The 55760-nt window shown below is 53.9% G+C and carries 61 protein-coding genes, 1 tRNA gene and 3 pseudogenes (1 of these 65 running past the window's edge); 21 read left to right on the forward strand and 44 right to left on the reverse strand.

From position 1 onward, the window contains the following. Positions 1-223: 223 nt before the first annotated feature. From C4542_09015 to C4542_09055, 9 genes are all read right to left on the reverse strand, one after another. Positions 224-478 (reverse strand): hypothetical protein, encoded by a 255-nt coding sequence (locus C4542_09015; GenBank protein RJO60429.1) that lies wholly within the window; start codon positions 476-478, stop codon positions 224-226. 611 nt (positions 479-1089) lie between these two features. Further along, entirely contained in the window at positions 1090-2103 is a 1014-nt protein-coding gene (locus C4542_09020) for a hypothetical protein (protein RJO60430.1), read from the reverse strand. Between the two features lie 51 nt (positions 2104-2154). Then, positions 2155-2949: a hypothetical protein gene (locus C4542_09025; protein RJO60431.1), complete on the reverse strand. Its 795-nt coding sequence runs from the start codon at positions 2947-2949 to the stop codon at positions 2155-2157. 110 nt (positions 2950-3059) lie between these two features. Then, a complete protein-coding gene (locus tag C4542_09030) occupies positions 3060-4250 on the reverse strand; it encodes a hypothetical protein (GenBank protein ID RJO60432.1) in 1191 nt (396 codons plus the stop codon). A gap of 98 nt (positions 4251-4348) precedes the next feature. Then, positions 4349-4540 (reverse strand): hypothetical protein, encoded by a 192-nt coding sequence (locus C4542_09035; GenBank protein RJO60433.1) that lies wholly within the window; start codon positions 4538-4540, stop codon positions 4349-4351. A gap of 13 nt (positions 4541-4553) precedes the next feature. Continuing rightward, on the reverse strand, positions 4554-4880 hold the full coding sequence (locus tag C4542_09040; protein RJO60434.1) for a hypothetical protein: 327 nt from the start codon (positions 4878-4880) through the stop codon (positions 4554-4556). A gap of 979 nt (positions 4881-5859) precedes the next feature. After that, a complete protein-coding gene (locus tag C4542_09045; GenBank protein ID RJO60435.1) occupies positions 5860-6459 on the reverse strand; it encodes a hypothetical protein in 600 nt (199 codons plus the stop codon). Positions 6460-6897: 438 nt separating this feature from the next. Continuing rightward, positions 6898-7401, reverse strand: a complete 504-nt coding sequence (locus C4542_09050; protein ID RJO60436.1) for a hypothetical protein — start codon at positions 7399-7401, stop codon at positions 6898-6900. Then, positions 7376-8080 (reverse strand): integrase, encoded by a 705-nt coding sequence (locus C4542_09055; GenBank protein RJO60437.1) that lies wholly within the window; start codon positions 8078-8080, stop codon positions 7376-7378. Before C4542_09055 ends, C4542_09050 begins: the two co-directional genes overlap by 26 nt. Positions 8081-8381: 301 nt before the next feature. Between C4542_09055 and C4542_09060 the strand changes: the two genes are divergently transcribed. The 3 genes and pseudogenes from C4542_09060 to C4542_09070 all read left to right on the forward strand — a co-directional run bounded on the left by C4542_09060 (position 8382) and on the right by C4542_09070 (position 10397). Further along, the gene (locus C4542_09060) at positions 8382-9284 is read left to right on the forward strand and encodes a hypothetical protein (protein ID RJO60438.1); all 903 of its coding nucleotides are present in this window, start codon (positions 8382-8384) and stop codon (positions 9282-9284) included. A 48-nt stretch (positions 9285-9332) separates the two neighbouring features. After that, a pseudogene (locus C4542_09065) lies at positions 9333-9779 on the forward strand (recombinase family protein). Between the two features lie 387 nt (positions 9780-10166). Continuing rightward, positions 10167-10397: pseudogene (locus C4542_09070) on the forward strand (recombinase family protein). Positions 10398-10882: 485 nt separating this feature from the next. Here the strand turns inward: C4542_09070 and C4542_09075 are convergent. Beyond that, positions 10883-10958 (reverse strand) — tRNA-Ala (locus C4542_09075). Positions 10959-11109: 151 nt separating this feature from the next. On the opposite strand from C4542_09075, the gene C4542_09080 reads away from it, so the two are divergent. Then, positions 11110-11322, forward strand: a complete 213-nt coding sequence (locus tag C4542_09080) for a hypothetical protein (GenBank protein ID RJO60439.1) — start codon at positions 11110-11112, stop codon at positions 11320-11322. Here the strand turns inward: C4542_09080 and C4542_09085 are convergent, their stop codons facing one another. Continuing rightward, positions 11323-12807 carry a cysteine--tRNA ligase gene (locus C4542_09085; protein RJO60440.1) on the reverse strand — a complete coding sequence of 495 codons (1485 nt, stop codon included), beginning with the start codon at positions 12805-12807 and terminating at the stop codon, positions 11323-11325. Between the two features lie 60 nt (positions 12808-12867). Here C4542_09085 and C4542_09090 point away from each other — a divergent pair, with 60 nt between their 5' ends. Next, the gene (locus C4542_09090; GenBank protein RJO60441.1) at positions 12868-13164 is read left to right on the forward strand and encodes a hypothetical protein; all 297 of its coding nucleotides are present in this window, start codon (positions 12868-12870) and stop codon (positions 13162-13164) included. 367 nt (positions 13165-13531) lie between these two features. Here the strand turns inward: C4542_09090 and C4542_09095 are convergent, their stop codons facing one another. The 4 genes from C4542_09095 to C4542_09110 form a co-directional block, all read right to left on the reverse strand. Further along, positions 13532-14005, reverse strand: a complete 474-nt coding sequence (locus C4542_09095; GenBank protein RJO60442.1) for a 2-C-methyl-D-erythritol 2,4-cyclodiphosphate synthase — start codon at positions 14003-14005, stop codon at positions 13532-13534. Between the two features lies 1 nt (position 14006). Further along, on the reverse strand, positions 14007-14693 hold the full coding sequence (gene ispD, locus C4542_09100; protein RJO60443.1) for a 2-C-methyl-D-erythritol 4-phosphate cytidylyltransferase: 687 nt from the start codon (positions 14691-14693) through the stop codon (positions 14007-14009). A gap of 150 nt (positions 14694-14843) precedes the next feature. Next, positions 14844-16235 carry a DNA repair protein RadA gene (gene radA, locus C4542_09105; GenBank protein ID RJO60444.1) on the reverse strand — a complete coding sequence of 464 codons (1392 nt, stop codon included), beginning with the start codon at positions 16233-16235 and terminating at the stop codon, positions 14844-14846. A gap of 329 nt (positions 16236-16564) precedes the next feature. Next, complete coding sequence (locus C4542_09110) at positions 16565-19048, reverse strand: ATP-dependent Clp protease ATP-binding subunit (GenBank protein RJO60445.1); 2484 nt, start codon at positions 19046-19048, stop codon at positions 16565-16567. A gap of 247 nt (positions 19049-19295) precedes the next feature. On the opposite strand from C4542_09110, the gene C4542_09115 reads away from it, so the two are divergent. Then, positions 19296-22526, forward strand: a complete 3231-nt coding sequence (locus C4542_09115) for a hypothetical protein (protein ID RJO60446.1) — start codon at positions 19296-19298, stop codon at positions 22524-22526. Positions 22527-22993: 467 nt separating this feature from the next. Beyond that, positions 22994-23266, forward strand: coding sequence for a hypothetical protein (locus C4542_09120; GenBank protein ID RJO60447.1), 273 nt, complete (start codon positions 22994-22996; stop codon positions 23264-23266). Positions 23267-23269: 3 nt separating this feature from the next. On the opposite strand, the gene C4542_09125 is transcribed toward C4542_09120, so the two are convergent. From C4542_09125 to C4542_09150, 6 genes are all read right to left on the reverse strand, one after another. Then, a complete protein-coding gene (locus C4542_09125) occupies positions 23270-25024 on the reverse strand; it encodes an adenosylcobalamin-dependent ribonucleoside-diphosphate reductase (GenBank protein ID RJO60448.1) in 1755 nt (584 codons plus the stop codon). Further along, positions 25024-25767 (reverse strand): radical SAM protein, encoded by a 744-nt coding sequence (locus C4542_09130; protein RJO60449.1) that lies wholly within the window; start codon positions 25765-25767, stop codon positions 25024-25026. The genes C4542_09125 and C4542_09130 overlap by 1 nt, the downstream gene beginning before the upstream one ends. 209 nt (positions 25768-25976) lie before the next feature. Then, on the reverse strand, positions 25977-26852 hold the full coding sequence (locus C4542_09135) for a metal ABC transporter ATP-binding protein (protein ID RJO60450.1): 876 nt from the start codon (positions 26850-26852) through the stop codon (positions 25977-25979). Further along, positions 26845-27693: a metal ABC transporter permease gene (locus C4542_09140; GenBank protein RJO60451.1), complete on the reverse strand. Its 849-nt coding sequence runs from the start codon at positions 27691-27693 to the stop codon at positions 26845-26847. Before C4542_09140 ends, C4542_09135 begins: the two co-directional genes overlap by 8 nt. Before the next feature lie 11 nt (positions 27694-27704). Continuing rightward, entirely contained in the window at positions 27705-28625 is a 921-nt protein-coding gene (locus tag C4542_09145; protein RJO60452.1) for a zinc ABC transporter substrate-binding protein, read from the reverse strand. Continuing rightward, positions 28622-29065 (reverse strand): transcriptional repressor, encoded by a 444-nt coding sequence (locus C4542_09150; protein RJO60453.1) that lies wholly within the window; start codon positions 29063-29065, stop codon positions 28622-28624. The genes C4542_09145 and C4542_09150 overlap by 4 nt, the downstream gene beginning before the upstream one ends. Positions 29066-29245: 180 nt before the next feature. Here C4542_09150 and C4542_09155 point away from each other — a divergent pair, with 180 nt between their 5' ends. Both C4542_09155 and C4542_09160 read left to right on the forward strand, forming a co-directional pair. Beyond that, entirely contained in the window at positions 29246-30163 is a 918-nt protein-coding gene (locus C4542_09155; protein RJO60454.1) for a hypothetical protein, read from the forward strand. Between the two features lie 9 nt (positions 30164-30172). Beyond that, positions 30173-30838, forward strand: a complete 666-nt coding sequence (locus tag C4542_09160; protein ID RJO60455.1) for a hypothetical protein — start codon at positions 30173-30175, stop codon at positions 30836-30838. Positions 30839-30894: 56 nt separating this feature from the next. On the opposite strand, the gene C4542_09165 is transcribed toward C4542_09160, so the two are convergent. Continuing rightward, the gene (locus C4542_09165; GenBank protein ID RJO60456.1) at positions 30895-31215 is read right to left on the reverse strand and encodes a hypothetical protein; all 321 of its coding nucleotides are present in this window, start codon (positions 31213-31215) and stop codon (positions 30895-30897) included. A 52-nt stretch (positions 31216-31267) separates the two neighbouring features. On the opposite strand from C4542_09165, the gene C4542_09170 reads away from it, so the two are divergent. The 5 genes from C4542_09170 to C4542_09190 all read left to right on the forward strand — a co-directional run bounded on the left by C4542_09170 (position 31268) and on the right by C4542_09190 (position 35691). Then, complete coding sequence (locus C4542_09170; GenBank protein RJO60457.1) at positions 31268-31450, forward strand: hypothetical protein; 183 nt, start codon at positions 31268-31270, stop codon at positions 31448-31450. Between the two features lie 201 nt (positions 31451-31651). After that, on the forward strand, positions 31652-32044 hold the full coding sequence (locus tag C4542_09175; protein ID RJO60458.1) for a cytochrome c maturation protein CcmE: 393 nt from the start codon (positions 31652-31654) through the stop codon (positions 32042-32044). An 18-nt stretch (positions 32045-32062) separates the two neighbouring features. Beyond that, on the forward strand, positions 32063-34048 hold the full coding sequence (locus tag C4542_09180) for a heme lyase CcmF/NrfE family subunit (protein ID RJO60459.1): 1986 nt from the start codon (positions 32063-32065) through the stop codon (positions 34046-34048). Between the two features lie 231 nt (positions 34049-34279). After that, on the forward strand, positions 34280-35023 hold the full coding sequence (locus C4542_09185; GenBank protein ID RJO60460.1) for an ABC transporter ATP-binding protein: 744 nt from the start codon (positions 34280-34282) through the stop codon (positions 35021-35023). Next, positions 35020-35691, forward strand: coding sequence for a heme ABC transporter permease CcmB (locus C4542_09190; GenBank protein RJO60507.1), 672 nt, complete (start codon positions 35020-35022; stop codon positions 35689-35691). The genes C4542_09185 and C4542_09190 overlap by 4 nt, the downstream gene beginning before the upstream one ends. Positions 35692-35832: 141 nt before the next feature. On the opposite strand, the gene C4542_09195 is transcribed toward C4542_09190, so the two are convergent. Then, positions 35833-36279 carry a hypothetical protein gene (locus C4542_09195; protein RJO60461.1) on the reverse strand — a complete coding sequence of 149 codons (447 nt, stop codon included), beginning with the start codon at positions 36277-36279 and terminating at the stop codon, positions 35833-35835. A 279-nt stretch (positions 36280-36558) separates the two neighbouring features. Between C4542_09195 and C4542_09200 the strand changes: the two genes are divergently transcribed. The 3 genes from C4542_09200 to C4542_09210 all read left to right on the forward strand — a co-directional run bounded on the left by C4542_09200 (position 36559) and on the right by C4542_09210 (position 37679). Beyond that, positions 36559-37218: a cytochrome C assembly protein gene (locus tag C4542_09200; protein ID RJO60462.1), complete on the forward strand. Its 660-nt coding sequence runs from the start codon at positions 36559-36561 to the stop codon at positions 37216-37218. A gap of 1 nt (position 37219) precedes the next feature. Continuing rightward, on the forward strand, positions 37220-37363 hold the full coding sequence (locus C4542_09205) for a CcmD family protein (GenBank protein RJO60463.1): 144 nt from the start codon (positions 37220-37222) through the stop codon (positions 37361-37363). 118 nt (positions 37364-37481) lie between these two features. Further along, positions 37482-37679, forward strand: coding sequence for a DUF2892 domain-containing protein (locus C4542_09210; GenBank protein ID RJO60464.1), 198 nt, complete (start codon positions 37482-37484; stop codon positions 37677-37679). A gap of 139 nt (positions 37680-37818) precedes the next feature. Here the strand turns inward: C4542_09210 and C4542_09215 are convergent, their stop codons facing one another. The 4 genes from C4542_09215 to C4542_09230 form a co-directional block, all read right to left on the reverse strand. Then, positions 37819-38016, reverse strand: coding sequence for a hypothetical protein (locus tag C4542_09215; GenBank protein ID RJO60465.1), 198 nt, complete (start codon positions 38014-38016; stop codon positions 37819-37821). A gap of 43 nt (positions 38017-38059) precedes the next feature. Then, positions 38060-38722, reverse strand: coding sequence for a rhomboid family intramembrane serine protease (locus C4542_09220; protein ID RJO60466.1), 663 nt, complete (start codon positions 38720-38722; stop codon positions 38060-38062). A 165-nt stretch (positions 38723-38887) separates the two neighbouring features. Then, positions 38888-39367 (reverse strand): META domain-containing protein, encoded by a 480-nt coding sequence (locus C4542_09225; protein RJO60467.1) that lies wholly within the window; start codon positions 39365-39367, stop codon positions 38888-38890. Positions 39368-39467: 100 nt separating this feature from the next. Further along, positions 39468-39917: an META domain-containing protein gene (locus C4542_09230; GenBank protein ID RJO60468.1), complete on the reverse strand. Its 450-nt coding sequence runs from the start codon at positions 39915-39917 to the stop codon at positions 39468-39470. Positions 39918-40055: 138 nt separating this feature from the next. On the opposite strand from C4542_09230, the gene C4542_09235 reads away from it, so the two are divergent. From C4542_09235 to C4542_09245, 3 genes are all read left to right on the forward strand, one after another. Beyond that, on the forward strand, positions 40056-42506 hold the full coding sequence (locus tag C4542_09235) for a leucine--tRNA ligase (protein ID RJO60469.1): 2451 nt from the start codon (positions 40056-40058) through the stop codon (positions 42504-42506). A 214-nt stretch (positions 42507-42720) separates the two neighbouring features. After that, on the forward strand, positions 42721-43497 hold the full coding sequence (locus C4542_09240; GenBank protein RJO60508.1) for a pyrroline-5-carboxylate reductase: 777 nt from the start codon (positions 42721-42723) through the stop codon (positions 43495-43497). Between the two features lie 138 nt (positions 43498-43635). After that, a complete protein-coding gene (locus C4542_09245; GenBank protein RJO60470.1) occupies positions 43636-44121 on the forward strand; it encodes a CvpA family protein in 486 nt (161 codons plus the stop codon). A gap of 103 nt (positions 44122-44224) precedes the next feature. On the opposite strand, the gene C4542_09250 is transcribed toward C4542_09245, so the two are convergent. The 17 genes and pseudogenes from C4542_09250 to C4542_09330 form a co-directional block, all read right to left on the reverse strand. Next, the gene (locus C4542_09250; GenBank protein RJO60471.1) at positions 44225-44491 is read right to left on the reverse strand and encodes a YfhL family 4Fe-4S dicluster ferredoxin; all 267 of its coding nucleotides are present in this window, start codon (positions 44489-44491) and stop codon (positions 44225-44227) included. A gap of 124 nt (positions 44492-44615) precedes the next feature. Beyond that, entirely contained in the window at positions 44616-45101 is a 486-nt protein-coding gene (locus tag C4542_09255; GenBank protein ID RJO60472.1) for a pantetheine-phosphate adenylyltransferase, read from the reverse strand. Further along, complete coding sequence (gene rsmD, locus C4542_09260; GenBank protein RJO60509.1) at positions 45098-45652, reverse strand: 16S rRNA (guanine(966)-N(2))-methyltransferase RsmD; 555 nt, start codon at positions 45650-45652, stop codon at positions 45098-45100. The genes C4542_09255 and rsmD overlap by 4 nt, the downstream gene beginning before the upstream one ends. A gap of 371 nt (positions 45653-46023) precedes the next feature. Beyond that, positions 46024-46632, reverse strand: a complete 609-nt coding sequence (locus tag C4542_09265; GenBank protein ID RJO60473.1) for a hypothetical protein — start codon at positions 46630-46632, stop codon at positions 46024-46026. A 104-nt stretch (positions 46633-46736) separates the two neighbouring features. After that, on the reverse strand, positions 46737-47879 hold the full coding sequence (locus C4542_09270; protein ID RJO60510.1) for a response regulator: 1143 nt from the start codon (positions 47877-47879) through the stop codon (positions 46737-46739). Between the two features lie 37 nt (positions 47880-47916). After that, positions 47917-48282 carry a response regulator gene (locus C4542_09275; protein RJO60474.1) on the reverse strand — a complete coding sequence of 122 codons (366 nt, stop codon included), beginning with the start codon at positions 48280-48282 and terminating at the stop codon, positions 47917-47919. A 1-nt stretch (position 48283) separates the two neighbouring features. Next, positions 48284-49888, reverse strand: a complete 1605-nt coding sequence (locus tag C4542_09280; GenBank protein ID RJO60511.1) for a PAS domain-containing sensor histidine kinase — start codon at positions 49886-49888, stop codon at positions 48284-48286. 330 nt (positions 49889-50218) lie between these two features. Beyond that, positions 50219-50617 (reverse strand): annotated as a pseudogene (locus C4542_09285) (PAS domain S-box protein). A 128-nt stretch (positions 50618-50745) separates the two neighbouring features. Continuing rightward, on the reverse strand, positions 50746-51465 hold the full coding sequence (locus C4542_09290; protein RJO60475.1) for a hypothetical protein: 720 nt from the start codon (positions 51463-51465) through the stop codon (positions 50746-50748). A 94-nt stretch (positions 51466-51559) separates the two neighbouring features. Continuing rightward, positions 51560-51742, reverse strand: coding sequence for a DUF1508 domain-containing protein (locus C4542_09295; GenBank protein ID RJO60476.1), 183 nt, complete (start codon positions 51740-51742; stop codon positions 51560-51562). Between the two features lie 119 nt (positions 51743-51861). Beyond that, complete coding sequence (locus tag C4542_09300) at positions 51862-52458, reverse strand: DUF1508 domain-containing protein (protein ID RJO60477.1); 597 nt, start codon at positions 52456-52458, stop codon at positions 51862-51864. 440 nt (positions 52459-52898) lie between these two features. Further along, positions 52899-53153 carry a hypothetical protein gene (locus C4542_09305; GenBank protein ID RJO60478.1) on the reverse strand — a complete coding sequence of 85 codons (255 nt, stop codon included), beginning with the start codon at positions 53151-53153 and terminating at the stop codon, positions 52899-52901. A gap of 360 nt (positions 53154-53513) precedes the next feature. Next, on the reverse strand, positions 53514-53657 hold the full coding sequence (locus C4542_09310; GenBank protein RJO60479.1) for a DUF3096 domain-containing protein: 144 nt from the start codon (positions 53655-53657) through the stop codon (positions 53514-53516). A gap of 83 nt (positions 53658-53740) precedes the next feature. Next, positions 53741-53959 carry a YtxH domain-containing protein gene (locus tag C4542_09315; GenBank protein ID RJO60480.1) on the reverse strand — a complete coding sequence of 73 codons (219 nt, stop codon included), beginning with the start codon at positions 53957-53959 and terminating at the stop codon, positions 53741-53743. A 39-nt stretch (positions 53960-53998) separates the two neighbouring features. Then, positions 53999-54244 carry a YtxH domain-containing protein gene (locus C4542_09320; protein RJO60481.1) on the reverse strand — a complete coding sequence of 82 codons (246 nt, stop codon included), beginning with the start codon at positions 54242-54244 and terminating at the stop codon, positions 53999-54001. After that, positions 54234-54527 (reverse strand): hypothetical protein, encoded by a 294-nt coding sequence (locus C4542_09325; GenBank protein RJO60482.1) that lies wholly within the window; start codon positions 54525-54527, stop codon positions 54234-54236. The genes C4542_09320 and C4542_09325 overlap by 11 nt, the downstream gene beginning before the upstream one ends. A gap of 46 nt (positions 54528-54573) precedes the next feature. Next, a complete protein-coding gene (locus tag C4542_09330) occupies positions 54574-54756 on the reverse strand; it encodes a DUF1508 domain-containing protein (GenBank protein RJO60483.1) in 183 nt (60 codons plus the stop codon). Positions 54757-55048: 292 nt separating this feature from the next. Between C4542_09330 and C4542_09335 the strand changes: the two genes are divergently transcribed. Then, on the forward strand, positions 55049-55760 hold the 5' portion of the coding sequence (locus tag C4542_09335; protein RJO60484.1) for a DNA-binding response regulator. The gene runs 14 nt beyond the window's last position; the window shows 712 of its 726 coding nt (coding positions 1-712); its start codon is at positions 55049-55051; its stop codon lies beyond the right edge, outside the window.

Raw genomic sequence — 55760 nt, forward strand, 5'->3', positions numbered from 1 at the left:
GCTTCTCATGGCAGGTCCCTTTCTTGCCCTTATTATAGGACACTCGATCCTGCCAAACCCACCAAACCTCAAGCGTCCAGTCTCAGGGGTTCACTCCAAGACTATCTCTCTTAGTTAAGAGAAAAGCAAGACTACTCTCTTGTTTAAGAGAATACAGGAGATTAGTCTTGGCTAAGATAGAGCAAGCATTCGAGCTGTTCGATAAAGGATTCTCGTAGCGGACTTACGGTTTGTGCTCAGCATTTCGTTCATTTTCCGGCCCGGATTTCAACTTACGCACCGCCCAGAACAACTCCCAGCTACGCTTGAGGTTTATCCAGGCCTCGCGACGCAGGAGTATGACGAGGTGGCGTTGGGGGCCGGTTGCCTCTATCATCTTGACCTGTCTTTGAATCCTTTCTATTGACCGCCACAGGCTCTCCGCCTTCTGTGCTACCGGCGTTACGGGGCTTTCCCGATTTGTCTGTTTCATCATCATACCGGTCCTCTTTCCGTAGTTAATAAAGCGCTGGGATTATTACAAGTATCTCGGCTATCGTTTTAGCGGGATCAATTTTAGCGGCTGATTTGGATGGGATTTTATCGGATACTTCTTGAAAAATACTTTTTAGCTTTAGTTTTCTATACTGCCATAGCTACCTGGCGTGGATTTCCAGGGTTTCCTTATCTGTCCGGCTTGGATTTACTTTTCTCCGTATCTGGCTTCTCCCATTATCGGTTTTTCCTGAGCTTGGCTGTTGTGCCTTTCTCATATTATTCCTCTTAGAATATGGAGCTATTCCAATAAAATCTACGTATATTTGCAGTTGCAGTAAAACTGCAGTCTTTCCTAAAATCGGCTACGATTTTGGACTGCACTGCAAATTGTAAAATACTTCACAAGAAGAAAACTGCACAGGAAGGCCGCAAGAAGATAGTCTTGCATAATTTATCAAGAATAAAATCCCCCTCCTTCTTGAGTTAAAAAACGCTGGTAGGTGTCCTGACCTCGTGTTTTCTCTTGAAATGTTTCTACTTGTGGGTAGGCATCGAATAGTTAGCCCGGCCCGGAGAAATGGAGCGACCCAAACTCCGGGCCGGAACCTACCTTTAACCCGCAGTTGCCTGCGGGGGAGGCAGCGCTACCTGGGATCTGACCCGGCACACCGGGCACAGCCTTCTATGGATCTTCTCATGGGAGAAGCTGTCTGCCGCTCGGCGAGCCTGGAGTATTGCCATCGGGTTGGTGAGTATGTGACTAGCGCCCCAGGTAATCAGATTGTATAAATCATAAGCGGTTTCGGGTGGTTCTTCAAGAGCGTGCTCTTCGATGGCCTGGGCCACATCACCGGAGATCCGCGCTTCTTTCAGGAGAGCCGCCAGCAATCCGGCGCGGTCGGCTGGAGAGATAGGTTGGCGGGTCATCTCCCGCCACTGGTTCAGGATACGATCTACTCCCCGGTAAGCCTTCTTAACCGATGAGTTAAACCATGGTAAGAAGCCGCCGTCACCGCCGCCACTTCCTTTGAATTCGGCCAGCTTCTCAAAGCTGGAGGCACCGTTCAAGCAGAACCATCGCTTGATGTAGCTGGTCACCGAGGGAATGACGATGTTGATGGGCGAGAAGAGGATGGTGGCGCCGGCTGAGGCCGGGTCACCTACCACCACCTCCTGGCGCCGTTCGGTTACCACATCCACCATGACGGCGAATTTGTCGTCGTAGGGGATCACGCGGTCGAAATCGGCCCCGGGGATAAGGCGCTCCAAGGCCTTCATCACCTTCTCCGGGTCGATATAGCGGTATTCCTCAGCTTTGGCAAAGCCTGTCACCCTGCTATCCTGCATTATGATGGTGAAAGAGCCTTTCTTCTGCAGGAGCTCGCCGGTTAGCGAGGCGTAGGTGTTGGGTGTAAGGTCTTTGCGGTAAGAGTCTGGGATATGGGCAAAGGCTGAGAGCTGCTCGATGCCTTTGTCAGTCACTTCCAACTGATGCCCGCCATTGCCCGGCTTGAGCCAGACGATATCGGGCTCGAGGAACAGCTTCGTTTTGGGAGTGGCGGTGATGACCCTGGTTTTAAGATTGCAGACGGATTCAACTTTCTTGAGTGCTTCATCTCGATTCATATTTTCTCCTTTCCTTTTTTGTTGCGAAGGTACTTACTGATTTGATGAGGTTTAGCTTTTGACCACCTCCTTCTTTAAGGATTCTTTGCTTGACAGGTCCTGGAAAAGGCAGGATAGCTCCTCGTTCCAGTAGGCTGGCGGCTTGTTCCTGAAGGTCACGAAGCGGAAGTCACTCATGTCGAGGGCAATGGTGGTGCTCTTGGCCAGCTTCTTGAGTCTCTCGGAGCATTCTTTCCAGGGTCTGCCGCCTCTTAGTTCCTGGAAGAAGTCAAAGGCCCGCATGGAGAAGTCGGCTATTTCCTCCCGCTCGAACAGCTGATGGGCATAGGTGGGCTGCTTCCAGTGTATCTGGTCCACCTCGTGCACAATCCCGATATCGAGTTTCCTCGAATGGTGAGAGATGAATACTATGGTCTGGTGGCGCTGGCGGGATATGGCGATGAGGTTATCCAGTTCAATGGCGCCGGAGGACTGAGTTCGGCGGGCATGGGCCGATTGGGCCGCTTCATCGTAGATTATCACGCCTCCCTTGGGCCACTGTTCGCGCCGTTCGACTATCTTCATCCATCCCGGCATCAGGGCCTGCAGCTTTTTACGTGCTTTCTCCGGTACGTTGGGCAGATGAAGCACCGCCGGGGCCTTGTGCGTTTTGTGCAATGTCTCAGCGATAGCGTGGGCTTCCACGCTCTTGCCCATACCCCTTTCGCCCATCAGCAGGATGACGCCGGGATAGGGCACGAACTTCAGCATGGTGGTCTCCACCGGTGCGTTGAGCAACACACGGGCGTACTTATCCTCATGCTGCTTGCGCCACTGCTTGAGCTTGTCTTGCCAGCTTTTGGTCATTGACACCTCCTTTAATCAGATTTAACCAATAGGGGCCAGCGGGAAACCCGATGGCCCCTACCAAGGCTATTCCGACGAGCAGAGAAAATCGTTCAGGGCTATAAGTGTCTTTAGACTGCGACTGTTGTTTCAGCCCCCTGGTGGGTCTCGGCGGTTATCCTTTCCGCTTCGGCCACAGCAGCCGCGGTATCGTTGGACTGAGAGGGAGTGGACGACGTTTCCGGCGTCTTCTCCGCCCATTCCGCCACAAACATCGGCATGACGACATGCGCCTCCCCCTTTGACTTGAAGACAAGAGGTTTGTTTCCTTCCTTCCAGCGCAAGACCACCCGGCCGTCCGGCAACTGGTTCATGATGTCGGCCAGATATTTCGGATTGACCGCCACCTTTACCTTACCCTTCACCGGTATTTCCGCCCTGGTCCAGCAATCATCATCCACGGTATACAGGGTGAGCTTTGCGCCCCTACTGAACAGGCGGATAGGATGATTATCGGGGTTACAAACCTGAATTAACCTCAGGGCTGATTTCATATCTGCATTATCAAAACTGACTACCCTGCCATTTGTAGGAATGAGCTTTTCCCAATCTGGGTAGTTTCCCTGGACGGCCCTTGTTATTAAGAGACGCTCGGCGTCCTCAAACTGGACTAGCGTGTTGGCGTTACCGCCAGTTTTCACAATGCGTGCGTTAACCTTAACCTTGCCGGGGAAGATATCCCGGATAATCTGGCAGGCCCGGTTCTGGATTATGGCTTCCGGCAGTTTGCCGCTAGCTTTAAGCGTGGCCTGAGCCAGACGGAAGCCGTCGGCGGCCACCAGGCGGTTGCCGTCCATGTAAACCCCGGCTAGAACCGGCCTGTAATCCTCCTTAGTAGCGGCATAAGCCACATGGCCCAGAGCGGGTGAAAGACCGGCCACCGTAGCCGCCCGGCTCATTATCCGCCTAGGCAAGGGCGGATAGTCCCTGACGTTCCAGGCCTGAAGATCGGTCGACACTTTTCCGGCCTCTACCTTTACCTGCTTGGCCACCAGACTGATAACGACGCTTTCGATAGCCAGGGCCTTCAGGAAGGCCACCAGCTTTTTCGTCTGGCATAGCGCCTCGCCTGGCCTTATGATTTTAGCCTTCACCCGCCGCACCAGCGCGGTGTCCAGGTCAGTGCCGGCCACCATTAGGTATCCCTCTTTGGCCTGAAAAAGGGTGCAAGACCAAATAGGCAAGGTCGGTCTACTCGGGACGACCTTGTTTATGTCCCCCAGGAGACCCAGCAGCTTGAGACGGTTTACTGTTAGTTTCATGCTTTCCTCTCCTTCGATTTTTGATTGGGGTATTAATCACCCCCTCTAAACAAAATGAGGCCTGCGAGTTTTTTTTCGCAGGCCTCTATTCGTCTAACCTATCCGGCGATCTTGACGGCGCAGACGATCTGATACTTCTGGCCGGTCTCGTCCCGGGCCTGGCCGAAGATGGAGGCCTTGCCGGTGCTAGTCTGTTTCTCCCATGCGTTCAGGATGATGAGCTGCTTGACCGGTGAGCGAGGGCAGGGAGCCTTGACCTTGTTTTCCTTTTTGTTCGTAATAACTGCCATGTAATCCCCCTTCTTATGCGCCTACTGTCCGCAGGACGCACTTTTTGAACTCCTTGATCTGGTCACGGCTGAAGCCGTCGCAATAGGTGTCCAGATTGATGGTTTTAGCTTTGGGTAGCTTGGTGGGGTCACGCTTGAGCTGGATAGGGTGAAGGCGGCTGTCGAACGGAGACTTGACCAAGCCGACCACGAAGCCCTTATAGGTCAGGAATTTCGAAGGCTCGGTCTTAGCTTTGCTCCTATCGGATTGAATTTTCTCGAAGCAAACCTTGCAATAATTGCCGTTGCCGTTGATGGGCCGTACATCGCAGATAGGACATTTAACCTTCGGTTTGGTCATAGGTCACCCCCTTATTTACTTTTTGACATCATCCCCGCCCTCAAACCGGGGAGGCTTGAGGGCAGTCATCATGCCAAAAGGCACGAATTTACCCCTGGTCATGACAGGGGCACTGTGCCATGCCTAAACAAAATTGGAGGTTTAGAATACGATTACCCGATGCGTGTTTAACGCTCGAATACTCGCATAGTCGGTTAAGGGCAAAAGGCTTGCTTACTGCCTCGACCAGCAACGCCGGACGTAACCCGAACTAAGCCCGCAGAGCCTCTAGCGAGGGTGCAGGTAGATTACACCTGGCGCAAACGCTGGCTGTCCCTCGTACTCTTGAGAGTGGGGTAAGCCACCACAGCCGTGCTATGCGCTACGGTAAAAGAACCGACCCACCAACTAAGGCATGGTGGCACAGTTATCCCCGTCCCCGGTCTTTTACCACCACCGGCAGTGGTCCCTGGGTATTAGTCCCCCAGGGCCTGGACCGCAGATTTAGGGCTGCGGTTCCCACCGCATTCATGCCTTATGGCAACCATCAGCGGTGATAGGCTACGGGCTTGAGCGCCTTATCCCCATGCCGCCGTTGTCCGTGAACACCTTGAGCCGTAGTTCAGCCGGTAGCGCGGGTTCGGTCTAGCGGTGTGTTAAAGCCTTAGCGTGAAGGCATGCGTGCCCCGTCCTGAGACCAGCCCGGGAGGGCGCATGCTCGTTTTCGGCCTTAACCTTAAGGCTAGGGTGAGCGCGGTATCTCTTAAATGGGGAGCAGGCTCCCCAGATTGAGAACGTGGGAGAATAGAGGCCATTGCCGACTTGCTATTCTCTTATTTGAATTAAGAGCGAAGCTAGCTTGTAGCTTCAACCCTTACACTATGGCTATTCCGAATGCTTTGGAATTTCGTTCTAGATAGGAAAAAGAATAATGGCTAGCTTTAAAGCTAGCCATTATTCAATTACATTATGGCTATTCCGATTGGATTTAACTTTCGTTCTAGCAGCTTTGCGCTAAAGCTAAAATAGATTTAGCTTTCGGTGTTCTAGTGAAATTGTAGATTGCCTTGCGCTCAATGTTAGTCAGCGCCTTGCCAGATAGTCTTTTAGCCACGAGTGGCTTAATATTATCTGGCAGCTTCTGCCAGATATTCGAGGCGTCAATATTTGAGCATTCACGGGCCTCAAACTCGCAATCCCCGACCAGCAATTCTGAAGCTCGAATTTCGTTGCCATCATCATCTTGAATGGAGATGTCATAGCTTTGAAGTGTTGTCTTGTGTTCTCTATACCATGAGTCAAGCCAGTTTTTCCAATCGCAACGAGCTATCGAATAGGCATTGATTTCAGATTGGGGATTAGCCTCATAACATCTGGTGACCAATTCCTGGAATAAATCCTCGCGTTCTGCTTTCGGGCACTTGCTGGAGAATACATAGGCCGCCGTTAAAGCCATTTTTGAGGACTTGTCCAGCTTTTTGAGTATTGAGATATAGGCCTCGATTTTACTGGTAAAATCTTGTCCTTCAATGGGCATGTTTTTAACCAGCATTTTGGCTATATCCCTTAAAGTTACCTTGACCATTTTTGAATTTAACATTTTTTCGCTCCATTTTTTATTTTGATTTAGAAATGTTAAATCCAATAGGAAATAGCTTCGATATTCAGTTTTTAAGGTGCAACAATCTACCTATAGCATGTAACAAAAGGAGCGATTGTACATGATCAGAATGAACCTACATTTACGTGGTCGGCAGTTCCTAGCTTTGGGAAGATAAGAAAATGCCTTGAGGCTAAAAGGGGCTAAATCACACAAAGCGTAGTGCCATTACAGAGGTCTAATGGCCGAGGTACAACTACAGCGCTTGCCAGGGGCAGAGTGACTGCACTTTACGTTTAATGGCCGATGGAATTGTGCAATGGTAAGAGGGGAGAGTGATTACCTTGTCTCAGTGTCTTCGAAAGCTCGTACAGGCGCCATGAAGTCTCAGAAAGGGGCTGAAGGCACGGTTAGGGGGTTGGGGGGTTGCAGGTTAAATTATAGACTTCGTTGGGGATTAGCCCAGGAGAAGCCCGGGGCGGCTATGCCTGCGGCAGTCAGCCTAAAATACTTTCGGGGCTGGCCTGAGGGATAGTTATCCTGGAAGGCAGACGGCTCTTCACGCCCTGTGGCCTCTACCCAACCCAATCTTTGCAGCATGGAGAAGTAGACCACAAAGGAATGATAGCGGCAGCCGTGGGACTTGTAAGGCATGCGGTGAGCATAGCGGTCCGCGAGCGTCTGTATGTTTTCGGGATTAATAGGCCGCTTTTCTTTCTTGGCCTGCTTTTCTTCATTCCTGATGGCTCTATCCATAGCCGTTTCTCTGATGAGCGCCATCTTGTAGTCATAGAAAATATCCGCTTGGCAGGCTCCGGTGGACGAGTCTATCGCCTTTGAGGCGTAAGGGCCGTTTCCCGCCAGGTACTCCCTGATAAACCAGGCGCAACCGAAAGGCCGGAGGAAACCACCACGTCTAGGCCTTATGAGCTCCCGTGTCATGTTCCTCCCATAACCCGTCGTACCAGCGTTTGAGTTCTTCCCCTGCGACCTTGCGGTAGCGGGCGGTAGTGTTGAAGCTCTGGTGACCTAAATGCTCTTGGAGCATCCTGAGCCCATCTCCCGAGTCGTCGTGCTTTACGGCATTTACGGCAAAGGCATCTCTCAATTTGTGAGGGCTGACATGGTGCATCTTCCCGGTGGTGGGATTTAAGAGCTGAGGAAAACCCGCTCTTTCGGCGCATTCTTTAACGATCTGCCAGGCCCGGCCTCGGTTAATACCAAAAAGGAGTTCCTTATCGTTCTTAATTACCAAACCGCCCTTTTTTACATACTTTTTAAAAAGATTGAGTGTCTCACCATCAAGAGGAACCACCCGGTACCGCTTTTCTTCCTGCTTTACCTTCTCCGCCTCTGTAACCATCTTTCCACACTTAGGGCAGTATTGATGCGCTCTCCCCAATCTGGTCTTACAAGAAGGACAGAAGAGGCGGCTTCGGCACTTTAAGTGCCTGATGGTCACCGTGCCTGATGTAAAGTCGATATCCTTTATCTCAATGGATAAGGCTTCGCTTACCCGGCAACCCAGATGGAATAAGAGGCGGATAAGGAGTTTATCCCTGGTGTTGCCCGCTGCTTCTGTAAGCTTCGTCACGTCTGCTATTTCAAGGTAGGCTTTCATGCTCATCATCTCTGCGACTTGTTTTACCGGTTTTATCTTTAAGCCGCTTATTATCTCTCAGGTAGGCCTCGGCGATGATACCGGCAAGTATCTTTAAGCCCGCATTGAACTCCTCGCTCTCAGGCCCTCTATTCTCTTCTCTCGCCTTGCTATCCTGCACGCTATCAGGTTAACACGCTCCCGCCAAGATTGCACAACAATAAATATTGTATATTACCTATTGACAAAAGCATTAAATAGCAATATAATGCATATAAACAAGCCAGCATAAATCTGAAATGGCAAGAGAAAGAGGAATTTTATGCCTCGTAAATACAGTGCCGATGACCGGGCGAAATGGCTCAGCCTTTCCGAGAAAGGTAAATCCGAGTCTTATATTGCTAACTACTACAAAAAGGACCTCCGTACCATAAAATCGGGAATAATCCAAGCAAGACGCGAGCAAGAATCTAGGGAAGCCCGCATCGGTCTTATCCGGGATGCTCTCAAGAAGCACCAGGAAAGACTATTGGAATATCTCAATATACTTGAACGCTCCTTTGAGCTCCCGTCCGTTGAATTGGAGCCCCTCTCCTGGTACCCTCAAGAAGAGAACTCTGTTTTCTTAGAGAAGAAAGAGGCCAGAGAACGCTTTAAGAAGGGAAGGCCTACGGAGGACGAAGGTAAACCCTCTATGCTTAGGCAGCACCTCAGGAATAATCGCCTCTGGCGAGCCATTGCCCTATGGAATGAATCTTACACCGAGCATATGCTTACCCGCCTGGAGCTTCAGTATAAGACCATCTCCCTCATTAGGGAGAAGACGGGTCTGCCCGTGCTGGCGGATTCTCAAGCCAAAGAGCCGCCTTTTGTCTACAGCTATAATGCCTGTCATGTTTTATACAAGTATGCCCTAAGCTTTGCTATCTCCGGAAAAAGTGACGCGGAGCTATGCGAGAGGATCCATGCCGATAATAGCCGCCACTGGGTGGTGTTGGATGTGGGGACCATCATGGCTGAACTTCAAGGTAATGAGGATAAGTACCGTTCTCTTATTCTTCAAGCTTATCAAGAGCTCAAGAAGGCGCCAGAGCTGGAAGCGGTAATTACAGCCTATAGAACGCTTGAGAAACTTGCTCCACCCCTAAAAGATGTAATTTCTGATTATCTGGCGCTTGGCTTATTACCGGGAACTTGCTCCGTCTGTGAACGCATCGGAACCTAGTGAACCAGGGGATAGGGAATGCAGGGTAAGTGAACGAGGAGGAATGAAATGAAGGCAGCTTTGTACGCTAGGGTATCATCTGACGCCCAGGATACGGTATTATCCCTTTCGGCCCAGCTACGGGCCTTAAGGGAATATGCGCAAAAGAACGGCTATGAGGTAGCCCAAGAGTTTGTGGATGAGGCGGAGAGTGGGCGCTCTACCGACCGTCCGGCCTTTAAAGAGATGATCGCCTTCGCTAGAGCCAAACACCTACCCTTTGAAGCCATCCTTGTCTGGAAGCTGAACCGCTTTGCTAGGAGTAGGGCTGATTCTGTAACCTACAAAATGCTCCTAAAGAAACAGGGTATCACGGTCATCTCCATAAACGAGCCCGTGGATGATTCACCGACCGGGCATCTTCTGGAAGGTATCATCGAGTCGATTGATGAGTTTTACTCTTCGAATATGGGCCAGGACATCATGCGCGGTATGAGGGAGAATGCCCAGCGGGGTTTCTTCAACGGTTCAAGACCGCCCTATGGCCTACGCCGGGTGCCCTTTCAGGACGGTGCTAAGACGAGAAATAAGTTAGAACCTGACAAAGAGGATGCTGAATCGGTACAGACAGTTCGACGCATGTTTGGCATGGCTATGAAAGACATAGGCTGTAAGGAAATCGCTAAAGCTCTCAATCGCGAGGGCATCAAGACCTCTACCGGGCAACTCTGGGGCAAAACAACGGTATATAAGGTGCTGACCAATGAGGCATACTGTGGCACCCTTGTCTGGGGTGACCGTGTAGGGCACTTAGCGGCCAAAGGCAGCTGCCGTCCGGTGAGGGTCGAGAATGCATGGCCAGCCATCATCGACAAAGAGACTTTTATTGAGCTTCAGAGAAGGATGACGCTTAAAAGGCCTAATACCACTCATCCCCGAACTGTACCCAGCTTCTATCTATTGAGTGGGTTTCTCTTCTGTTCTTGTGGCCACGCCATGATCGGCCGCAGTGCCAAGTCCCACCAGTACTACTACTACATGTGCAACGAAGGTTTAAAGAAGGGGAATGATGCTTGTGGTGCCAGAGCCCTTCCCAAGGACAAGCTAGAGCAACTGGTTATCGACCAGGTCAAGAACAAGATACTAGATCAGGAGTCGTTGGAGAAATTGGTTGAACTTGTGAACCAGGAGCTTGATTCAAGCCATGATGTGCTCCGAGACAGGCTAGATGCCTTCGATGCCGAGTTGAATGATGTTAGAACTAGATTATCAAAGCTGTACGATGCTCTCGAAACGGGGAGGATTAGCTTGGAAGACTTAGCTCCACGAATTAGAGAGTTGCGCCTGCGCCAAGATGAAATAAGCAAGAAAAGACTGGAAACGGAGGTTGAAGGAGTTGCCCAGGGAGTGAAGCAAGTGGATGCTAAAACCATTCAATCCTACGCTGAGGACCTGAAGATACTTCTCGAACAAGCCAACATCGCCGAGAGTAAGGCTTTCCTCCGCTCGTTTATCAAACGAGTTGAGGTGGATGGAGACCAGGCATCCATCTTTTACAATCTGCCAATTCCGTCCAACGGAGAGAATAGGTCAGCAACAGTTCTGCCTATGGTTACCTTTGGTGGAGCCGGGGGGATTCGAACCCCCTACCTTTTGACTGCCAGTCAAACGTTCTCCCGAGTGAACTACGGCCCCAAAAGACAGAACTAAATTTAACACAAATTGGCCTGGCTTGCAAGGTTGATTGCATCAAAGCCTGATGCCCTGAAGCGTCACGGATAGTTGAATGCGGCTCGCCGATGTCCTATACTTTTGTTGGCAATCCCGTCAAGGAGGTAAGCCTCAGATGACCAAGGCACTTAAAGAATTGATTATCGTTTTTCTGGTTGGAGCGGGGACGCTTACCCTCCTGTGGGGATTTCTCTACCAGAAAAACACGTCCATCGTACCCGGCCAGGTAACGACGGTCAGCCAAATCATGTGGAGCGCTGTAGGAGCGGGGGCCGGCCTCATTGTCGTGGGGGCTTTACTGGGGTTCTTTCTCAAGCCAGCCAAATAGCTAGCGCTTGACCTTCCACGCTGTGCCGCCGACGGCATCCTCAATAATGATGCCTATGGACTCCAGTCGCTTGCGAATATCGTCAGCCTGCTGGTATTGCTTAGCGTTACGAAGCAGATGGCGAGCCGTTATAGTCCCGCTTATGTTCTCCGTTATTTCCTCATCATTGATATCAGAGTCGTGAAGCCCGGACTCAATTTCTGGAAGAAGGTTCTCGAATTTAGTCCAAGCAGCTTCGGTTATGGTCTGGCTGGCTGTCTCCGGCGAAGGTTTCGGCACGAATCCAGCCAGTTCGGATTTCGATAAACTCAACCCCAGCACCCCGCCAAGCTCTTTGAGCAGCTCCTGTCCGGCGGAGACATCATAACCCTCATCCCGCAGGCGGTTTAGCTCGCGTATCATATCGAAAAGCAAGGCCAGCGCCTGGGGGGTATTGAAGTCGTCGTCCATCGCCTCTATGAAGCGCTGGCGGTAAGAGATGGGGTCGAAGTCCCCCTTTTTCCCTCCAGACGTGCTCGACTCAAGGGCCTGGCGCAGCCTGTCGGCGCCTTTTTCCGCTGCCTCCAGCGCTTCTGGCGTGTAGGTCAGCGGGCTGCGGTAGTGCGAGCCCAGCACGAAGATGCGGATGGCGTCGCTGGAGTACTTCGCCAGAGCCTCCTTGATGCTGATGATGTTGCCCAGGCTTTTGCTCATTTTCTCTTCGCCGAGCCGCAGCAGGCCATTGTGCATCCAGTATTTAACGAAGGGCTTCTTACCGGTAAAGGCCTCCGACTGGGCGATTTCGTTCTCGTGGTGCGGGAAGATGAGGTCCGCACCGCCCCCGTGTATGTCCAGCGTCTCACCCAGGTATTTGAGCGTCATGGCGCTGCACTCGATGTGCCAGCCCGGCCTGCCTTCTCCCCAGGGGCTGTCCCAGGCGGGCTCGCCCGGTTTGGCCGCCTTCCACATGACGAAATCCATGGGGTTTTCTTTTTCATCGCCCGGCTCGATGCGCGCTCCGGCCATCATCTGGTCGAGCGTGCGGTGCGCCAGTTTGCCGTAGTCGTCCAGTTTGGTGACGCGGAAATAAACGCTGCCCCCGGCGGGATAGGCGTAGCCTTTGTCCACTAACCCCTGCACTATCTCTATTATCTTGGGTACTTCCTGGGTGGCGCGGGGGTACAGATCCATGCGGCTGACGTTGAGGGCGTCCATGTCGCGCATAAACTCGGCCATGTTCTTCTCGGCCAGCTCGGAGATGCTCACGCCCAGCGCGGCGGCCTTGTTGATTATCTTGTCGTCGATATCGGTGAAATTTTGAACGGCCTTGACCTTATAGCCGCGGAACTTGAGGTAGCGGCGGATGGCGTCGAAGTTGATATAGCTCATGGCATGGCCGATGTGCGCCTCGGACTGCGGCGTGATGCCGCAGACGTACATCTTGACCTCGTCGCCCTGGGGGATGAACTCCTCTTTTTGGCCGGAGAGGGTGCTGGTGATTTTCATTTGAAGGTTATTATATCAGGATGGGGTGGAAAAAGGCGATATGCGTGCCACTCCTCCTCCTTGAGGAACTACCCCTCACTCCTTCGACAAGCTCAGGACAAGTTCTTATCTCTCCCCCAAGGGGCGAGAGGAAAGAAGGGGATTGCCACGCTCACTTCGCTCGCTCGCAATGACACGCTTTTCATCCTGATTCTTCAAGGGAGCAGCCACGGCCATTCGTTTTCGTTTTTTATGGGGGCTTTTTTTCCGGAAACGACTGAATCCAGTTTTAGCTTTGGTCTGCGACAACCCAGGCACGAGGGTCGTCTCCTTGAAATGACGATTGGTTTTTCCTTTAGCTTTGATTCGTTTTTTTGACGCCGCGCATGAAATGTTCGTTAGCGGTTTTTCGTTCCAGCGCCCACGCATGGAAATTGGTATCCAAACCGAAGTTTTCGGTACTCGTTCCGTGTTTTCAGGCACTGCGAAAAACGAATGGGATTCGAATAAAGGGGCTCTTAATTTGTTAAGGGACGGGGGAAGAAATATGTTAGCATGCAGAGACGAAAAAGGACATAGATAATTGTCATGTCTTTACCGGAGGACATGGCGCGTTGTGTTTTGTTGCGGGCGAGGCATGCCTCGCCCCTACATCGGCGGGCAAGGAGCCGTGGCTCTGCGTAACACAAGAGAGGTGGGGGAAAATCCCCTTTAATCCCCCTTTCGCCAAAGGGGGGGAACTCATTTACGCTTTCTCAATGGCCGCTATCGCCCAGGCAACCATGCCCTCCTCGCGGCCCACGAAGCCCAGTTGTTCCGAGGTGCTGGCCTGAATGCCGATGTCGCCAACCGGGCATCCGAGAGCTCCCGCTATCGCAGCGCGCATGGCGTCGATATGCGGGGCGAGTTTGGGCTGCTCAGCCACGATGGTAGCATCGACATTTCCGACTTTATAACCTGCCTTCTTGAGCATCTGGCCGACTTTGCCAAGCAGGATGAGGCTCGAAACACCTTTATACTGCGGGTCGCCAGGCGGGAAGTGCCTGCCGATGTCTCCCAGCGCCGCCGCCCCCAGCAGGGCATCCATGACGGCGTGGGTAAGCACGTCGGCGTCACTCCAGCCGATGAGGCCCTGATGGTGGGGAATCTTGACGCCGCCTAAAACCAGCGGCACAGCAGGGGCCAGACGGTGGACGTCGTAACCCAGACCGATACGCATGTTAGCCCTCCTTCCTCAGCCACAGGGCTTCGACCAGATTCAAGTCGGCCGGCGTGGTCAACTTGATATTGTCATAAGCACCCATATAGAGCTTGACGCGAATTCCGATGGCTTCCACCAGCGCGGCGTCGTCGGTGACGTCGCCCGACGCTTTATCATATCCCTCTTTAATTATATCAAAACGAAAAACCTGCGGCGTCTGCACGGCCCACAGGCGCGAGCGGTTTAGCGTCTCCTTGACATAACCGCCTTCATCCACCAGCTTGACGGTGTCGATTACGGGCACGGCGGCTACAGCCGCGCCGGTCTCCTGGGCGGCCTCCAGTCCCCTGGTGATGAGTTCCGCCCCGACCAGAGGGCGGGCGCCGTCGTGGATGACCACCCACTTGCAGGCCGGCAGGGTTTTAAGGCCGGATTCAACCGAGTCCTGACGGCGTACTCCACCCGGAACGACCTTCGCCAGTTTGGACAGGTTTTTGCCGGCGAGCAGGTGCTTGCCACGCGCCACGTTGTCCTGATTGAGCACGATAACGAAGTAGTCGATGTAGGGGGAATCCTCAAAAACGCGGGCAACGCGCTCCAGAACGGAGGTGCCGCCCAGAGGGGCGAATATCTTGTCGATGCCCCCCATGCGCTCCCCGCGTCCGGCGGCTACGATTATGGCGCCGACTTTTTGAGACTTAAACATTGTCTGTCATATTCCTATAGCTCGACTTCGCCCGGGGGACAAGCGGGCACAGCATGCTGTGCCCCTACTTTTTTTTTGGGCGAGGCATGCCTCGCCCCTACAAAATCCATTTCCTCTCCATTGCGGGGAGAGGATGAAAGGTGAGGGTGGCTACCCATTTTCCTCTCCCTGAATTTTCTCTTTCCCCACCAGCCCCAGCCTCACCGCCTCGCGCAGGGTGCTTACGGGCACGGGTTCGATGTCAGTAACATGTAAGTTGCGCATGCCGGAGCGCGGAACAAGGCATTTTTTGAAACCAAGTCGGGCGGCCTCGGCCAAACGTCTTTCGAGCTGTGGCACTGCCCTGATTTCTCCCGACAGCCCCACCTCGCCCACCGCCGCCATCTCGGCATCCACAGGCTGGTCTTTGAAGCTGGAAACTATAGCGAGGGCAATGGCCAGGTCGGCGGCGGGCTCGTCTATCTGTATGCCGCCGGTGACGTTGACGATGATGTCCTGGTTGCTCAGCCTGAGTCCCAGCCTACGGCTGAGCACGGCGGTGATGAGCAACAACCTGCCAAAATCCACGCCGTTGGCGGTGCGGCGGGGTAGGCCAAAGCTGGTTAAGCTCGTCAGCGCCTGCACAACAACAAGCAGGGGTCTACTGCCCTCCAGAGTCGCGGTGACTACTGAGCCGATGGAATCGCCCTGGCGCTGCGATAAAAAGAGTTGGGAAGGATTGTCCACCTCTACCAATCCCTTTTCCTTCATCTCGAAGATGCCCACCTCGTTGGTAGAGCCGAAGCGGTTTTTGACAGCCCTCAGTAGGCGATAGGAACTGAAGGGCTCGCCCTCGAAGTAGAGCACGGAATCAACAATGTGCTCCAGCACGCGCGGCCCGGCGATAGCACCGTCTTTGGTGACGTGGCCGGTGATGAAAACGGGCGTCTGGGTCTGCTTAGCCCAGCGCATAAGCCGGAGGGTGCATTCGCGCACCTGAGTGATGCTGCCGGAGGAGGTATCCAATTCCGGCAGAAAGACGGACTGGATGGAGTCCACGATTGCCAAGCAGGGCTTGAGCCTGTCGAGGTGCTCGATGATGCTGTCGAGGTTGGTCTCGGCGAGGAGATATAATCGCTCGCCGGATATGCTCAGTCGTTTGGCTCGGAGTCTGGTCTGGTGCAGCGTTTCCTCGCCGCTGACATAGGCTACGGTACCTCTTGTCGATGCCAAGTGAGAGGCCACCTGTAAAAGAAGGGTGGATTTGCCTATGCCGGGTTCTCCGCCGATGAGCACCAGCGAACCGGGGACCAGCCCGCCGCCCAGCACGCGGGAAAGCTCGGCGATGTCCACCGCCCAGCGCTCCTCGGTTGTCACTTCTACTTTGGATAGTTCCTGGGGGATGCTGAGGGGGGCTGAAGCCGCCATCTGATTGCTGGACACCGCCTTGATGGTCTGTTCGGCAAAGCTGTTCCACGCGGAGCAGGCGGGGCACTGTCCCATCCAGCGCAGGCTTTCCTTGCCGCATTCTTTGCATACGAAGACGATTTTTGATTTAGCCACGTGTTGACTTTAGCCGATTTAAGCATGGAACGCAAGGTCTTAAATACGAAATCCGAATATCGAAATACGAAATAGATGGAGAAGGAAGAGTGTTATTATCGCTTTGGTATTTCCAAATGGAAGGAAGAAATGTCCGGGATTGCCACGTCGTCCCGCCACGGCGGGCGGACTCCTTGCAATGGTAAAAACATAGAATTGATTATGCCGTCAGACTATTCGGTAGAGATTGCTTCGTCCCGACGGTATCGGGACTCGCAACGACGTCATAAGAAAAAGAGAGGGAGCGAAAGCTCCCTCTCTTCTATATTCTATCTAAGTCTAACTTAGGATTACTCGGCTTCGCTGCCGGAGAGGGCCGGTTCAGCCGCCTTCTTAACCTCGATGGCCAGTTCCTCACCGCTTGCGGCCAGGTCGATTACCACGGTATCGCCCTCGCGGAAACCGGCGCGCAGCAGTTCTTCGGACAACCTGTTCTCAATAAGGTCCTGGATGGTGCGGCGCAGAGGCCGCGCGCCGAAGACCTCGTCATAGCCCTTCTTGCCCAACAGGTCCTTGGCAGTTTCGGTGACCTCCAGCGTAATGCCTTTTTCTGCAAGCTGCTTGGTGACGGAGACAAGCATGAGGTCCACTATCTGGCGTATCTGTTCCTTCTCCAGCGGGTGGAAGACCACCACTCCGTCCACACGGTTGATAAACTCCGGCCGGAAGGTCTTTTTCAGTTCGCCCAGCAGGTTCTCTTTCATGCGGTCGTAGGACTTCTGCTGCACCTTGCTCTCATCGCTGCGCGAGACGAATCCCAGCGTGTTACCCTTGCGGATAAGCTCGGCGCCGATGTTGCTGGTCATGATGACGATGCTGTTGCGGAAGTCCACCTTGCGCCCCTTGGCGTCGGTCAGGTGGCCGTCGTCGAATATCTGCAGCAGGATGTTGAAAACATCCGGGTGGGCTTTTTCAATTTCGTCCAGCAGGATGAGGCAGTAGCTCTTGCGCCGCACGGCCTCGGTAAGCTGTCCGCCCTCTTCGAAGCCGACGTAGCCGGGAGGCGCGCCTACCAGGCGGGAAACAGCGAATTTCTCCATGAACTCCGACATATCGATGCGGATGAGCGAGTTTTCATTGCCGAACATGAACTCTGCGAGCGCACGGGCCAGCTCGGTCTTGCCCACACCGGTGGGGCCGAGGAACATGAAGGTGCCGATGGGATGGCGCGGGTCTTTAAGGCCGGCGCGAGCGCGTCTTACAGACTTTGAAATGGTGTCGATGGCCTCGTCCTGGCCGATAATGCGCTTGTGCAGGGCTTCTTCCATGTGCAACAGGCGGCTGGTCTCCTCGTCGGCGATCTGCACCACCGGGATGCCGGTCCACATGGCCACCACCTCGGCGATGTCCTCTTTTTTAACCTCGGGCTTGCCCTGCCCCTGGCGGGCCTGCCACTCGCCCTCGATGCCTTTTATCGCTTCTTCTATCTGCAGCTCCTGCTGGCGCTTTTCTGCCGCCAGGTCGTACTGCTGACTGGCTAGAGCCACCTCTTTTTCCTTGCGCAGTTTGAGTTCTTCCTCTTTGCGCTCGCGCAGAGCGGCGGGCTTGCTGCGGTGGCGAATCCTCACGCGGGAAGAAGCCTCGTCTATAAGGTCGATGGCTTTGTCGGGCAGGAAGCGGTCGGGGACATAGCGCGAGGCGAAATCCACGGCCACTTTGAGCGCTTCGTCCGAAATGGTAAGCTGGTGGTGTTCCTCGTAGCGCGTCTTGATGCCGCGCAATATCTGCAAGGCGTCCTCTAGCGAAGGCTCCTCGACCAGCACCGGCTGGAAGCGGCGCTCCAGGGCCGGGTCGCGCTCGATGTACTTGCGGTAATCGTCCAGCGTGGTGGCGCCGATGCACTGCAGTTCGCCGCGGGCGAGAGCCGGCTTGAGGATGTTGGCGGCATCCACTGCTCCCTCCGCCGCGCCCGCGCCTACCAGCGTGTGGAACTCGTCGATGAAAAGGATACAGTTGCCGGCCACGCGAAGCTCTTCCAGCACCTTCTTGAGGCGCTCTTCGAACTCGCCGCGGTACTTGGTGCCGGCCACTACTGAGGCCATGTCGAGCGATACGACGCGCTTGTTTTCCAGCGTTTCAAATACGTCGCCGGAGACGATGCGGTGAGCCAACCCCTCGACGATGGCGGTCTTGCCCACGCCGGGCTCGCCGATGAGTGCCGGGTTATTCTTGGTGCGGCGCGACAGTATTTGTATGACGCGCTCGATTTCTTTGCTGCGCCCGATGACCGGGTCCAAGCGTCCGGCGCGTGCTTCAGCCGTCAGGTCGCGCGCCACCTGGTCCAAGGTAGGCGTCTTGCTGGGGGACTTGGCGGCGCGGCTCTTGTTGGCATTCTGGCTGAGGAAACGCGTGATTTCGGCGCGCGCCTTCTCCAGCGTTACGCTGAAGCTGTCCAGCACACCGGCGGCCACGCCGTCGGCTTCGCGCAGCAGGCCGAGCAGCAGATGCTCGGTGCCGATGTAGTTATGTCCCATCTGGCGGGCTTCGTCGATGGCCAGCTCAATAACGCGCTTGGCACGGGTAGTCAAACCGGTACCGGCAGAAGTGACCTTTTCGCCGGGGCCGATGACGTACTCCACGGCTGAACGCATCTTGGGCAGGCTGACGCCCATGTTTATCAACACGCGGGCGGCCACACCTTCCTCCTCTTTAACCAGGCCTAACAGGATGTGCTCGGTGCCTATGTAGTTGTGGTTGAGGCGCTGAGCTTCTTCCTGAGCCAGGCTGAGAACGCGGCGGGCTCTTTCTGAGAACTTATCAAATCGGCTGGCCATATATCTACCTCACAGGGGGCTGCGATTGGCATCACAGATACAATGTATTATACGTCAACTTTGCTCAGGCGTCAAAGCTCAAACCTCATAAAATCTACTATGGAATTAAAGATTGCCGCGTGCGCCATAGGCTGAGAAGGAAGAATATCATATTTTTCCCATCCCGGGCCTGTCTCAGCAGGTGTTATGACCATTAGTACTTTTAGTACTTGTTTTAACCCCAAATAGCTATTATAATGAAAAACGCATGGAAACGTCTGATCTGGAGTTCGCCACTAAATGTCTTGTTCCCAAAAAAGGGGAGCATGTCATTGTGCGGCGCCGTCTTATCGATCTGTTGCACAGGAAGATCGACAAGCGGGTACAAACGCTGTCTGCTCCGGCGGGCTACGGTAAGACGACGCTGCTGATAGACTTTGCCGGAGAACTGGAAGCGCCGGTGTGCTGGTATTCGCTGGACGCTTCGGACCAGGACGCGTCCCTGCTGATTGAAGGCATCGTCCATTCCATCCGCCGCAGCTTTCCCGAATTCGGACAGGCCACACTCGGTCGCCTGGCAGCTTCCAGAGACGCCACCCAGGAGATACGAGCGCTGGCGGGGACACTCAGCGGCGAGATGTACGAGACTATTCCCGACTTCTTCGTGCTGGTGCTGGATGATTACCATAGCGTAGAAGACAGCCCCGCGGCCCGGGAAATGCTCAACCTGCTTATCGAACGGGCTCCGGAAAACTGCCATATCGTGATGGCCAGCCGCACGCCGGTGAACCTGCCCGCGCTGCACAAGCTCAAACTGCAGGAGGCTGCATCCAGCCTTGCCACGGCAGACCTGGCCTTCGCTCCAGCCGAGATAAAAGACTTGCTTGGCAAACACCACGGGCTGAACCTCACAGAACAGGAGGCCGGCACGCTGGCCGAGGGGACTGAGGGCTGGATTGTCGGCATACTGCTGAGCAGCTACAGCCTGCGCAGCGGCAAACCCAGCGAAGAGGTATTCAGTCTGTCGCATGAAGACGTTTTCCGTTACCTGGGGGCGGAGGTATATCTCAAGCAGACTCCTGAAGTGCGGGAATTCCTTCTCGGTTCGAGTACGTTGGAAAGCATGAACCCGGCTAGTTGTGATGCCCTGCTGCAGCAGAAGGGTTCACACGCATTACTCAAAGATATAGAAAAGAGGAGTCTTTTCATCCAGTGCATAGACGACAAAAAGTCGTGCTTCCGCTATCATGCTTTATTCCGCGAGTTCCTGCAGAAGACGCTCCTTGTGGAAAACCGAGAACTGTTTACATCTCTCCACTCGCAGGCTGCCCTGTCCGCTGAAAAAGACTGCCGCTGGCAGGATGCCATCGGGCACTACCTGACGGCCGGCCTTTACACTCAAGCGCAGTTATTGATCGCCCGAGTGGGGCAGGAGTATCTGAAGTCCGGCAAGTGGAGCACGGTAGCCAAGTGGATAGAGGCGCTGCCGGAGAATGCGCGGGCGGACGACCATGACTTAGTGCTGCTTTATGCACAGAGCCTGATACACCTGGGAGAAAACGGCAGAGCGGCTCGGTTCTTGACGAAAGCACTGTCACAAACCTCGGACGATGCCGACTGGCTCTTCCGCTCGATGGCTTTTAGCTGGCGTTCGGCAGCCTTGCGCATCACCGGCCATTTCACCGAGGCCAGGAACGATATCGAACAGGCTATTGCCTTGCTTAATTCTCACAACGGCTCCCCGGACGCCCTGGGCGACGCTTACAGACGATTGGGTACTATAAGTGCGGAACAGGGAGAATTCCAAATCGCGCTGAACCAGTTCAACCGTGCCTTAGAACTTTTTTCATCCTTACTGGATGTGGGACAAATGGCTGATGTTCACAATTCAATAGGCGTATTGCACAAACGTCTCGGCCAGTTGAACCAGGCCTTTACCCATTTCGAACGAGCGCGCGAGGGCTGGCTGGAAACGAAGAACTACGGTGCGCTGGCCGTGACGCTGGTCAATGTGGGTTATGCCTATCAACGTTTCGGCCAGTACTCTCTGGCGCTGGATACCATGGAAGCCGGGATTGAAAAAGCACGCATGACGGGGTACCGCAGGGCCGAGGCCTGCCTTTTAATCGGCAAAGCAGAAATCCTGCGCGACTTCGACCGCTACGATGAAGCCCTGGATTCATATAACCAGAGTCTGGATATCGCGCGGGAGGTAATGGAGTCCTACTACGTCATATGTGCCAAGGCTGGGCTCGGTGAGACCTATCGCTTGCTGGGGGATACCGACAAGGCTGAAGTATTGCTAAAAGAGGCCGTATCGCAGGCTGATTCCCAGGGGCAGGGCTACGAGTCAGCCCTATTCACCACTCAACTTGGCGTCATCGAGTACGAGCGCGGCCACTATGCGGAAGCGAACAGCATTTTGAAAGGCGTGTGCTTAAAACTAGAAACCATCGGCGATAAGGACGGCCTGGCCAAGGCCTGTTTCCATTTGGCCCAGGCCGCCTTCCTGGAGAAGAAGTACGCGGATGCGGTGTCGTATTTGAAACGAGCTTCAAGCCTGGCCGACGAGCTGGACTACGGCGCCTTCTTGGCTATAGAAGGAAGAAAGGCCGTCCTGCTTATGGAATACGCCGTGGCGGAAGGTATATCAGTTGAGCGCTTTACCCGCACCGTAGAGAAAATTAAACTGCACCGCCTTGAAATCGATCGACTCAGCCGCGCAGGTAGCCACGCAGGGGCGCCCAGGAAGCCGGAAATCGAAGCCCGGGCTCTGGGAGAGTCCGGCGTATCTCTTGACGGGCAGCCTATATCAGAGCCGCAGTGGCGCAGCGTGAGGGCCAAGGAGATACTTTTCTTCCTACTCTCGTCGGACGGGGCTCAAACCCGGGAAAATATCACCGCCGCTGTTTGGCCGGACCTTTCGCCGGCCAAGGCCGCCAGCAATTTCCACATAAACCTGTACCGTTTACGCCGGGCACTGCATCCGCGCATCATCACCATGGAACAGGGGCGTTACCTCATCAACCCCAATCTGGAAATCTGGTTCGACGCGCTCGAATTCGAAAAGCTGGTAAAGGCCTCGGACAATGCTGGTTTAAGCGACGCCGAGCTTGTTCCCAATCTGGAGAATGCCCTCTCGCTGTACAAGGGACAGTTCCTGACCGATATCTACAGCGACTGGGCGGCGGAGAAACGCCAGGAGCTGGAAAACGGGTATGTCAAGGCCTTGATGCTGCTGGCGCGGCTTTCCAGTAACCGCGGCCAGCATTACCGGGCTGTCGGCCTCCTGGAAAAACTGCTAACGATTGAGCCTTACCAGGACGAGATATATTGCCACCTTATCGAGGAGCACCTGGCAATGGGCAACGACCTGGCGGCTTCCGGCCTCTATAAACGCTATGTCGAGACGGTGGCGCGGGAAATGGACTGTGTGCCCTCCGCCCGCATGCGCGGTCTATACAAACGTATCCTGACCGGCGGTGTTAACAACAACTGAAGTCCGGTTTCTACGCGGTTATGGAAGGGCATACTAATAAAAAGTATGCCCTTTTTACGTTTGGTAAGAGTTTGGTAAGAGGTCGTATGTTAGCATCTCCCCAACATCGGCGTACAGCCGGTGAAATTGGGAGGAGAACACAATGTTAAACCGTTTATTCAGCGCCGCAATTCAGCACAGGAATACCCTTAAGCTGCTGCGCGTGGCCGCCGTCCTGGCCGTGCTTGCCGTCTCCCTGGCCGTTCCTTCTCTGGTAAGCGCTTCCGGGGCTGATGGATTTGGCCCGTAGTCTCCGTTGCACCTTCAGGGAGGGGCCTTTGCACTGTTTGCTTGAACAAGGCTCCTCTCTCCTGTGTGGAACTCCAAGCGAGAAAGTCAACAAACCGAATAGAACCATCTTGTTTGTACAAATATGCTCTTGATGATGGGAATGCTTTTGATTAACTGGCAACGGATGGGTGGCGAACATGACAGAGCGCGTTAAGTATGAAGTATTCGTTATTTGCCCCGATTGCGGCTATCGCAAGCACTACTTCAAAGACCAGAAGCGTTTCGATACAAAGTGCTGGGGATGCGGACGGCCTTTCGGCGGAGAAGACCTGCCGATGACGGCGCGCAACTACGAAACCAAACGTAAAGACGAGAGGGTGGAGTGGCTGCGGCGCAACTTCGAAACGGCCGACCGGCATAACCTGGGAGCGGATATCGGGATGGTGGTTATCAGCCACGCACTGCCGTGACCCTCAGCACTCTTTTAGATATTTGACCACTAGCCCCGGGTCTATACGCATGGCCAGCGGCTGCCTGCGGCGGCTGCCGTCGCGGTAGATGGTGATACCCTTGAGCCCCAGTTCGTATGCCTGCATATAAATTGCGGCCACGTCCTGCGCGGTGGCGCTGTGAGGCAGATTGACCGTCTTGGAGACGGCGTTGTCCACGTTATGCTGGAAGGCAGCCTGCATGCGCACGTGCCAGTCGGCTTTTATCTCAGGCGCTGTGACGAAGAGGCGCTTCATCTCAGACGGGATGTTCTCCATGTCGTCCAGCCTGATTCCCTGCGCCAGTTTGCTCACCAGCTCGTCAGAGTAAAACCCGCGTTCTTTAGCCTCGCGGATGAAGTCCTGATTGACCTCCAGCAGGCTTTTGCCCTCCATGATGCGCCGCATATAGACCAGCGCGAAAAGCGGCTCAATGCCATTGGAGCACCCGGCGATGAGGGATATGGTGCCGGTGGGGGCGATGGTGGTGCAGGAGGCGTTGCGCATAGTCGGACCGCCCGGCCGGTCGTAGACGCTGCCTTTGAAGGAGGGAAATACACCCCGCTCTTTCCCCAGCGCGGCTGAAGCGTTGTGGGCTTGTTTGTTGATGAATCCCATCACCTTTTCGGCCAGCGCCAGAGCGGCCTCGGAGTCGTAAGGGATGCCCAGTCGCACCAGCATGTCGGCGAAACCCATCACGCCCAGGCCGATCTTGCGTGTCCTCAGAGTGGCGGCGGCTATCTGCGGGAGAGGATACGTATTGACGTCAATGACATCATTCAGGAACCTGACCGCGAGGCGGACAACCTCGTCCAGCTTCATATAATCTACTTCAGGTTTTTTCCCATCCTTGAGCATGCGCACCAGGTTGACCGAACCAAGATTGCAACTCTCATAAGGGAGCAACATCTGCTCGCCGCAGCCGCTGACGCCCTCGATCTCGCCCAAGGCCGGCACCGGATTGCTCGCGTGAATGCGTTCAAGGAAAAGCATGCCAGGGTCGCCCGTTTTCCAGGTCTGGGCCACGATGTGCTCGAAAACGTCCCTGGCGTTGTGGGTGTCGACCGTCCTGCCAGTCGCGGGGTCGACGAGACGGTAGTTTTTGCCCGTCTTGACAGCCTCCATAAATTCCGATGTGACGCCGACAGAAAGATAGAAATTGGACAGTTCCCCAGAGCCGTTCTTGGCGCTAACGAAATCCAGGATGTCGGGGTGGTGCGCGTCCAGTATAGCGATGTTGCAGCCCTGCCGGATGCCGCCTTGTTTGACCGAGGCGGTGGTTGTGGAGAGGGGGGCGAGGAAAGACACCGGCCCGTCCTTATCTCCTTTTGCTCCAGAGCGGAGGCGCGAGAGATTGAACCCGGTGCCTCCCCCGCTCACTTGTACCAGTTTGGCCTCCTCAAGGCTCTTGTCGATTGAACGAAACGACTCCGACACAGGCAGCACGAAGCAGGAGGATAACTGCCCCGACAATCTCCCGGCATTGAGCAGAGTGGGTGAGTTGGGCAGAAACTCCAGGCGCGACATCAGGCCGTAGAAAGCATCTTCCCAGCGGGCTGTGTCGGCACCGCGGTCATATATCCGTTCTGCCTGAGCCACGGTAGCGGCCACACGCCTGAACATATCGGAGGGGCTTTCTATAACCCGGCCGTGGCCGTCATGTTTGAGGTAGCGTTTTTTAAGGATATAGAGCGCATTCGGGGAGAGGTCTATAGTCCGGGTCGAGTTTGAGCTTTTCATCAGAACAGCCGCAATGGTTTTTCGCCGGTGCGCTTCATATCGAGCGTCAGGCAGGATATTTTGTCGAGGTGCTTGCGAGCGAGCACAGCCGCCTCTTCGACCTCGGCGGCGGTGGCGGCGCGCCAGGGGTTGTCCCCCACTGGAAAATAGGCGTCGATGCGCAGCGTGATACCGCGGTCGATGCCGGCGATAAATCTGGCGACGCGCTCAACCTCGCCAGCGTCTATAAGGCCCGGGATGAGGACTGTCTCGGCCTGTATTTTTTTGCCGGAGCGGGCGATTTTGGTGAAGTTTTCCAAAATGCGGGCGTTGTCCTGCCCGGTGTACTCCCTGTGGAGCGCGGACGTGATGGCCTTGATGCTGAAGATGACCTCGTCCACGTCGGTCATATCGGCCAGCTTGAGGCCGTTGGTGAGCATGACGTTGTACGAGTGAAACTCCTGATGCAGGGCTTTAGCCAGCGCCGGCATATCCGGGTCGAGGGCCGCCTCGGTGCCCATGAAGATGGCGCGGTCCACCGCACGCCCCTTGAGCAGTCTCATTACCTCATCGAGCGACAGAAATCTCGTAGGCGGCTTCTGGGGTGACTTGCCGGCAATAGAGGCGATAGGGTCGTCGAAGAGGCCGAAATCCAGCGTCTCGTAATCCGTATAGCAGGCGCGGCAGGCCAGCGTGCATTTCGCCCAGAAATGGATATCTACGGACTTGAACGAGGGTTCGTAAACGACGTGATAGACCTTCATAAGTTTTTAGCTGAAATGTTAGTTAGATGATACCTCAATCGTGGGTGTGGGTGCAAAAATCGGTCAAGAGATGGGCTCCTCGCAGGTATGAACATGGCGGTCGAAGGGCTTGGCTTGAAAATCCAGCGACGGGGTGCTCTGGATTCCGGCTTTTGCCGGAATGACATAATAATGAGGGCACGGCGCGCCGTGCCCCTACACATCAGGTCTCAGCGTGGCCAGAATCTCCTGATTTTCCGCTTAGCCTGGATGGCAGGTTCGGTGTCGTGCCCGTGCTGGCATTCCAGCACCGCCGGACGCTTCTGGTCCTTGCCGATGACGATGCCGAAGGTCTCCAGCAGCGTTTCCGAGTTGAGCACTTGCTGCGGCGGGCCGAAGGCCACCACGCGGCGCGCCAGCAACATCACCTGCTGGCACAGTGAGGCTTCTTCCTGTATGTCGTGCGTGGCTACCATGATGGAGGCGCCGCGGTGTAGTTCGTCGTTCATGGCCTGCAGGTAAAGGTCCCTTCCCCCCGCGTCCAGTCCGGCGGTGGGCTCGTCCATCACCAGCAGGTCGGCCCTGTGCGCCAGCACCTGCGCCAGGTAAACGCGCTGCTGCTGACCGCCTGAGAGCGAACGCAGCGGCGTGTCGGCCAGCTTTTCCACGCCCATGGTGCGCATGGCTGCCATGGCGATTTCGTAGTCTTCATCATCCATGTTGCCTACCAGCCCGTGCAGCGGGAAACGCCCCATGCTCACCACGTCCACGGCGCGCAAAGGCAGTATAAAACCGGCATTGTGGAACTGTCCCAGGTAGGCGATGCGCCGGGCGTTGCCTCCCGGCCGCCCGCCGAAAATAGAGAGCTCGCCGTTCAGCGGCGGGAGCAGCCCGACAGTCGTCTTGAGCAGAGTGGACTTGCCGCTGCCGTTAGTGCCGATGAGCGCCATGGCCTGTCCACGGGGCAGCGTGAAGCTGATGCCTTCGACAACAGCTTCGCCGGGATAACCGACCGTCAGTTTTGCCGCACGGACGAAAACGGGCAATGCGGCGGACGTCGCGGCATCGGGCTGCGAGCCGAAACCGGTGCGGATGGGGTCAGTCATGGCGGCCCCCGTTGGCGGCGTGCTGATGGTTGCGCACGTTCTGGATGATGAAAACAATGAAGAAAATGACTGTTGTAACAAGTATGATGGAGGCGCCCGTCGCCAGGTTTAAGTGATAGCTGAGCAGCAGCCCGATATAGACAGACAGCGCGCCGAAAAATGTAGCCCACGCCATCATGCCGCGTATACGCCGCGCCAGAAGAGCTCCCGCTCCAGCCGGTGCGATGAGTAAACCGAATACCAATAACGTTCCTACCGTCTGGAAGGAGACGATGATGGTGGCGGCGATCATGAAGAGCATGACGTTGTGATACAGCCTGGATGAGAAACCGGCCACCTGCGCCTGCTCGGGGTCGAAGCTGAGCAGCAGGAAGGGGCGGGCGCAGACGAAGGCGGTCACTCCGATAACTGCCGTGGCCGCTACCTGTATCCATATCGAAGAGATGCCGATGCCCATTATCTCGCCGAAAAGGATGCGCGTCAGATCGCCGCTGAAGGAACTGGAGCGCGATACGATGACCACGCCCAATGATAACATCCCGATAAACAGCAGCCCGATGGCGGTGTCGGACGAAAGGCGCGAGCGCTGGGTAATGAGGGTAACGCCGCCTATCATGAAGACGGCCCCCACTGCCGCGCCCAGAATACCCGGTAAGCCCAGCAGGAAGGCCAGGGCGATGCCGGGCAGCACGCCGTGCGCCAGCGCGTCGCCGATGAAGGCCATGCCGCGCAGTATTACGAAGGTGCCGGCCACGGCGCAGGCGATAGACACCAGTATGCCGGCTATGAGCGCCTGCGTCATGAAGGCGTTAGAGGTAAATGGAGTTATAAAAATATCCATACTCTGCCTGACTATTTTAATGCATTGACTATGGTTTCCGCCAGTTGTGTTTCAAAAGTAAAATACGAACCGTCGGAGGGCAGGATGTGAGTCGATAGCTCTACAACCCTGGCTCCGGTTTCACTGGCTATAGCCGAGGCCACGGCTCCCGACGTGCCCACTTCTGCGAAAATGACCTTGACATTATTGTCCAGAATGAGCTGCTTGAGCGCCGCCAGGTCTCCCGCCGAAACATTGGCCTGCGAGCTCAGGCTGGGGACGAGTGCTCCCACCAGCTTGAAGCCGTAGCGCTGGGCGAAATAGCCCATCGACTCGTGACCCGTGACCAGCTTGCGGCTGTCCTGGGGCAGAGCGGCCACCTCGGCGGCTACCTGTGTGTTGAGGAGGTCGAGTTGTGTCTGGATGTCCAGAGAGCGGGCATCTACATTTATATCAAGGTTAGCCTTAAGGTACTCAGCAAGAGCAGCGACGATGTTTTTCATGGCGAGAGGGTCTGTCCACAGGTGCGGGTCGGGCGCGCCGATGGCCTGGTCGGGGTCGCCGGAAGGGATGCCTTCGCCGGGTCCCACGTGCCTGACGGTGATATAATCCGAGGCAGTGAATAATCTGACTCCATTGGCTTTGGCCTGCGCCAGCGCCTTCTCCATGCCCCCTTCCAGCCCCAGCCCGTTCTGAACGATAAGGTCAGCCCGGTTTAGCTTTTCGATGTCTTTGGCCGAGGGTTCCCATTCGTGCGGGTCGAGGCCGTTGGGTATGGAAACGCTCACGCTGGCCGCATCGCCGACCAGCTCTTTTACGATAGAGCCGAGAATCGAGTAGGTAACGACGATGGCTTTTTTACCCGAAGTCGTGACGGGGCTATTGCAGGCGGCACTCCCGGCCAGCGCGGCAATCAGCAGGGAGACTGACAGGACCAGCGCCCCGGTTTTCATTTTGTTTCTCCCGGAGCGTTTGCCCTGCACTGGCGGCACAGCCCCATGAATTCGAGATGGTGGTCACTGATGGCGAAGCCTGTTTCGCTTGCCAGTTTTCTCTCCATCTCTCCCAGTCCGCAGGAGGACACATTAACCACCTTGTCGCATCCCGCGCACACCAGGTGGTGATGGTGTTCCTGAGGACGGCGGGCATAGCTCTGCGACCTGCCGCTGTAACCCATGCGGCAGATCAGGCCGCTCTCGGCCAGCAGCTTGAGCGTGCGGTAGACCGTCACCAGTCCGATGTCGGGATGTTGTTTCTGTAGACGTTCATAAAGCTGCTGAGGGGTGAACTGCGCCCGCATACCGTCGACGGCCTCCAGGACGGAAAGACGCTGCGGCGTGGCTTTGCAGCCGCTGCCGTGCAGTTTGCGGCGTTTGAGTTCAATCGGTATCATATCTATAAATGAAAATCCTTTTCAACTGGATTATAAGACAAGCGCTGTTCGGAGTCAATGGGATATCAGCATCGGCAGGGTATAAAAACTATCGCTTTAAAACGCTCCTGAACTTGTTGACATTGTCCCTTACTATAGTCTATATTATCTCGCTAGTGTTGCCGAGGGGTTTACCACGGCTTGGTGTTCCGCCTGAGGCGACTTAAAATAAGGCAAAAGGAGAGCAAGGGGGTAGGTTTCATGCTGAAAAAAACGTTACTGGTCCTGTTCGTGCTCCTGGCCGCCCTGGGAGTGGGCATCTATTTCTCATACACCTCACTCAAACTCATTCCCCTGTTCGACAACCGCAATGCTCAGTGGGGGCTGGTGGCCTCGGCGGTGGTCGGTGTGATTCTGGGGGTGGCCCGGGGACTTCTCAAGAAGAAGAACGCAATCAAGGGTGAGGTCGTTACACGCCATGGTGTGGGCTCTTTCATCTCGCACTGGGCTACCGGCTTCGGCATCTTCGCCCTGATTTATTCGGGCGTCATGATGGGGTTCTTTATTATGAACGGCAAATCCATCTGGTTCATCCCGGTGTTTGCCACGACCCTTCAACAGGTCATCCCGGCGCTCAACGTACATTACTTCGCCGTGCTGATAACCCTCTTCGGCGGCTTCTTCTTCGGCGCCGACTATATCGCCACCCGAGATTGGATGCTGCTCATACCCAATATGAAGGACCTCATCCAGGGCTTTATTGGCAAGTATTTCCTGCGCCGCAAGTGGGAGGCGGAAGACAAGTACATGTCCTCCCAGAAGGGCGCTTTCGTCCCCTTTGCTGCCATCGGTATAGTTATGCTCCTCAGCGGGGCCGTCAAGGCGGCCGCCCATGTCTGGCCTATCACCGCCAATATCTGGGGCTGGGCCACCGTCATCCATGATGTCTTCATGGTCTTCACTATCCTTTACATCATTGTGCACGTCGGCATGGTGGTGGTGCTGGGCCACTGGCCGGCCTTTTTCTCCTGGTTCACCGGCACTATGCCTAAAAAGACTGTCGAGCATCATCACCCCGTCTGGTATGACAAACTGACGGCGGGCACGAATAAGAGCTAGGAGACAGAGATGAATAAAAAGCTGCTTATTTTGTTAGCCATAGCGCTGGTGGTCATTCCGGTGGCTTCCGCTTGCGGCCGCACGGCTCCCACCGGCATTACGACCTTACCCGCGCCGAAAGTCCCTCATGTGGTCGATGTGCGCTTTGAAAACTGCAACGCCTGCCATGTGACGAACCAGTTGAGAGCTACCTTTCCTCTTCTGCATGCAGGTGAACAAGTAGTGCTAGGCAAGACCGTATCAGTGTATTACACCAACAAGGACTGCATCAGCGCCGCCTGCCATGTCTTGCAGGCGGGTGTAACAATGCCTCCGCCGACCACCACCAAGACTACGACTACCACCGGCGGCACGGGTACGACTACCACCGGCGGCACGGGCACGACAGGCACGACCACGACTTCCAACCCCCCGGCCACTCTTACGGATAAAGCTATCGCCATCACCACGCACAATGCCGCAGCTATGGCGGCTTACAAGACCCTTTGCCAGATGTGTCATGCCAAGGGACTGGCCAACTCCAATCCTTATCCGCCGACCTGGGACGGCAAAGCCAGCGGCTCGACCCAGAATACCGGCGTGTACGAAATCGTTCCCGGGTCGCCGCAGGACCATACGCCGTACACGATCGAACAGTGCACGCAGGCCGGCTGCCATGCTCCGCCCACATCCTAAGTACTTAACACTAATCTCGTTTTTGAATGGGGGCGACGTCAGTCGCCCCCTTTGTTTTACGTCTTTTGACCAATAGCCGAGCCGGTGCTAGAATATTTCAACTTTAGTTGTAAAAAAGGAGCCAATGCCATGAAAACCAGGTCTTTGCTGTTCATTATGGTCTCCCTGCTGACCGTGGTTCTTATCGTATCAGGCTGCGGCGGCAGCAAGACGACCGCGTCAACCAATCCTTCGACCGCCACAACCAATCTTCCGACCACCACGAGCAATCCACCAACCACGTCGAATCCGTCAACTATCACGACAAATCCCAGCACCACTCCTCCGCCGTCCTCCTCTACACCAACTGGGACTCTGTCTGAAACCGCGCCGGCCATTACGACGCACAGCGCCGTCGTGCTGACTGCTTACAAAGGGCTGTGCCTGACGATGTGTCACGGCCCGGGTTTGGCCAACTCGAGCCCTTTTCCGCCGACCTGGGACGGCAAGGCTGCCGGCTCCACGCTTAACCCGGGCGTATATACGGTAAAGTCGGGTTCCAATGCCGACCACACCGGACGTACAGAGGAACAGTGCACAACCCAGGCCGGATGCCACGCGGCTCCCAAATAAGTTCACTCGAGTTAATATTAAGGAGGGGCGATTCATAATGCCCCTCCTTCTCTTTTTTCCCAGTAAGGGATGATGGTGTGGCAGGATGTAATCCAAGCCGACCGGAGAAGTCATAAATTGCTCAAAAAGGGCTTTATGTTATAATGGCATAAGTCGCTATTTCGCATCCCGTTCCCAAAAAGCTTCCCTTTGAGGTTCTGTATGTTAAAAAACAAGAAGTTCATCATCGGCGGCATTGTCGTTCTGATAGCCGCTGTGGTGCTGGGATACGTCGGATTCATGGGCGTGGGGACCTATTACTATACGGTGGAGGAGTTCCTCAATAAGGAAACGACACTGGCGGCTCAGACCGTTCGCGTGAGCGGTATCCTGGAGCCCGACGCTGCCAAGACGGGGCTCACCTGGAATTTCACCCTCAAGGACACATCGTCTGATGCCACGCTGGCGGTCACCTACAGCGGGGCGGTGCCGGATACGTTTAAGCCAGGCCAGCAAATAGTCGTAGAAGGTAAATACGATGCTGCCAGCGGCATCTTCAAGAGCACCAGCATAGTAGTCAAATGCGGTTCTAAATACGAGCCTGCCACGACGTAGGCGGAGAGGGAACGGGGCATGTCCCTATTTGGCAACGGGGTACTCATCCTGGCTTTCCTGGTGGCCATCTATTCCATCGCAGCTGCTTTACTCGACTCGCGCAAGAACAAATACGGCTTTCCTATGAACGCCCGCTACGGCGTATTTGCCGTGGCCGGGCTGGTGAGCCTGGCGGTGGCGCTGCTCCTCGTCTCCCTGCTGACGCACAACTTCGGATTGAAATACGTGGCCGATTATTCCAGCCGCGATACGCCGCTGGTCTATCTCATCACAGGGCTGTGGGCCGGCAACGCCGGTTCATTGCTTTTCTGGGGCTGGATTGTGTCCCTCTCGGGGGCCGTTCTGCTGTGGCGCAGCAACAAAACGGACAGAGAGCTAATGCCGAACGCGTTATCCATCATTCTCTTCACGGAGATGCTGTTTCTCATCCTGCTCTTCATACAGAGCCCCTTCCAGGCGCTCTCTCCGGTACCCCCGGACGGCGCCGGGCTGAAACCGGTGCTGCAGAACGTCGGCATGATAATCCACCCGCCGCCGTTGCTGGCGGGCTATGCCCTTTTCACCGTGCCATTCGCTCTGGTTGTGGCGGCTCTTTTCAACCGGAAAGTGGATGATGCCTGGGTGCTCAGCGCCAAGCGCTGGGCCGTCGCCGCCTGGCTACTGCTGGGTATCGGCAATGTGCTGGGCATGTGGTGGGCCTACGCCGTGCTGGGCTGGGGCGGTTACTGGGCCTGGGACCCGGTGGAAAACGCCGGGCTGATGCCCTGGCTGCTTATTACCGCCTTCCTGCACTCCAGCATGATGTACCTGCGCCGCGGCATGTTCAAGATATGGGCTGTCATTCTGGCTATGGCCGCTTTCTGGCTGACCATTTTCGGCGCTTTCCTGACACGGTCTGACGTAAAGGGCTCGGTGCATACCTTCGGCGATACGCCCATGACTCCCGCATTCATCGTCTTTCTGGCCATAACACTCATCGGCTCGGTGTGGCTGCTCATCGACCGCCGCCGATATATCAAGAGCGCAGAAGGGGATGACGCCCTTGTTTCCGGCACGGGCACGTTCATGAGTGTCAACCTGTTGCTGGTGATTTCCACCATTTTTATACTGGTGGGCACGACGCTGCCGGTTTTCACCAATATTATCCCGCCCCAGACCTATTTTAACGTGGTAAATTTACCTGTCTTCGTGTTGATTATTCTGCTGGCCGGCCTCTGTATCCTGGTCGGCTGGAAAACGCCGGATTTGAAAAAGCTGCTTAAACAGCTTCTCTGGCCGGGGGTTGGCGCTCTCCTTGTAGTTATCGCTCTCATCATTGCCGGGCTGACACAATGGTACGCGCTAGTGCCGTTATTCATCCTGGCGGCGGTCTTTGTAGCTACGCTCATCAAGTGGGGGCGTGACGTCACCGCCCGCATGCGCGGCAAAAAAGAGGGCTTCCTGCCTGCCTCAGGCGGACTGTTTATGGCCAACCGCAGCCGTTACGGCGGCTACATCATCCATATATCTATTGTGGTGCTGGCGCTGGGCATCATCGGGTCGTCGGTATATAAAAGCCAGGTGGAACAAATACTCAACGTAGGCGATTCGGTGACGCTCAAAGGTTACACTTTTACATACAACGGCTTCAATGCCGTCCCCGAACAGAAGAGCGATGGCTCGGTGCTTTTGACGGTTACGGCCAATATAGACGTATCGCGCGGCGCCCAGGACCTGGGGTCCGTTCACCCCAACAAGATTCTGAAGTTTATTTATTCCGGGGAGACCATCGTCGACATGGACCCGGCCTACGGCAATAATGTAGCCATCCGCAGCAATCTGGCCGAGGACCTGTATGTTATCTTTGAGGACTTCGACGGCATGACCCAGCAGGCGTTGCTGATGGTGCTGGTCAACCCGCTGGTGAAGTGGATATGGATAGGCGGATTCTTGCTGCTGGCGGGAGGTCTGGTTTCCTTTAGCGCCACGCCGCGCAAGGTAGCGGCGAGCGAAGATAAGGGATAGCTAACTCTCTCGGTGGGGATAATTTCAAAGAGGGAAACAGGAATGTTTCCCTCTTTTTTACTGTCACTTTTGAGCGAGGCTGATTCTATGGCGTTAGTTACCCCCTCACCACAACCGCCCGCCTTTGGCGGACTCAGGATGAGATTGCTTCGGTTGCTGCGCAACACTCGCAACGACGAAGGAGACCAACTAGCCACAGCGCCCGCAAAGCGCTAAAATAAAACCATCCGCATGAACAACGTTGCAACAACTCCGTCCGTGCTCCTGGCCGTGGAAACGTCCGGACTGGTCAAATCGTTCGGCCACTACACGGCGCTGCGCGGAATAGACCTGAAAGTCCCGGCCGGCAGCACGCTGGCGGTTTTCGGGCCCAACGGCGCCGGCAAAACCACTCTCATCAAGATACTGGCCAGCATTATGCGGCCTACCTCCGGCAAAATCCTCATCGGAGGTCTGGAACTCAAAGACAACGCCGAATTGTTGCGCGCCAGACTGGGGCTGGTGGCGCACCAGAGCTACCTCTACGGCAACCTCAGCGCCTGGGAAAACCTGGACTTTTATGCCCGCATGTACGGGGTGGAAGACAGAAGCAGCCGTATCGGCGAGGTGCTGGATATGGTGAGCATGACCGGGCGCAAGCACGACCGCCTTTCCACCTTTTCGCGTGGCATGCAGCAGCGCATGGCGCTGGCGCGGGCGCTCTTGCATAAACCCTCCATACTGCTGCTGGACGAGCCGGAAACGGGGCTGGATCAGCAGGCGCTGGGCGCCATGTGGGACATCATCAGGCGCGAGGAAACGCTCAAGCGCACTATCATCTTCACCAGCCACAGCTTCGAGAGGGCGCTGGCGGTCTGCGACGACGTGGTCATACTGGAGCGCGGCAGGATAGCGTTTAAAGCTCAGGCTTGCACTCTCAACCTCGACGGACTGAAGCAGAAGTACCAGGAATGCACGGCGGCGGTGAAGAAATGAAGTTCTGGAGCCGTGTAGCCGCCATCGCCTGGAAGGATATCCTCTCCGAGCTGCGCAGCCGGGAGATTATCTCCTCGGTGCTGGTCTTCGCCGTATTGGTGCTGGTGATTTTCAACTTCGCTTTCGACATGTCCCCCGACATAGCGCTGCAGATAGCCCCCGGCATCCTGTGGGTGGCCTTCGCCTTTTCGGGCGTGCTGGCCCTCAACCGCGCCTTCATCCCCGAAAAAGAGGAGAACTGCCTGGAAGGCCTGATGGGCTGCCCGGTGGGGCGCGAAGCCATCTACGTGGGCAAGGCGCTCGGCAGCCTGTTCTTCATGTTGCTGGTTGAGGCGGTCATCCTGCCGGTTTTCGCCCTGCTCTTCAACGTCGCAGTGCTCCAGCCGGAACTAATCGCAGTAACACTCCTCGCCACTATCGGCTTCGTGGCGGTGGGCACAATCTTCTCGGCGCTGGCGGTCAACACGCGGGCGCGCGAGATGGTGCTGCCCATCCTGTTCTTGCCCATCATCACTCCGGTTATCATCAGCGCCGTCAAGGCATCCGCGCTGGCGCTGGCGGGAAGCGGATGGGGCGGCCTGACCTCCTGGCTGGGCATACTGGCGGCGTTCGATGTCATTTTCCTGGTGGTGCCTTTCCTGGTTTTTCCATACGTAATCGAAGAGTAACGGGAACGCCCTTTCAGGTATAAAATAGGCACAATCAAGCAATCGGGCTTGCTTTCTGATGTTTGAACAACCCCATCCACTTTTTGGGGGATAGATGAGATTTGCTTAACGGAAGCACTGAGCAATAAGTCAAAATCAAGTTCAGGTTTTGGTTGGAGGTGTAGGTACCGCCACATCGAAATTTTTACTACTAGTTGGGATCAAACTTCCACTTGTCGCCGTGAGCGAGTAGCCAGATCCCACGATGTCAATAGAAAGATCTGTAAAGGTTGCTGTACCGCCAGACACGTCTACCGTAATCTTGCCTGATAGTTTTGCTCCGCTAGCGCCAGTACCGTGTGTAATGGCCAGCGTTATCGCTCCAGTATAACCTAAAATGACGTTCCCGTAGGGGTCTGTTACCGCGACTACTGGCTGTGTGGTAAAAGCTTTACCCGGTGCCGCGCCGGTTGGCTGTTTTGTAAAAACAAAAGTTGTGGCCACCTCCATCTTTGAAGTGTTAGAGGGTGCTGAAGACTTGCACCCTGCAATTAGAACCATCGGTAAAGTCAGAGCCAATACAAGGTAAATCAATAATGCTTTTTTCATAATCGCCTCCAGTTATGATTTAACCGATTGCCATCTTAGCATATTCTTTGGATATTTACATTTCAATGATATAAAATATTATGTACAAACGTACGCATGGAATGGCAGACATTCCGTTGTTCTTTCAATGGTGACTAAAGGTGAGCTGGCCTATTCCCCCAGCCAGCTAAAATGTAGTGTATAATTTAACGTATATTGATTAAAAAGCACTTTGGCATTATCTAAACTCGAATATATATTCGGCTCTCTATCTGCAATCGAAGAATAGGAGGTTCGGCTATGAGACCCAGAATCCTGCTCGTATTGAGCACGCTGCTCATGTTAGCAGCGCTTTTCATGGTGTTCGTCTACGTGCCCGCCGACGCGGAACAGGGCAACATACAGCGCATCTTCTACTTCCACGTTCCGGTGGCATGGGTTGCTTTCCTGGCTTTTTTCGTCACCTTCGCGGCGGGAATCGCCTACCTGGTAAAGCGCAATCCCTTCTGGGACATGGTGGCCAGCGCTTCGGCTGAGACAGGGCTGGTGTTCACCACCCTCATCCTCATCACCGGCTCCATCTGGGGGCATGTGTTCTGGGGCAAGTGGTGGGTCTGGGACCCGCGCCTCACCAGTTCGCTGGCGCTGTGGCTCATTTATCTCTCGTATTTCATGATACGCTCGTACATATCCGATGAAGATAGAAAAGCCCGTTTCGCGGCGGTGGTGGGCATCATCGGCTTCGTGGACGTGCCTATCGTGGCGCTGGCCATACAGTTGCGCTCGCAGCACCCCAGCGCCCTCATCTTCGAGGGCGGGCTGGCGGGCTCCATGCTGGCGACTCTGCTGGTAAGCATAGCCGCCTTCACTTCGCTTTACCTGCTGTTTCTGGCGGTGCGCGTACACCTTAAAGAAGACGAACGGGAATTAAAGAGCCTCAAGGAGGCCATGAAGGAGTAATATGAATAGCAATCTGGGGTATCTTTTTGCCGCTTACAGCGTCATCTGGTTGTTGGTTTTCGGCTATGTTTTCGTCCTGATACGCCGCGAAAAGGCGCTGCGCAAAGAGATCGCCGCTCTCAAAGAGGGCATGAAAAAGGCTTAGGCCAAGCTTTTGCTCTTCCTGCAATGGGGGGAAAGGTCTATAAGCAGAGGCTCAGGCATCCGCACCGAGATGTCGAAACGGTTATAATAAACCAAAGTAAAAACAGAGGAGGATTTCGATGAAGCGTAACATGGGTACGGCAGACCGCGTAATCAGGTTTATTATCGGAGTGGTAGCTCTGGTGATTTCTTTCCTCGTCAGTTCGCTGGCTTTGCAGATCGTGCTGTGGGTGGTGGCGGCGCTCTTGTTTGTGACGTCGTCACTCGGCGTTTGCCCGGCCTATACGCTGTTTCATATCTCCACGAAGAAGAAATAGCCGAACGGCTGGTTGTGGCCAGGGGAGATCTGGTCGCTTAACTCTGAGCCTTTATAAAAGAGACGCCGCGCTCAAAGAGGGCATGAAGAAAGCATAGTTTCGGAATCCTCGTGGGGCGAGTCATGACTCACCCCTACAGCTATTTTTTGTCATCGTCTTCAGGCGGGCCCCACATGCGATGCCAGTAACGGCGCCGGCGTCTGCCCATGAGAATCGATAAGCCGAGGAGTATCAGGATAACCGGCCATATATAGCTCCAGGCCGAACCCGGGAGCACTCCGGTGGCGACCAGCAACGCAAGGACTCCGACTGCGATCAGCACCAGACCGAAAAACATAGCCTTCCTCCTTCAGCGGAATTAACATCAGCTCATGCAAGATTTAATAACTCCTGCGCCTGTAAAACCATCCTGCAAGCGCGCCGAAAGCCAGGCCGCCCAGGTGCGCCTGCCAGGCTATGCCCGATATGAATGAAAGGATAGCAAACCCGCCGATGATGCCTATCCACAACGGGATGGGGGTTGGGATGGGGAAGAAAATGACCCGCATGTTGGGCCGCAGTACGGCCAGCGCCCCGCCAAGCGCGAAAACAGCCCCCGATGCGCCTATGGCCGTCGAGTAACTCTCTCCCAGCAAAATATAGAACAGGCTGCCCGCTATGCCGCCTATCATGTAAATTATCCAGAAACGCCGGGCACCCAGCATCTGCAGCACTGCGCCGCCGAAAAAGTAGAGCGTCCACATGTTGGCCAGGATATGGAAAAAGGCGTAGTGGGTGAACATGCTGGTGACAATCTGCCAGGGGTGGCTCCAGACGATGGCGGGCGTCAACCCCAGGGTGTCGATGAACTCCGGGCGGATGTTCACGCCCACGAATACCAGCACGTTTATCAGGATGATGATGTAGATGCTTTCCAATGGCTTTTCTCCTCGTAATTGAACGTCAAAGGGGTATGAAACATGATAACAGGGGCGTGCAAAATCGGCAAATCGGGTCACACTTTCTCCTCCCCTTTGAGGGGAGAAACATCTGGGCTTATGCATTCGGAGGGGGTTAACTGGCAATGGAAGGTGCCAGTCGTGCCAGATCCTTCGTCCGCCTCAGGCGGACGAAGGATGAAAGGTCGCTCCTCTCCGCAAGGGGAGAGAGAAAGCGGAGAAAAAGAAGGAGGCCGCTCACTGGCAGCCTCCTGTAGAAATCGATTGACTTTATCTTTCAACGGCACTGAATACCAGCACCTGGCCGCCCGCGCAGTTGATAGTCAGCGACCAGATGCCGCCGAACTCGACGCTGCGTGCAGCAGACAGAAGCGCGAAGTAGGCGCTCTCCTGCTCATTGACGGCCTGGTCGGTGGAGGCCATGGCGGTGTGCAGTATGCCGCTGAATGTGAGCTGGTTGTCGGTTCTCTGCGCGAAGCCGCCGTATCCGTTGACGCCGCCGTTACCCGTTATCTGGTCGGTGGCGTCGCTGAAGGTGAGGGTAATCTTTGTCCCGGCAATTACTGATTTGAGGTTGGCCGGGTCCCCATAGGACGCCAGCACCCACGATGTGCCGGCCAGGCTCTGGCCTTTGAGGGCGGGGACGCTGGATGGGGGTTTGCTGCTATCGGTGGCCTTCGACGCACAACCGCCCGCCAAGATAGCCAGTATGGCGGCTGCCGTTAGTAAAGCCAATAGAAGTTTACGCATGTGAAGTATCTGCCTTTCTTGAACTCGCCTTGCCTGAATTGATAATAATAACGCAGCGGGAGGCAGAAGGTTAGGCGGGCTGCTCTTGCGATTCCCGATATCAGCCGCTAACGAAATGCAACTCGCCGCCGTCACAGAAGATGATGAGCCCGCAGCAGTCTTCGCTGAAACGCTCGGCCTTCGCCAGCAGCGTCAGATAATCATTTTCCTGCTGCGTAACGCCCGATATGTCGGGGCTTCCCAACTGCGTTTGGTATATCTGCGAGATGGAGATGCCACTACCGTGTATCTCGCAATCTCCTCCGTAGAGGTTGATGCCGGCGTTTCCTGAGATGTGAGACGCATTCCCATCGAAAACGAGCGTGATCTCGGTGGATGACAAAAGAGTCTTTTGCTGGGAAGCGAGGCCATATGATTGCAGATGCCAGGAGGTGCCTGCCAACTCGAAGGAATCGCTAATCCTGCCGCTGTCACGAGACGCGCAACCCGCCGTGCTGATGCTCAAGGCGGCGATGATTAACGAGGCAGCTATGACGATATGACGTTTCATGGCATCGAATCCTGTAAATATGATAACGCTTTTTAAGCACGGACGATAGTGCCTATCGGTAATCCGGTTATTATTTATTGCGCCGTGCGTGGGCGCTTGCTACAATAGGTTAATCCATCCGGTTACGAGGAAGACTCTATGATTGAAAAATACAATCCCGCCGAGGTCGAGCCCAGGTGGCAGAAGCGCTGGGCGGACAGCTCGCTCTACAAGGTGAGCGATGATAGCCCTGCCCCCAAGTGGTACGCCCTTACCATGTTCCCTTACACCTCGGGCGACCTGCACATCGGCCACTGGTACGCCATGGCTCCCTCCGATGTCTATGCCCGCTTCAAGCGCATGCAGGGCTATAACGTGCTGCACCCCATGGGCTTCGACGCCTTCGGTTTCCCGGCGGAGAACGCCGCCATCAAACGCGGCATACACCCTAAAACCTGGACCATGGCCAACGTTGAAAACATGCGCAAACAGCTCAAGAGCATCGGCGCTATCTACGACTGGAGCCGGGAGGTCATCACCTGCCAGCCGGACTATTACAAGTGGACGCAGTGGTTCTTCCTCAAGCTGTGGGAGGCCGGGCTGGCCTACCGCGCCAAGGCGCCGGTCAACTGGTGCCCCACCTGCCAGGCGGTGCTGGCCAACGAGCAGGTGGTCAACGGCGAATGCTGGCGCTGCGATACTCAGGTGACGCGGCGCGACCTGGAGCAGTGGTTCTTCCGCATCACCAAATACGCGGACGAGCTGATGCGGCATGACGGCCTGGACTGGCCGGAGCGCATTAAGATAATGCAGGCCAACTGGGTGGGACGCAGCGAAGGCACGGAAATCTCGTTCGCGCTGGACTATCCTGGCGTCGCGGAAAAAGAGATAAAAGTTTTCACCACGCGCCCCGACACGATTTATGGCGTCACCTTCATGGTGCTGGCCCCAGAACACCCGCTGGTGGCCGCTCTCACCACACCCGACAGGAAGGGCGAGGTGGAGGCCTATATCGAAAAGGCGCGCCATCACACGGAGATAGAGCGTCTCTCCACCGAACGCGAGAAGGACGGCGTTTTCACCGGGGCTTATGCCACCAACCGCCTGAACGGCGAGAAAATCCCCATCTGGATTGCCGACTATGTGCTGCTATCCTACGGCACCGGGGCGGTTATGGGCGTGCCGGCTCACGACGAGCGCGATTTTACTTTCGCCACCAGATACGGCCTGCCGATAAAAGTGGTTATCTCCCCTCCCGCTTGGGATGGAAAGCTACTCGCTGCCGCCTATATCGAACCCGGCAAAATGGTCAACTCCGGGCACTTCGACGGGACAGAGAACACGCAGGGCAAGACAGCCGTTTCCGAATATATCGAAAAGCAGGGGTGGGGTCACCGAACCGTAAGTTACAAGCTGCGCGATTGGCTCATCTCGCGCCAGCGCTACTGGGGCGCGCCCATACCCATGGTGTATTGCGACAAATGCGGCATCGTGCCGGTACCGGAGAAGGACTTGCCGGTTCTCCTCCCCGATGACGCCGAGTTCAAGGCCACCGGCGAGTCGCCGCTCAAATACAGCCAGAGCTTCCTCCACACCACCTGCCCCAAGTGCAGCGGCGCGGCTCAGCGCGAGACGGATACCCTGGACACCTTCATGTGCTCCTCATGGTATTTCCTGCGCTATACCAGCCACCACTTCGGGGAGGGGGCTTTCGACCCGGAGATAGTGAAGAAGTGGATGCCCGTCGATATCTATACCGGCGGGGCTGAACATGCCGTCATGCATCTCTTTTACTCTCGCTTTTTCGTAAAGGCACTCAGAGACATCGGGTTGGTGAAATTCAGCGAACCATTTACGCGGCTGTTCAACCAGGGCACCATCGTGCGGGAACATCAGAAAATGTCCAAGTCGCGAGGCAATGTGGTGAATCCTGACGATTACGTTTCGCAGCTGGGCGCCGACACGGTGCGCGCCTACCTCATGTTCATCGGGCCGTGGGAGCAGGGGGGAGACTGGGACGACTCCGGAATATACGGCCTGTCGCGCTGGCTGAATCGTATCTGGAGTCTGGCACTGGAGCCGTATGAAGGCGTGGCCTGTGGTTCGGAAGGCGAGCCCAGCGTAAAGGACTTGCTGCGCGTGACGCACCAGACCATCCGCCGCGTAACGGAGGACATGGACCGCCTGCGCTTCAACACCATGATTTCCGCCCTCATGGAGTTCTCCAATTACCTGGCCAAAATTAGAGAAGCGGGGAGCGTCCCGGTCGAGAACTATCGAGAGGCTGTGCGTACATTGCTCAGGCTGCTGGCGCCCACCGCGCCGCACTTCACCGAGGAGCTGTGGTCGCGGCTGGGATACGAATATAGCATCCATAACCAGAGCTGGCCGCAGTGGGATGAGAAATTGGCCAAGGATGAGGAAATTCCCCTGGTCGTGCAGGTGAACGGCAAGGTGCGCGACAAGCTGATGGTTTCCGCCAACATCAGCGAGGATGAAGCCAAAAAGCTGGCGCTGGAAAGCCCGAAGGTGCAGACGCACACCGCCGGAAAAACCGTGGCGCAGGTCATTTATGTGCCGGGCCGGCTGGTCAACGTGGTGGTGAAGTAGCGGTTTGGCTCGTCGCAACTTATGATAGGGGACAGGCTGACCCCCTCACCTTAATCCTCTCCCACGTTGGGGAGAGGAAATTGGAGTAGCAATCGAGGTAAGACTATTCGATAAGACTCTCCCTTAGTCCCTCCCTTCCAGGGAGGGGGACTGGATAAAGCATCAGGAGATTAGAGTGGGAATATTTAAAATCGCATTCATCGGCGGGGGCAATATGGGACAGGCCATGGCCGCCGCCGTCATTAAAAACCACCTGGCCGAACCGCAGGATGTTTCCATCAGTGACGTCAGCCAGCCCCTCCTCGACAGGCTCAAGAAAGAGATGAGCGTCTTTACCTCTACCAACAACCTGGAGGTGGCCGGGCGCGGAGAGATAATCGTGCTCTCTGTGAAGCCTCAAACACTTGCTGCCGTGATGGCTGAACTGAGCGGTAAGCTCAACCCAAAAACGCTGGTCTTTTCCATCATCGCGGGCAAGAAGCTGGAAACGCTGGTGGAAGGGCTCAAACACCAAGCCGTGGTGCGCGCCATGCCCAACACGCCGGCGCAGATAGGCAAGGGCGTTACCGCGTGGACGGCCACGCGCGACGTCACCCCGGCGCAGCGCGCGAGCGCCGAGGCCATCGTTACGGTGATGGGTAAAGGCATTTATGCGGGTTATGAGTCCTACCTCGACCTGGCCACAGCCGTCAGCGGCTCCGGTCCGGCCTACGTCTTCCTCTTCATGGAAGCGCTAATGGCGGGAGCGAAGGAAATCGGCATGCCGGAAGACATGGCAAAAACGCTTGTTTTCCAAACCGTGCTCGGCTCCGCGGAGTTCGCTCAAGCCTCATCTAAAGATCTTACAGAGTTGCGGCGTAATGTAACCTCCCCCGGCGGCACGACGGCAGAAGCCCTCAAGGTGTTCGAGGAGGGCGGTTTCAACGACCTGGTCAAGAAAGCCGTGGCGGCGGCCTACCGCAGGGCGCAGGAGTTGGGGGCGAAATCCTAAATCCTAATTTCTAAATTCTAAATAAATACAAATACCAAAATACGAAGTTTTGAAAATTTGAGCTTTGGTTTGATTTAGGATTTGGTGCTTTGTGCTTCGTGCTTGGGGATAGGTGGATTTTAAAAAGGGGAGGTAATTATGAACTGGCTGGATATCCTCATACTCATCAGCCTGGCGGCTTCGGTCATCGGCGGACTGGCCACCGGCATCGTGCGCGGCGTGGTCAACCTGGCGGGCTTAATTTTAGGGATCTTCTTGGCAGGCATGTATTATAAGACCGTGGGCGGCTGGCTCGGCCTCATCCACAATACGGATGTCGCCAAAACCGTGGCCTTCATTGCCATCATAGTGGTTGTCATGATACTGGCCGGGCTGGTGGGCAATCTGCTGCACAAGCTCGTCTCCGGCATCATGCTTGGCTGGCTGGACCACCTGGTAGGCGGCATCCTGGGGCTGCTCATAGGGGCAGTCTCGTGGGGAGCGTTACTGGCACTGTGGGTTAACTTCTTTAGCACGGGTGCGGTGAGCGGTTCTAATATGGCCAGAATACTCTTGGACAAGTTTCCGCTGGTGCTGGGGCTGCTGCCTGCCAGCTTCGACAAAGTCAAGAATTTCTTCACGTAGAGACTATCGCGCTATCTAGTGAGGGGCGGGTTTCAAACCCGCCCCAGCATTTTAGAACGACCTGAGAGCCGCTTGCGTATTATATCTCGCGGATAGAGTGAGCCTAGGTTACCTTGGGCGTCTCGCCGGGGTGAATCTTCTGCCATTTCGCCAGAAGCTGGTCGCGGTTCTCCTGATAGGCCGGGTCGGGGACAACGGAGGCCACCGGGCAGATCTCGACGCATTGTTGTTTGGTATGGCTGCCGACGCACTCGCTGCAGAGCTCCGGGTCTATCACGTATATAGTGCTGCCTTCTTTGATGGCCTTATTAGGGCACTCGGGCTCACAGGCCCCGCAGCTTATGCAGTCGTCGTTAATCTTGTAAGCCATTTAAAAATATCCTCCTGATTTGTCTATCAATATACAATATTCTCTGGAGCAATGTCTCTTTGTTGATGGCATCCTTGTTTTTGAGATACGGTCGAATCTCAAAGTGCCTTTGAAAAGATACCAATTACTTGCTGGTAGCCACTTTCTTCTTTACGGCCCGGGCCACGTTCAGGGGGACCCAATCGTCAATCTTGCCCCCCAGCCGCGCCACCTCTTTGAGCAGGCTGGAACTGAGGAACTGGTATTGCGGGCTGGCCATGAAGCAGACCATCTCCAGCTCCGGCGAGAGCTTGTTGGTCATCATGGCCAGGTCGAACTCGAACTCGAAATCGGCGCTCACCCTGAGGCCGCGCACCATCACTGGCGCACAGACCTTTTTGGCGAAATCCACGGTGAGACCGCTGTAAGGCTGCACTTCAATATTAGGCGTGTTTTTAACGGCCTTGCGCGCCAGTTCGACCCTTTCGGTCTGGCTGAACATGAGTTTTTTTTCGGGCGTGTCGTAAACCCCGATGATGACTTTGTCGAAGACGCGTGCGGCGCGTTGCGCCACGTCAAGGTGTCCGTTGGTAATGGGGTCGAAGCTGCCGGGGTAAATTGCGGTGGTCAAGATATATGCTCCTTTCGGTAGATGGCGATGGTGCTGTCGCCGTGGCGGTATTCGCGTTTCATGACAAGCGCTCCGTATCTTGCTTCCAGTTTGAATCTGGACGAGTGGGTGATGACTACCGTCGTCCCTTCCCCCACCAGTTTCGATGCCGCCAGTTGTTCAATGGTGCTTCCAATGCCGGTGTCTTTGTAGGGCGGGTCCATCAGCACGATGTTGTATTCCCCGTCCAGCATGGAAATAGCCCGGCTTACCGTCGTGCAGTGCACTTTAGCTTGGCCGCCGAGTCTGGTTTTCTCCAGGTTTTCCTTGATTATAGCACAGCAGCGCGGTTCCTGGTCAACGAAATCCAAGCTGCCGGCGCCCCGGCTGAGAGCCTCAATGCCCAGTGAGCCCGAGCCCGAAAAGAGGTCGAGTACGCGCGACCAGTCTTCTACCGAGGAATCCAGAATGGAGAAGATAGCGCCTCTAACCAGTTCGGTGGCGGGGCGCGTGGGGGTGCCTTTGGGGACTTTAAGCGGAAAGCCCTTGGCGCTGCCGGCGATGACTCTCATATAGGTAATTATAACCGATATGCGTGATTTTTGCGGGGAAGTCTGGGAATAACCGTTGGCGTGAAGATTCTTTGAATCTTGCTCTCGCTCGATCCCTGCCATCAAGCGAAAGAAGAAAGCCGATGTGATTAATCTCATTAGGGTCTAATTCCCCGCCGCTTGCGGCGAATCCGGTAAGTATATCCAGATTCACAAAGATCAACTAAGATTATTGTGATACCCCGACGCTTGCGTCGGGGAGAATGTCATTATATTTTAGAGTATCGCAATCGATATGCTGCTATACTGCTTCTCTTGGATTCTAAAGGCATCAATGCGTTCGGTTATGAAAATCCCAATGGACATGGCGTCCAACTGCTGGTAAGAGATGTTTATTTAGGCTTGAGGGAAGCTATTGAATGCACACTGGCGGGAACTTCCTTGAAATCCAGTTCACCGACATTTACATTAATAAGGCTTTTCACCGTGCCTTCTATGGCTGTGAAGGGCAACCATGTCTGATACCAGATCTTGCTTACTCGGCTGCGGACACTCTCATATTCACAAACGAGGTAATAGGTTTTGTGTAGTTCAAGTTTGATAGGAACGAACGTTAAAGCCTGCTCGTTGTTGCGCAGGAAACCCAGAGTCTCACCCTGCAGGACAGCCTTTTCCGCGTTCATTAAAGAGATTTTCAAGCTTATAGCCGGACTGTTACCGGCGTTAAATAGCTCAAAGTGCGAAAAATGGGAAGTCAGCGGGCGGTCATCAGTTTTCTGCGCACCTTTGGGAGCGGACACGCTATCAGCCACATAAGTCGTTGCAGCCTCATGAACCACCGCCCTGATAACCAACAAGGGGCGGGATGCCATGGCCACTTCAGCCCTCGTCTCGTCCAGATTTTTTTCTAGTTGTTTCTTTGACTGGATGGAATAATAGAAACCGGTTATAACGAGTACCATGGTTAAAACGGCTGTAATTAAGAAAAGAAAACTATCCATTGTCTTTATCTCCTAGCAGGCATTATCCGCCTTTGACCTGGCAGACGTGGGCTGAGACACCCAGCGTTTGCGGCAAAACATTCATAATTTCATCATTGGATTTCTCAAAAGGAATTTGGATTAGGTCTAAAGTTGTATTGCCGCAGCAGCGCCTTCAATTCGGGGATATCAAAAGCCTGTTGACTATCCTCGCCATACTGCTTCTTGATAGCGAGTATTTCGTCTTGCATGGCGAAGAAAGCATCCACTACATCCGGGTCAAAGTGGCTTTCCCTTCCCTCCCTGATAATTGCCAGCGACTCTCCCACGGAGAATGGTTTTCTGTATGGCCGTCTGGATGTCAGCGCATCGAATACATCTGCGATTGCCGCGATGCGTGCGGCGATCGGTATCTCTATACCCTTTAGCCTGTTTGGATAACCGCTTCCATCCCACTTCTCGTGATGGCACATGGACATAGTTTCTCCCATACGGATGAATTCGGCGTCCGAGCCCTCGAGGATTCTTGCACCGATGACCGTATGTAGTTTCATGATTTCCCATTCCATTGAGTCAAGCTTGGCTGGTTTCATCAGAATGGCGTCGGGTATACCTATCTTACCCAAATCGGTCATAGGCGCTGCATAAATAATGGTTTCAATAGTATTTTCGTCCAAACCCATGCGGCGGGCAACGGCAGCGGAATAATTGCTCATACGCTTGATGTGTGCGTCAGTGTCATCGTTCTTGTACTCGGAGGCCATGGACAGGCGGTAAATCGTCTCCAGCGAGGCGGCTTTTATCTTCTCGAAGGCTTGCTTTAATTCTTCGGTCCTGCTGGTTACCTCGGACTCCAACTCTTTGCGGTAATTAACCATCAAGTCGTTGTAGGCTTTGACCTTAAGCAGGGACCGCACCCGGGCTAAAAGCTCCATTTTGTCAACAGGCTTTGAAAGAAAATCGTCACAACCGGCTTCAATTCCCTTTACCCGGTCTTCAGTTTCCCGCAATGCGGTAACCAAGATTATCGGAAGCAGCCGATTTTTATCATCTTGCCTGACCCTGCGGATAACTTCAAAACCATCCATGCCGGGCATCATTACGTCCAGCAGAATCAGGTCGATTTTATTGCCGGAAAGTTTCCCCAGCGCTTCTTCACCGCTTGTTGCTTTGACAACTTCATAACCCGGCGGAACAAGATATGCTTCGAGCAGCTCAATGTTTTGGGGCTGGTCATCGACAACCAGGATTACCGGTTTGTCTTTTATCATCTATCCCTTTTGAATTTGACTATTCAACATAAACTCATTTAATAAATTGGCTGATTTCCTTGGCGAAGGTGCGCGTGTTAATTGGCTTGCCTATGAATCCGGAGTTTGGTATAGCGTTTATCGCTTCTCGGCCTTCCACCATTACGGATGCCGTGACAAAAACGATGGGGATATCGCGCGTGGTTTTATCTTGCCGCAATATTCTGGCAGCTTCGGTACCGCGCATATCGGGAAGTCTCACATCCATAACAATAATATCCGGTTTTTCTTTCCGGGCAATGGCAATTCCGCCGGAAGCATTTTCAGATATAAATACCTCGAATCCGGCGACCTCCAGGAGGTCTTTTTCCAGAATAAGATTGTTTCCATTATCATCGACGATTAATGCTCTCTTCCCCATCTCATATCACCTTCCTGGATACAATAGGCAGAGTAAACCTGACTTTGGTGCCTTTGTTTAGCCCTTCTGATTCTACGGAAAAATTCCCGCCGTGCAGCTCAACCAGCTTTTTTGAAAGCGGCAAACCTAGCCCGGTTCCCTCAGTTACCCGGGAATACGGCGTATCGACACGGAAAAACCCTTCAAATATTTTCCCGATATTTTCGGATGCGATACCGACCCCCGTATCCCAGACTACTATTTCCACCGCGGAACCGGCTTTCTTTGCCCGCATACCAATTCTACCGCCGTTGGGGGTAAACTTAACGGCGTTTGAAAGAAGGTTGTAAATTATCTCTTTTACCTTGAGCTCATCGGCCTCTATATCGGGCAGATCTTCGGCTATTTCGAGTGACATTTCAATTTTCTTTTTACTGACCATATCCGCTACCAGCATGGAAAGCTCATTTAACAGGCTTTTCATAGGCAAGATAGATAAAGCCAGCGTCATTTTTCCGGCTTCGACTTTTGCCATATCAAGTATCTGATTTATCAGTAAAAGAAGGTGCTTCCCGCTGGTTAAAACGTTATTAACATATTGCTTCTGCTTATCGTTTAACGGGCCGAAAGTCTCGTCGTATAATACCTCGGAGAACCCATTAATGGAGTTCAGCGGGGTTCTGAGCTCATGCGACATGTTGGCCAGGAACTCGGATTTAGCGCGAGCGGCGCGTTTTAACTCGGAAGCCAATTCCTTTAACTCTTCATGGGCTTTTTCCAGGCCGGTTTCTATCTCCTTGCGGTCGGTGATATCCTCAATGGCCAGGAGGATGATACGCTCCTTGCCAGACGCTCTTTGAATTTGCCGGGCATTCAGAAGCATGATACGCCGGCCGATAGTTGAAAAATTGTGTTCAACCTCATAGTTATCAAAGGTCGTTTTTTGAGGAAGGATGGTTTCCAGCAGTTCCCGCAGCTTGGGGATATTCCATTGTTTATTGCCCAGGTCGTAGATAAGCTGCCCCACGGTTTCTGCCGGTTCCACCTTGAAGACTTCATAAAAAGAGCGGCTGACCGTGACCACTCTGAGGTCCTGATCCAGAGAAATCAAGGGCTCACGCACGGTGTTGATGACGCTCTCAGCGAATTCACTGGCTTCATCCGCGGATTTTTTAATAACCTCGAGTTCTTTGCGGGTCTTTTCCAGACCGGCTTCTATCTCCTTACGCTCGGTGATGTCTTCGATGGCCAGGAGGATGATCCGTTCCTTGCCCATCCCCCGTTCGATTTGCCGGGCATTCAGAAGCATGATGCGCCGGCCGATGGTGGCAAAATTGTGTTCAACCTCATAGTTATCAAAGGTCGTTTTTTGAGGAAGGATGGTTTCCAGCAGTTCCCGCAGCTTGGGAATATCCCATTGTTTATTGCCCAGGTCATAGATAAGCTGCCCCACGGTTTCCTCGGGCTTTACCTTAAAGAATTCATAGAAGGAACGGCTGACCGCAACCACCCGGAGGTCTTTATCCAGAACAATTAGAGGTTCTCGCACGGTGTTGATTATGCTCTCGGAGTATTCACTGACGGTTAACAGTTGTTTTGCTTTTTTTTGTTCGGTTATATCGTGCATAATAGCCGACACGCCGTATATATTTCCCAGCTTGTCCTTGATTGACGAAAGAGTCAAAGAGACATCAATTACTACTCCATCTTTGCGGATGCGTTTCGTTTCATAATTTTTAATCAATTCTCCAGCTTGCAGTTTCTTAAGTTGATTGAGTACTTCTTCTTTGTAACCAGGAGGAGCTAAGAGGGAAATATTTTGGCCATGCATCTCTTTTTCGGAGTAACCAAGTATTTTTTCTGCCCCTTTATTCCAACTGACAATATCCCCCTGCAAAGTTTTCCCGATGATACCATCAATCGACGTATTAACAATTGCTGCCAAACCAAGATAAGATTCTTCCATACTCTTGCGCTTGGTGATATCTTCGATAGCCAGGAGAATAACTTTTGGCTTTTCCGGTGGCATGGGGATCCTCCGTGCATTCAAAAGCATGGTACGTCTGCCAACGCCAGGAAAATCGTGTTCCACCTCATAGTCATCAAAGGTCGCCTTTTGGGGCAGGATTTCTTCCAGCAGTTCCCTTAGCCTGGGGATATCCCATTGCTTATCACCCAGGTCATAAATTAGCCGCCCTACGGTCTCTGCGGGTTTTACCTCAAAAACATCATAAAAGGAGCGGCTGGCCGTGACTACCCTTAAATCCTGGTCCAGTACGATTAAAGGTTCACGCACCGTATTGACGATGCTCTCGGCATATTCAGGGGATACCGTAACTGTATTTTTGGGTGGCATATCTTTCTTCCTGCTTTCGGTGATACCGCCGCTCAGCATGGCGTCATCCTGCCAGAGTCAGCGAAATCTGATTCGTTTCGCTCCAGACGTCCTACCCTATCTTTTCCGTAACTTAACATGAATTTTGGCTATTTTTTAGTGCTGTGTCGAACCGGATGGATTTCCTCAAGTACTACATCTTTTTTACCGGTGTCCAATTTCAGGCCGAAATATTTGGAACGTTCTTCGAAGTTCTCTATCGATTCGTCTTCCCAGGGGATGTATTCCAAGGCCGCCGGGCTGCGGAAGGAATAAAGCAGAAGATCAATTACCTCGGTCGAAGAATTGGCCAGCTTCATGACGGTGTCTTTCCTCGCCGCAAAAACCTGGCCGGTTATCAGGGTGGGCACATTAGGATAATAGACGTTTATAATCGGGAAGATAGCATTTTTATGGCTCAGTTTAACCTTTTCCTCTGCCAGTATCCAGCCATAGGAGAGGCAGGTCGGTGAATACAAAAAGAGGCAGGGTACCATATGAGCCAGCCTGTTAATAGTCATTATCTCGCCCTGTCCGAAAAAGAGCCCTATTACCGGAACTTTGGAAAGCACTTTACCAAGCTTGGTTAGTTTCAATACCATGCCTGACAAATAGACAATCAATGCACAAAGGATTGCGCCGAAACCGAAGAATAAATACTTATCGGGTACAGCAACGCCCAGAATCATTCTCCCGACATTTTCGGCATTGGTGAATAGAAGAATCGTTATATAAATCACCAATATAACCGGAAGCCAGAAAACGATACCATAAAGTAAAAAAGTAGATTGGCTTTTTAAAAACTTCAAGTGTTCAGATATCTTCTTCACTAATCTACTCCTTTCATTACACTCAAACCGCAGTAGGAGCTGCTGCCGACAACAGCTCCTACACTCGCGGCTTGTTAGCTTCGACTCGTTGGAACTAGGTTGTCTTGTCTTCGATGACGGCTTTGGCGGCGCTCTCTTTGACGGATGCAATGCCTTTCATGGCACCGTCCTTGCTCGTATAACCCTCAGACACCGCAACGGTCTCACCGTTGCCAGCGATGAACTTGAAGCGAAATTCCCCGGATTTATCCTTGTTGATTTCAAACTTGGCTGCCATGTTATTCCTCCTTTATTTATTCTATCGATGTTTTCCAGACTAATCTCATCAGGGACCATCCCGTATTGAGCGTAGCAGTAACAGCACACTCACGGCTTGCTAGCTGCGGCTCGCCAGAACTAGGTTGTCTTATCGTTAACCAGGGCTACAGGCGCGTTTTCCCTGACGGACTCAATACCGTTCAGCGCACCCTCTTTGGCCGTATAACCCTCAGACACGGCGATGGTCTCCCCGTTTGAAGCAATGAGCTTAAAGCGGAATTCACCCGCAGTGTCATTGTTTAACTCAAATTTGGCTTCTGCCTTGCGTCTGCCTCTCTTTATGGCTACCAGGCGCACAATACCCAGGTATGACTTATACCCATGCTGGCTGTAGTAGTGGTCAAGCTCTGCCAGGTCTTCTTCTTTCTGCCACTTTTCAATCTCTTCCAGCCACTTGTCCTTGTGCATCCCCGGGGCATTCTTGAGGACCTCTTCCGGCATGTCCAGAACAAACTTCATTGTCTCCGGGTACCACTGCAAAGCATCCCACGGCAGGGCGAACCATTTATCGCCGAAACCCAGCGTGCCGCCGAAAGCCACCAGGACGAACGCAATTATACCTTCGTGCATATCCACTACGAAGGTTTGCACCTGGCCCATGTCCTCGTGCTGTTTGTTGACCACATCGTATTGCTTCAATCTGATAGTTGGTACGAACCTCGGTAATTTACTCATAATATTCCTCCTTATTTAGTACTCAGTTGATTCATGGCACAAACTGCCATATGCTAGAAAGCCCTGAAAACTCTCTTTAACAGCCAGATGATAATGAGAATGACTGCCAGAACCAGGGCGATGTAAATCAGCCCGCCGAGGGTTGGCAACGCGACCATGCCAAACACCCACAAGATTAATAGAATGATACCGATAACCAGTAATAAATCCAGCATGATGACCTCCTTTCCTTATATTAACGACTCTATTCTTTATCCAATTTTATTTATCTGTTACAGGTTCTGTTCCACAAGTACGCGTACTTTTCGGTTGGCGTCCAGAAGAACCACTTTATCTGGAATAAGGTCCTGTTGAAGTAATCTGATATTCTTGCCATGTATCACCCTCTTCTCTAATTTATATTAATGCATTCACCTTCTTGCCTGTTGAACGCAGTGCCATTAGCTTTTTTTCTCGGTTTCTTTAAGTTCTTCTGTGATGTCCTGAGACATCATGAGAAACAGCTTGCGAATTTTTTTCATGACCTCTTCGGCGGCTTTCTCCCCGGCCAGGCGCGCTTCTTCGGCTGCTTTCCTGGCCTCACCTGCGGCCTTCTCCGCCAGTCCGATGCTGGCATCGATTTCATCCAGAATCTCGGGCAACGGTTTTTGCATAATGTTATGCCTGGCAGAAGTTGATCGTGTTTTATCTTCCATTGCCCTTCTCCTCAGTAATAACTCCCCACGACCGCAAGGTAGTGGTATTAACTTAATACAACCCTCGATTGCCCTGCGTCTTTTTGTCCTGCTCTAGGGAGAACTTCACTCCTCGAACACGATAGTCGGGGAATTAAATTTGGAAAGTTAAAAGAGGTGCAGTACCGCCTTCAGCAGCCAGACAGCCAGGATTATCACGGCAATAACAAGTATTATGTGGATCAGCCTTTGATCGGAAAAATGACTTCTCCCCCAACCGGTCCCCCAGCCTGTGAACCACAGTATAACCAGAATAATGACGATAAGTAATAAGATATCCATGTTGACCTCCTTGCCTTAGAGTGCCCCGGGGGCCCAAACTTATTGTATGGCCTGAATAATGGCAATGATTCCGATAATGATGAGGTAAATGCCTATAAGATAGTTAAGTATCTTGGGGAAAATCATTATAATGACACCGAAAAGCAGAGTGATGATTCCCATTAGTAAACCGCTGATTACCATATTAATCCTCCTATAAACCGACCTTCTTTAGTTTTCTAAACTCTTTTTTTATCCCATTCGTCGATCAAAAAGAGACTCGAACCCTATGCAGCTTCTTTGCCGCCGCGCATGGCTGAAGCCCGTTCCTTGACCTTCTCGGCTAGCTCACCGGCTTTTTCGCGGGCTTCCATGGCCTTCTCTTTGAGCATAGAGCGGGTCTCGGCGCCAGACTTGGGGGCATACAGCATACCCACTGCCAGCCCGAAGACCGCACCCGCTACGAGGCCTATAACCAGCCCCTTCGCCATTCCATTGTCATCCATGGTATTATCCCCCTATCTTAAAATATATGTCTTCCTGGTTTACATGCCGGCTTCGGTGCTGCCACGTATTCTTTCTTTAGCTCTTTCCATCATGGTGCCGGCGCGTTCTTTCATCTCTTCTGTCATCTCCCCGACTTTTCCCTTCATCTCCATAGCCCGCTCTTTGAGCATGGCTCTGGTTTCCCTACCTGGCCGCGGGGCATAAAGCAGGCCGATGGCCAGACCGAGAGCTAAACCGGCGGCCAGTCCCGCGCCCAACAAAGCACCGCTGTTTTCATTCTCCATCAATCACCTCCTTTTTACTTCTTTTTAGAAATCCGCCTATAACTTCAATCCATCTGGCTATGCTCTGAAAAATACCCCCCACCTGGACAATGGGCCGCACTATCTGCTCTTTGGCGACAGTGGAGATCTCCTCGATATTGGATGACGTCACCTTTAAAGAATCAAGGATGAATTCCAAACGCCGAAACAGAGCGAAGGCCATTATCCCTATGATAATCAGAAAAATCACCCCTATCAAGCCGTAAACGATGATAGTCAGGTCGCGCAACCACTCGATTGTCACTTGATGCACCTCCAATCAGTTGCTGACACGAAGATGATAGGAGCTTTTAGTCGGCCTTATCTTCGACAGTCGCGCTGGGCGCATTCTGCTTGACGGATGCAATGCCTTTCATGGCACCGTCCTTGCTCGTATAACCCTCAGACACGGCGATGGTCTGACCATTGCCAACAACGAGCTTGAAGCGGAATTCTCCAGCCTTGTCCTTGTAGATTTCGAACTTTGCTGCCATGTTGTTCACTCCTTATTGAGTTGCCTTTTTCTCTTCTCGCCCTCGCCTAGGGGATAACAAAAGAGTAATAGGCATAGCTCCTCTAATGTAGAGCTAAGTATGTACCCTGTATCCCGAGGCCACAAGCCTCGCTAGCGGTTAAGGGACAGGTATGTTAGTGCTGATAGACTAATCTAATGAGTGGTAATGAATAGCAGTTGACAAAGCGGGGGTGGGGGGGTAAATTGGTGACAGAAAGCGCACCAAAGTATTGGTTATGGGTACACTAAAGTGTACTGGGGAGGGGTGAACTATGGCAGTCAAACAGCGCGAATCTGAAACGGTGGGTGTCCTGATGATTGATTTCAATCCGGTTGTTCGGGAGGGTCTGCAGTCTATTTTGGCTAAAGATGAGCGTATTGAAGTGACTGGAGACGTTCCTGATGGGCCTGAAGCTCTTCTGCATATTAAACGAGCATGTGAGCGGGGACGGCCTGTGCATGTAGTGTTGACCGAGACCCGCAACGATCACCTGGATGGGGTGCAAGCTACCAGGCTTATCAAGGACGCATTCCCGGAGGTAGCTGTCCTGGTGCTGACGGAGAACCTTAACGATTCTTATGTAATTGACGCCATTCATGCGGGCGCGGGAGGATACATCTTCCTCAAGGACACGGTACCGGAAGCATTGCTGCAGAGCATCCATCGCGTTGTCGAGGGCAGCACGCAGATAAAGACGGCATTGCTGTACACTGCCGTGGAGAATTTGATTCAAAATGGCCGCAGGACGCTGGCCGAGCGTACCACTGAGGCGGCTCACCTTACCGCGAGAGAAGTCGACGTGCTGAGGCTGATGGGAAATGGAGACTCGAACAAGATAATCGCCGCAAGCCTTGGTATCACCATGGACACTGCCAAAAAACACGTCAGAAATGTTATCGACAAGTTGCAGGCACGCAGCCGCACCCATGCCGCTATTATCGCCGCCCAGGCAGGCATCGTGGGCAATCCCGTGGCTAACGACA

The organism is Dehalococcoidia bacterium (genome assembly GCA_003597995.1).
GTDB lineage: Bacteria > Chloroflexota > Dehalococcoidia > Dehalococcoidales > UBA1222 > SURF-27.

Coding starts and splice junctions, on each gene's coding strand:
- C4542_09015 (RJO60429.1), bottom strand. CDS start 478: ATGATGATGAAACAGACAAATCGGGAAAGCCCCGTAACGCCGGTAGCA.
- C4542_09020 (RJO60430.1), bottom strand. CDS start 2,103: ATGAATCGAGATGAAGCACTCAAGAAAGTTGAATCCGTCTGCAATCTT.
- C4542_09025 (RJO60431.1), bottom strand. CDS start 2,949: ATGACCAAAAGCTGGCAAGACAAGCTCAAGCAGTGGCGCAAGCAGCAT.
- C4542_09030 (RJO60432.1), bottom strand. CDS start 4,250: ATGAAACTAACAGTAAACCGTCTCAAGCTGCTGGGTCTCCTGGGGGAC.
- C4542_09035 (RJO60433.1), bottom strand. CDS start 4,540: ATGGCAGTTATTACGAACAAAAAGGAAAACAAGGTCAAGGCTCCCTGC.
- C4542_09040 (RJO60434.1), bottom strand. CDS start 4,880: ATGACCAAACCGAAGGTTAAATGTCCTATCTGCGATGTACGGCCCATC.
- C4542_09045 (RJO60435.1), bottom strand. CDS start 6,459: ATGTTAAATTCAAAAATGGTCAAGGTAACTTTAAGGGATATAGCCAAA.
- C4542_09050 (RJO60436.1), bottom strand. CDS start 7,401: ATGACACGGGAGCTCATAAGGCCTAGACGTGGTGGTTTCCTCCGGCCT.
- C4542_09055 (RJO60437.1), bottom strand. CDS start 8,080: ATGAAAGCCTACCTTGAAATAGCAGACGTGACGAAGCTTACAGAAGCA.
- C4542_09060 (RJO60438.1), top strand. CDS start 8,382: ATGCCTCGTAAATACAGTGCCGATGACCGGGCGAAATGGCTCAGCCTT.
- C4542_09080 (RJO60439.1), top strand. CDS start 11,110: ATGACCAAGGCACTTAAAGAATTGATTATCGTTTTTCTGGTTGGAGCG.
- C4542_09085 (RJO60440.1), bottom strand. CDS start 12,807: ATGAAAATCACCAGCACCCTCTCCGGCCAAAAAGAGGAGTTCATCCCC.
- C4542_09095 (RJO60442.1), bottom strand. CDS start 14,005: ATGCGTATCGGTCTGGGTTACGACGTCCACCGTCTGGCCCCTGCTGTG.
- ispD (RJO60443.1), bottom strand. CDS start 14,693: ATGTTTAAGTCTCAAAAAGTCGGCGCCATAATCGTAGCCGCCGGACGC.
- C4542_09110 (RJO60445.1), bottom strand. CDS start 19,048: ATGGCCAGCCGATTTGATAAGTTCTCAGAAAGAGCCCGCCGCGTTCTC.
- C4542_09115 (RJO60446.1), top strand. CDS start 19,296: ATGGAAACGTCTGATCTGGAGTTCGCCACTAAATGTCTTGTTCCCAAA.
- C4542_09120 (RJO60447.1), top strand. CDS start 22,994: ATGACAGAGCGCGTTAAGTATGAAGTATTCGTTATTTGCCCCGATTGC.
- C4542_09125 (RJO60448.1), bottom strand. CDS start 25,024: ATGAAAAGCTCAAACTCGACCCGGACTATAGACCTCTCCCCGAATGCG.
- C4542_09130 (RJO60449.1), bottom strand. CDS start 25,767: ATGAAGGTCTATCACGTCGTTTACGAACCCTCGTTCAAGTCCGTAGAT.
- C4542_09135 (RJO60450.1), bottom strand. CDS start 26,852: ATGACTGACCCCATCCGCACCGGTTTCGGCTCGCAGCCCGATGCCGCG.
- C4542_09140 (RJO60451.1), bottom strand. CDS start 27,693: ATGGATATTTTTATAACTCCATTTACCTCTAACGCCTTCATGACGCAG.
- C4542_09145 (RJO60452.1), bottom strand. CDS start 28,625: ATGAAAACCGGGGCGCTGGTCCTGTCAGTCTCCCTGCTGATTGCCGCG.
- C4542_09150 (RJO60453.1), bottom strand. CDS start 29,065: ATGATACCGATTGAACTCAAACGCCGCAAACTGCACGGCAGCGGCTGC.
- C4542_09160 (RJO60455.1), top strand. CDS start 30,173: ATGAATAAAAAGCTGCTTATTTTGTTAGCCATAGCGCTGGTGGTCATT.
- C4542_09165 (RJO60456.1), bottom strand. CDS start 31,215: ATGGCCGGCGCGGTTTCAGACAGAGTCCCAGTTGGTGTAGAGGAGGAC.
- C4542_09170 (RJO60457.1), top strand. CDS start 31,268: ATGTGTCACGGCCCGGGTTTGGCCAACTCGAGCCCTTTTCCGCCGACC.
- C4542_09175 (RJO60458.1), top strand. CDS start 31,652: ATGTTAAAAAACAAGAAGTTCATCATCGGCGGCATTGTCGTTCTGATA.
- C4542_09180 (RJO60459.1), top strand. CDS start 32,063: ATGTCCCTATTTGGCAACGGGGTACTCATCCTGGCTTTCCTGGTGGCC.
- C4542_09185 (RJO60460.1), top strand. CDS start 34,280: ATGAACAACGTTGCAACAACTCCGTCCGTGCTCCTGGCCGTGGAAACG.
- C4542_09190 (RJO60507.1), top strand. CDS start 35,020: ATGAAGTTCTGGAGCCGTGTAGCCGCCATCGCCTGGAAGGATATCCTC.
- C4542_09195 (RJO60461.1), bottom strand. CDS start 36,279: ATGAAAAAAGCATTATTGATTTACCTTGTATTGGCTCTGACTTTACCG.
- C4542_09200 (RJO60462.1), top strand. CDS start 36,559: ATGAGACCCAGAATCCTGCTCGTATTGAGCACGCTGCTCATGTTAGCA.
- C4542_09205 (RJO60463.1), top strand. CDS start 37,220: ATGAATAGCAATCTGGGGTATCTTTTTGCCGCTTACAGCGTCATCTGG.
- C4542_09210 (RJO60464.1), top strand. CDS start 37,482: ATGAAGCGTAACATGGGTACGGCAGACCGCGTAATCAGGTTTATTATC.
- C4542_09215 (RJO60465.1), bottom strand. CDS start 38,016: ATGTTTTTCGGTCTGGTGCTGATCGCAGTCGGAGTCCTTGCGTTGCTG.
- C4542_09220 (RJO60466.1), bottom strand. CDS start 38,722: ATGCATAAGCCCAGATGTTTCTCCCCTCAAAGGGGAGGAGAAAGTGTG.
- C4542_09225 (RJO60467.1), bottom strand. CDS start 39,367: ATGCGTAAACTTCTATTGGCTTTACTAACGGCAGCCGCCATACTGGCT.
- C4542_09230 (RJO60468.1), bottom strand. CDS start 39,917: ATGAAACGTCATATCGTCATAGCTGCCTCGTTAATCATCGCCGCCTTG.
- C4542_09235 (RJO60469.1), top strand. CDS start 40,056: ATGATTGAAAAATACAATCCCGCCGAGGTCGAGCCCAGGTGGCAGAAG.
- C4542_09240 (RJO60508.1), top strand. CDS start 42,721: ATGGGACAGGCCATGGCCGCCGCCGTCATTAAAAACCACCTGGCCGAA.
- C4542_09245 (RJO60470.1), top strand. CDS start 43,636: ATGAACTGGCTGGATATCCTCATACTCATCAGCCTGGCGGCTTCGGTC.
- C4542_09250 (RJO60471.1), bottom strand. CDS start 44,491: ATGGCTTACAAGATTAACGACGACTGCATAAGCTGCGGGGCCTGTGAG.
- rsmD (RJO60509.1), bottom strand. CDS start 45,652: ATGAGAGTCATCGCCGGCAGCGCCAAGGGCTTTCCGCTTAAAGTCCCC.
- C4542_09265 (RJO60473.1), bottom strand. CDS start 46,632: ATGGATAGTTTTCTTTTCTTAATTACAGCCGTTTTAACCATGGTACTC.
- C4542_09275 (RJO60474.1), bottom strand. CDS start 48,282: ATGGGGAAGAGAGCATTAATCGTCGATGATAATGGAAACAATCTTATT.
- C4542_09280 (RJO60511.1), bottom strand. CDS start 49,888: ATGCACGATATAACCGAACAAAAAAAAGCAAAACAACTGTTAACCGTC.
- C4542_09295 (RJO60476.1), bottom strand. CDS start 51,742: ATGGCAGCCAAGTTTGAAATCAACAAGGATAAATCCGGGGAATTTCGC.
- C4542_09300 (RJO60477.1), bottom strand. CDS start 52,458: ATGAGTAAATTACCGAGGTTCGTACCAACTATCAGATTGAAGCAATAC.
- C4542_09305 (RJO60478.1), bottom strand. CDS start 53,153: ATGGAAGATAAAACACGATCAACTTCTGCCAGGCATAACATTATGCAA.
- C4542_09310 (RJO60479.1), bottom strand. CDS start 53,657: ATGGTAATCAGCGGTTTACTAATGGGAATCATCACTCTGCTTTTCGGT.
- C4542_09315 (RJO60480.1), bottom strand. CDS start 53,959: ATGGATGACAATGGAATGGCGAAGGGGCTGGTTATAGGCCTCGTAGCG.
- C4542_09320 (RJO60481.1), bottom strand. CDS start 54,244: ATGGAGAATGAAAACAGCGGTGCTTTGTTGGGCGCGGGACTGGCCGCC.
- C4542_09330 (RJO60483.1), bottom strand. CDS start 54,756: ATGGCAGCAAAGTTCGAAATCTACAAGGACAAGGCTGGAGAATTCCGC.